This window comes from Azohydromonas lata, from assembly GCF_034427735.1.
Lineage (GTDB): Bacteria > Pseudomonadota > Gammaproteobacteria > Burkholderiales > Burkholderiaceae_C > Azohydromonas > Azohydromonas lata.
In genome coordinates this window covers 1-56647 of sequence record NZ_JAXOJX010000010.1, presented here as the reverse complement: position 1 = coordinate 56647, position 56647 = coordinate 1, and the positions used below count along the sequence as shown (strand labels likewise).

At 68.9% G+C, this 56647-nt stretch carries 51 protein-coding genes; 35 read left to right on the top strand and 16 right to left on the bottom strand.

What is annotated here, in order from left to right; translation table 11 throughout:
* Nucleotides 1-76: 76 nt before the first annotated feature.
* Both SM757_RS08560 and SM757_RS08555 read right to left on the bottom strand, forming a co-directional pair.
* Nucleotides 77-1108, bottom strand: coding sequence for a GGDEF domain-containing protein (locus SM757_RS08560; protein WP_322465120.1), 1032 nt, complete (start codon nt 1106-1108; stop codon nt 77-79).
* A gap of 36 nt (nt 1109-1144) precedes the next feature.
* The gene (locus SM757_RS08555) at nt 1145-2422 is read right to left on the bottom strand and encodes a type IV pili methyl-accepting chemotaxis transducer N-terminal domain-containing protein (protein WP_322465119.1); all 1278 of its coding nucleotides are present in this window, start codon (nt 2420-2422) and stop codon (nt 1145-1147) included.
* 337 nt (nt 2423-2759) lie between these two features.
* Between SM757_RS08555 and SM757_RS08550 the strand changes: the two genes are divergently transcribed.
* The gene (locus tag SM757_RS08550) at nt 2760-4037 is read left to right on the top strand and encodes an MFS transporter (RefSeq protein WP_322465118.1); all 1278 of its coding nucleotides are present in this window, start codon (nt 2760-2762) and stop codon (nt 4035-4037) included.
* Between the two features lie 50 nt (nt 4038-4087).
* Here SM757_RS08550 and SM757_RS08545 read toward each other — a convergent pair whose 3' ends face one another.
* A complete protein-coding gene (locus SM757_RS08545; RefSeq protein ID WP_066333409.1) occupies nt 4088-5812 on the bottom strand; it encodes a bifunctional protein-serine/threonine kinase/phosphatase in 1725 nt (574 codons plus the stop codon).
* Between the two features lie 59 nt (nt 5813-5871).
* Between SM757_RS08545 and nirB the strand changes: the two genes are divergently transcribed.
* From nirB to SM757_RS08500, 9 genes are all read left to right on the top strand, one after another.
* Nucleotides 5872-8367, top strand: a complete 2496-nt coding sequence (nirB, locus tag SM757_RS08540) for a nitrite reductase large subunit NirB (protein ID WP_066333416.1) — start codon at nt 5872-5874, stop codon at nt 8365-8367.
* Between the two features lie 31 nt (nt 8368-8398).
* Nucleotides 8399-8809, top strand: coding sequence for a nitrite reductase small subunit NirD (gene nirD, locus SM757_RS08535; RefSeq protein ID WP_322465117.1), 411 nt, complete (start codon nt 8399-8401; stop codon nt 8807-8809).
* 34 nt (nt 8810-8843) lie between these two features.
* Nucleotides 8844-11660, top strand: a complete 2817-nt coding sequence (locus tag SM757_RS08530; protein ID WP_322465116.1) for a nitrate reductase — start codon at nt 8844-8846, stop codon at nt 11658-11660.
* A gap of 132 nt (nt 11661-11792) precedes the next feature.
* Entirely contained in the window at nt 11793-12743 is a 951-nt protein-coding gene (gene ybiB, locus SM757_RS08525; protein WP_066333507.1) for a DNA-binding protein YbiB, read from the top strand.
* Nucleotides 12744-12761: 18 nt separating this feature from the next.
* Nucleotides 12762-13712 carry a uroporphyrinogen-III C-methyltransferase gene (gene cobA / locus SM757_RS08520; protein WP_322465115.1) on the top strand — a complete coding sequence of 317 codons (951 nt, stop codon included), beginning with the start codon at nt 12762-12764 and terminating at the stop codon, nt 13710-13712.
* Nucleotides 13713-13740: 28 nt separating this feature from the next.
* Nucleotides 13741-14961, top strand: coding sequence for a BaiN/RdsA family NAD(P)/FAD-dependent oxidoreductase (locus SM757_RS08515; protein ID WP_322465114.1), 1221 nt, complete (start codon nt 13741-13743; stop codon nt 14959-14961).
* A gap of 253 nt (nt 14962-15214) precedes the next feature.
* Nucleotides 15215-15427 (top strand): 30S ribosomal protein S21, encoded by a 213-nt coding sequence (gene rpsU, locus SM757_RS08510; protein ID WP_012346814.1) that lies wholly within the window; start codon nt 15215-15217, stop codon nt 15425-15427.
* Nucleotides 15428-15548: 121 nt separating this feature from the next.
* A complete protein-coding gene (locus tag SM757_RS08505) occupies nt 15549-15995 on the top strand; it encodes a GatB/YqeY domain-containing protein (RefSeq protein ID WP_066333427.1) in 447 nt (148 codons plus the stop codon).
* 10 nt (nt 15996-16005) lie between these two features.
* A complete protein-coding gene (locus SM757_RS08500; RefSeq protein WP_066333429.1) occupies nt 16006-16368 on the top strand; it encodes a TIGR01244 family sulfur transferase in 363 nt (120 codons plus the stop codon).
* Between the two features lie 180 nt (nt 16369-16548).
* On the opposite strand, the gene SM757_RS08495 is transcribed toward SM757_RS08500, so the two are convergent.
* The 6 genes from SM757_RS08495 to pmbA all read right to left on the bottom strand — a co-directional run bounded on the left by SM757_RS08495 (nt 16549) and on the right by pmbA (nt 22621).
* Nucleotides 16549-17292, bottom strand: coding sequence for an ABC transporter ATP-binding protein (locus tag SM757_RS08495; RefSeq protein ID WP_066333432.1), 744 nt, complete (start codon nt 17290-17292; stop codon nt 16549-16551).
* Nucleotides 17289-18071: an ABC transporter ATP-binding protein gene (locus SM757_RS08490; protein WP_066333437.1), complete on the bottom strand. Its 783-nt coding sequence runs from the start codon at nt 18069-18071 to the stop codon at nt 17289-17291. The genes SM757_RS08495 and SM757_RS08490 overlap by 4 nt, the downstream gene beginning before the upstream one ends.
* 14 nt (nt 18072-18085) lie before the next feature.
* Nucleotides 18086-18943 (bottom strand): branched-chain amino acid ABC transporter permease, encoded by an 858-nt coding sequence (locus SM757_RS08485; protein WP_066333439.1) that lies wholly within the window; start codon nt 18941-18943, stop codon nt 18086-18088.
* A 9-nt stretch (nt 18944-18952) separates the two neighbouring features.
* Nucleotides 18953-19834 (bottom strand): branched-chain amino acid ABC transporter permease, encoded by an 882-nt coding sequence (locus SM757_RS08480; RefSeq protein WP_322465113.1) that lies wholly within the window; start codon nt 19832-19834, stop codon nt 18953-18955.
* A gap of 81 nt (nt 19835-19915) precedes the next feature.
* The gene (locus SM757_RS08475; RefSeq protein WP_322465112.1) at nt 19916-21055 is read right to left on the bottom strand and encodes an ABC transporter substrate-binding protein; all 1140 of its coding nucleotides are present in this window, start codon (nt 21053-21055) and stop codon (nt 19916-19918) included.
* Between the two features lie 195 nt (nt 21056-21250).
* Nucleotides 21251-22621, bottom strand: coding sequence for a metalloprotease PmbA (pmbA, locus tag SM757_RS08470; RefSeq protein WP_322465111.1), 1371 nt, complete (start codon nt 22619-22621; stop codon nt 21251-21253).
* Nucleotides 22622-22686: 65 nt separating this feature from the next.
* Between pmbA and yjgA the strand changes: the two genes are divergently transcribed.
* On the top strand, nt 22687-23220 hold the full coding sequence (yjgA, locus tag SM757_RS08465) for a ribosome biogenesis factor YjgA (protein WP_322465110.1): 534 nt from the start codon (nt 22687-22689) through the stop codon (nt 23218-23220).
* On the top strand, nt 23213-23833 hold the full coding sequence (gene mog, locus SM757_RS08460; RefSeq protein ID WP_322465109.1) for a molybdopterin adenylyltransferase: 621 nt from the start codon (nt 23213-23215) through the stop codon (nt 23831-23833). The genes yjgA and mog overlap by 8 nt, the downstream gene beginning before the upstream one ends.
* 69 nt (nt 23834-23902) lie before the next feature.
* On the opposite strand, the gene cysE is transcribed toward mog, so the two are convergent.
* Nucleotides 23903-24679 (bottom strand): serine O-acetyltransferase, encoded by a 777-nt coding sequence (cysE, locus tag SM757_RS08455; RefSeq protein WP_066333452.1) that lies wholly within the window; start codon nt 24677-24679, stop codon nt 23903-23905.
* A gap of 101 nt (nt 24680-24780) precedes the next feature.
* Nucleotides 24781-25617 (bottom strand): RNA methyltransferase, encoded by an 837-nt coding sequence (locus SM757_RS08450; protein ID WP_322465108.1) that lies wholly within the window; start codon nt 25615-25617, stop codon nt 24781-24783.
* A 137-nt stretch (nt 25618-25754) separates the two neighbouring features.
* Here SM757_RS08450 and SM757_RS08445 point away from each other — a divergent pair, with 137 nt between their 5' ends.
* The 15 genes from SM757_RS08445 (at nt 25755) to SM757_RS08375 (ending at nt 43604) form a co-directional block, all read left to right on the top strand.
* The gene (locus tag SM757_RS08445) at nt 25755-26777 is read left to right on the top strand and encodes an inositol monophosphatase family protein (RefSeq protein ID WP_322465107.1); all 1023 of its coding nucleotides are present in this window, start codon (nt 25755-25757) and stop codon (nt 26775-26777) included.
* A 27-nt stretch (nt 26778-26804) separates the two neighbouring features.
* Nucleotides 26805-29396 (top strand): DNA mismatch repair protein MutS, encoded by a 2592-nt coding sequence (gene mutS, locus SM757_RS08440; protein WP_322465106.1) that lies wholly within the window; start codon nt 26805-26807, stop codon nt 29394-29396.
* The gene (locus SM757_RS08435; RefSeq protein WP_066333462.1) at nt 29393-30226 is read left to right on the top strand and encodes a proteasome-type protease; all 834 of its coding nucleotides are present in this window, start codon (nt 29393-29395) and stop codon (nt 30224-30226) included. Before mutS ends, SM757_RS08435 begins: the two co-directional genes overlap by 4 nt.
* A complete protein-coding gene (locus SM757_RS08430; RefSeq protein ID WP_066333465.1) occupies nt 30223-31050 on the top strand; it encodes an alpha/beta hydrolase in 828 nt (275 codons plus the stop codon). The genes SM757_RS08435 and SM757_RS08430 overlap by 4 nt, the downstream gene beginning before the upstream one ends.
* A gap of 112 nt (nt 31051-31162) precedes the next feature.
* Nucleotides 31163-32824 (top strand): CTP synthase, encoded by a 1662-nt coding sequence (locus tag SM757_RS08425; protein WP_322465105.1) that lies wholly within the window; start codon nt 31163-31165, stop codon nt 32822-32824.
* An 11-nt stretch (nt 32825-32835) separates the two neighbouring features.
* Nucleotides 32836-33693: a 3-deoxy-8-phosphooctulonate synthase gene (kdsA, locus tag SM757_RS08420; RefSeq protein ID WP_066333472.1), complete on the top strand. Its 858-nt coding sequence runs from the start codon at nt 32836-32838 to the stop codon at nt 33691-33693.
* Nucleotides 33694-33733: 40 nt separating this feature from the next.
* Complete coding sequence (locus SM757_RS08415; protein ID WP_066333475.1) at nt 33734-34024, top strand: DUF1330 domain-containing protein; 291 nt, start codon at nt 33734-33736, stop codon at nt 34022-34024.
* A 106-nt stretch (nt 34025-34130) separates the two neighbouring features.
* Nucleotides 34131-35417 carry a phosphopyruvate hydratase gene (gene eno, locus SM757_RS08410; RefSeq protein ID WP_066333482.1) on the top strand — a complete coding sequence of 429 codons (1287 nt, stop codon included), beginning with the start codon at nt 34131-34133 and terminating at the stop codon, nt 35415-35417.
* A 73-nt stretch (nt 35418-35490) separates the two neighbouring features.
* Nucleotides 35491-35769 (top strand): septum formation initiator family protein, encoded by a 279-nt coding sequence (locus SM757_RS08405; RefSeq protein WP_066333484.1) that lies wholly within the window; start codon nt 35491-35493, stop codon nt 35767-35769.
* 25 nt (nt 35770-35794) lie between these two features.
* Nucleotides 35795-36424, top strand: coding sequence for a nicotinamide riboside transporter PnuC (pnuC, locus tag SM757_RS08400; protein ID WP_066333488.1), 630 nt, complete (start codon nt 35795-35797; stop codon nt 36422-36424).
* A gap of 31 nt (nt 36425-36455) precedes the next feature.
* On the top strand, nt 36456-37142 hold the full coding sequence (locus SM757_RS08395; protein WP_322465104.1) for an ATP-binding protein: 687 nt from the start codon (nt 36456-36458) through the stop codon (nt 37140-37142).
* Between the two features lie 251 nt (nt 37143-37393).
* Entirely contained in the window at nt 37394-40177 is a 2784-nt protein-coding gene (locus tag SM757_RS08390; protein ID WP_322465103.1) for a type VI secretion system Vgr family protein, read from the top strand.
* Between the two features lie 12 nt (nt 40178-40189).
* Nucleotides 40190-41038 carry a DUF4123 domain-containing protein gene (locus tag SM757_RS08385; RefSeq protein WP_322465102.1) on the top strand — a complete coding sequence of 283 codons (849 nt, stop codon included), beginning with the start codon at nt 40190-40192 and terminating at the stop codon, nt 41036-41038.
* 12 nt (nt 41039-41050) lie between these two features.
* On the top strand, nt 41051-41641 hold the full coding sequence (locus SM757_RS08380) for a DUF3304 domain-containing protein (RefSeq protein ID WP_322465101.1): 591 nt from the start codon (nt 41051-41053) through the stop codon (nt 41639-41641).
* Nucleotides 41631-43604: a DUF2235 domain-containing protein gene (locus SM757_RS08375; protein ID WP_322465100.1), complete on the top strand. Its 1974-nt coding sequence runs from the start codon at nt 41631-41633 to the stop codon at nt 43602-43604. The genes SM757_RS08380 and SM757_RS08375 overlap by 11 nt, the downstream gene beginning before the upstream one ends.
* Nucleotides 43605-43652: 48 nt before the next feature.
* Here SM757_RS08375 and hslO read toward each other — a convergent pair whose 3' ends face one another.
* On the bottom strand, nt 43653-44618 hold the full coding sequence (gene hslO, locus SM757_RS08370; RefSeq protein WP_322465099.1) for an Hsp33 family molecular chaperone HslO: 966 nt from the start codon (nt 44616-44618) through the stop codon (nt 43653-43655).
* A gap of 301 nt (nt 44619-44919) precedes the next feature.
* Between hslO and SM757_RS08365 the strand changes: the two genes are divergently transcribed.
* The 4 genes from SM757_RS08365 to SM757_RS08350 all read left to right on the top strand — a co-directional run bounded on the left by SM757_RS08365 (nt 44920) and on the right by SM757_RS08350 (nt 48638).
* Nucleotides 44920-45729: a ferritin-like domain-containing protein gene (locus SM757_RS08365; protein WP_322465150.1), complete on the top strand. Its 810-nt coding sequence runs from the start codon at nt 44920-44922 to the stop codon at nt 45727-45729.
* A 69-nt stretch (nt 45730-45798) separates the two neighbouring features.
* Nucleotides 45799-46677, top strand: coding sequence for a basic amino acid ABC transporter substrate-binding protein (locus tag SM757_RS08360; protein WP_066340565.1), 879 nt, complete (start codon nt 45799-45801; stop codon nt 46675-46677).
* A 15-nt stretch (nt 46678-46692) separates the two neighbouring features.
* Complete coding sequence (locus SM757_RS08355) at nt 46693-47445, top strand: amino acid ABC transporter permease (RefSeq protein ID WP_066340563.1); 753 nt, start codon at nt 46693-46695, stop codon at nt 47443-47445.
* Between the two features lie 182 nt (nt 47446-47627).
* The gene (locus tag SM757_RS08350; RefSeq protein ID WP_322465098.1) at nt 47628-48638 is read left to right on the top strand and encodes a porin; all 1011 of its coding nucleotides are present in this window, start codon (nt 47628-47630) and stop codon (nt 48636-48638) included.
* A gap of 101 nt (nt 48639-48739) precedes the next feature.
* Here the strand turns inward: SM757_RS08350 and xerD are convergent, their stop codons facing one another.
* Complete coding sequence (gene xerD, locus SM757_RS08345; protein ID WP_322465149.1) at nt 48740-49657, bottom strand: site-specific tyrosine recombinase XerD; 918 nt, start codon at nt 49655-49657, stop codon at nt 48740-48742.
* A gap of 40 nt (nt 49658-49697) precedes the next feature.
* The gene (locus tag SM757_RS08340; RefSeq protein ID WP_066340558.1) at nt 49698-50642 is read right to left on the bottom strand and encodes a tripartite tricarboxylate transporter substrate binding protein BugE; all 945 of its coding nucleotides are present in this window, start codon (nt 50640-50642) and stop codon (nt 49698-49700) included.
* A 201-nt stretch (nt 50643-50843) separates the two neighbouring features.
* On the opposite strand from SM757_RS08340, the gene SM757_RS08335 reads away from it, so the two are divergent.
* A complete protein-coding gene (locus SM757_RS08335; protein ID WP_066340555.1) occupies nt 50844-51749 on the top strand; it encodes an AEC family transporter in 906 nt (301 codons plus the stop codon).
* A 1-nt stretch (nt 51750) separates the two neighbouring features.
* Here SM757_RS08335 and queG read toward each other — a convergent pair whose 3' ends face one another.
* Nucleotides 51751-52854 carry a tRNA epoxyqueuosine(34) reductase QueG gene (gene queG, locus SM757_RS08330; protein WP_322465097.1) on the bottom strand — a complete coding sequence of 368 codons (1104 nt, stop codon included), beginning with the start codon at nt 52852-52854 and terminating at the stop codon, nt 51751-51753.
* Here queG and tsaE point away from each other — a divergent pair.
* Nucleotides 52837-53328 carry a tRNA (adenosine(37)-N6)-threonylcarbamoyltransferase complex ATPase subunit type 1 TsaE gene (tsaE, locus tag SM757_RS08325; RefSeq protein ID WP_322465096.1) on the top strand — a complete coding sequence of 164 codons (492 nt, stop codon included), beginning with the start codon at nt 52837-52839 and terminating at the stop codon, nt 53326-53328. The two genes, queG and tsaE, sit on opposite strands and share 18 nt — an antisense overlap.
* Nucleotides 53325-54773 (top strand): N-acetylmuramoyl-L-alanine amidase, encoded by a 1449-nt coding sequence (locus tag SM757_RS08320; RefSeq protein WP_322465095.1) that lies wholly within the window; start codon nt 53325-53327, stop codon nt 54771-54773. The genes tsaE and SM757_RS08320 overlap by 4 nt, the downstream gene beginning before the upstream one ends.
* 81 nt (nt 54774-54854) lie before the next feature.
* Here the strand turns inward: SM757_RS08320 and SM757_RS08315 are convergent, their stop codons facing one another.
* Entirely contained in the window at nt 54855-55499 is a 645-nt protein-coding gene (locus SM757_RS08315) for a DedA family protein (protein ID WP_066340544.1), read from the bottom strand.
* Between the two features lie 49 nt (nt 55500-55548).
* On the opposite strand from SM757_RS08315, the gene mutL reads away from it, so the two are divergent.
* Nucleotides 55549-56647 (top strand): DNA mismatch repair endonuclease MutL (mutL, locus tag SM757_RS08310; protein WP_322465094.1); only part of this gene is annotated, 1099 nt, incomplete at its 3' end.

The window sequence follows — 56647 nt, the reverse complement described above, 5'->3', positions numbered from 1 at the left end:
GCGCCGGACGGCTGAGGCCCGCAGGCCACGCCCTCACGGCCGCACCGCCCTGGCGCCCATCGGGCGCGGCGGGCTTTCAGGACTGCAGCACCGGGAAAGGCACGCGCGCCAGCGCCGCCTGGTCGCCCCCGCGCTGCTGCGCCTGGGCCAAGGCGGCTTCGCAGGCCGATTGCAGCTCCGTCAACTCCGCGGCGATGTGCGGACAGCCCGCCACGCCCATGGACACCGTGAAGCGCAGCTCCCGCCCGCCGGAGACCACGATCTGCGCGGCGCACTCGCGCCGCAACTGCTCCATGCGGCCATAGGCCAACGCCATCCCGACGTTGGCCATGAGCACGGCAAAGCGCTGGCCGCCCAAGTGGCAGGTCGAATCCGTGGCCCGGGTGTTGGCACGCAGCAGCCGCGCCAGCGTCGCGCGCACGCTGGCTTGGGCGGCCTCGTCCCAGGCCGGCCCCGCAGGCGCGTCCAGCGCGACCCACACCAGCGCGAACTCGCGGCTCTCCTGCACCGACAGCAACAGCGCGCGGCGCAACTGCTCATCGAAGAACTCGCGCAGGTGCAGCCCCGTGGCGCGGTCCAGCGGGCTGCCGTCGCCACCCTGGCGGTCGAGCTGCTCGTTGAGCAGCCGCTGCTGCTGCTCCATCTGCTGCAGCAGCTCGCGCACGCGCTGCTGCTCGCGTCGCTGCGGCGCAAGGTCGCTCCAGAGGCTGCACAGCACCCGGCGGCCGTCGGCCAGCAGCCGCAGCTCGCGCCAGACGCTGTACTCGTGCAGCGCGCCGCGCCATTCGAAGCGGTGCTCGCTTTGCAGCGGCTTGTCCGGCGGCAACTGCAGCGCGTGCTGCTCGGCCGCGCGCAGCGGCGCGGGCCAGGGCATGGACAGGGCCGCGTCGCCCTGGGCGCGCAGCGCGGCCGCGTCGCATTGCAGCCATTGCGCCATGGCGTCGTTGACGTGCACGTAAGCGCCCGTGGCCGCGTCCTTGACCGCCAGCAGCGTGCCCTGCCGCGCCAGCCAGGCCGGCAACACGTGGCCCAACAGGCCGGCCAGATGCAGGTCGTCCGGCGGGGTGGAGCCGCCCTGTGCCGCGCCGGGTGAGGATGTCGAAGTCATGGGTGTGGGCCGCTCCGCCTTGTCAGTCCGGGAAGATCAGTCGAAGAGCATTTGCGCGCTGCGCTCGTAGTCGCCGGTGAGATCCTCGAAGCATGCCAGCAGCGCCTCGGCCGACAGTGCCAGTTGCCGACGGCCGGTTTCGTGTCCGGCCTCGCGCACGCCCTGCTGCATGCGCTGCCATTCGCGCGCCGCGGCATCCAGCGCAATGCGTATGGCCGGCGAGCTCAAGGGCAATTGCTGCAGGCGCTGCAGCGCCTGGTCGAAGTCGCGTGCCGTGGCCGCGGCCAGCGACAGCGCCTGCGCGCCTTCCGGCGTGGCCAGCAGCGCGCCCATGAGCACCTGCTTGAGCAGCCGCTGGCCCAGCATGCGCTGGCGCCCGGACAAATTGACGGCGGAGAGCGTCTGCAGCGCGCTGCCGCCTTCCAGCGCACGAGTGAGCCGCTCGGCGGCCACCAGGAGCGCCTCGGCACACTGGTCCAGGCCGGCCAGCGCCTCCAGCCGCGACGCACCGTCCAGCGCCTGCTCCAGCGCGGCCCAAGCAGCCTGCAGCGGCTGCAGCAGGTCGCCCAAGGTGGCGGCTGACAGCGTGCGCGAGAGGTGGTCCAGGTTGCGCTGCGCCTGCCTGCGCGCGGTGGCCTGCAAGGCCGGGGCGTCCACGTCCGGCGCAGGTGCCAGGCGCAGCGCCTGCAACGCCACCAGGCGCTGCGAGAGCATGCGCAGTTGACCGCTGCGGTTGAGCGCCTCGGCATCGCGCGCGGCGTCTATGAGCTGCTGCGACAGCCGGCCCACGCGCAGCTTGCCCTGCATGGCCGCGCCGCGCAAGCGGCGGAAGGCTTCGTCCTCCGACAGGCCGTGCGAGCGCATCAGGATGCCCTTGGCGCGGTCCACCAGCTTGCGCTCCTCCAGCCGCTGGTGGGCATCGTCGCGCTCGGCGCGCAGACGTTGCTCGTGCTCGAAGCGGGCGCGCGCGAGCTGCAGCAGCGGCCGCAGCCGCGTGGGCGCATAGCCGTGCACCACCCAGCCCGCCACGCCCAGCTCCAGCGCGCGCTGCGCGCCCTCGGCGCCGGCATCGGCGGTGAACACCAGCACCGGCATGGGTTGCGTGCGCGACAACAGCTCCAGCGCGTCGAACAGCCCTGCCTCCGCCGGGCTGGGCTCCCAGCACACGACCACGTCGGGTGCACAGCGCAGGGCCTGCTGCACCAGCTTGTCGCATTCGCAGGCACCAAGGACGTGAATGCCGGCGGCCTGGAGCTCATCGGACAACGGTGGCGCGCCGCTGCCGGGCGAGGTGATGACGAGTGCTGAAGTCATGAAGCGGGCCGCTCGCGTCGGCCTGGGCACTAGAGGGGAAACGGCTGCCGCGATGAGGGTGGCGGCATTGGGAGCGCAAGCATAGAGCAGCCCATGGGCCGCCCAGGAACCAAGGGTTGGCACGGATGGTGCAGTACTGCACGCGGGTGCACCGCTGCACCCGGACCGCCGGCCTCGCACGCCCGGTCCTGGCCACAGCGTCGTGACCAAAACATGTGCCTCCTGCCCGCGTCCACAGCGGGCGCTTTGCCGTACCTCCGGAGAAGCCACATGAGAACGCTGTCGTTGCCCGCCTTCCCTTTCCTTCCCTTCCTGCGCGCCTGAGCGCCCCGCCACGATGTCGAGCTTCAAAACCTTCGCCCGTGCCGGGCACTGGCCCACGCTGGCCGCTTCCTTCCTTTACTTCGATTTCTGCTTCGCCGTGTGGGTGCTCAACGGCGCCATGGGCCCTTTCATCAGCGAGGCCTACGGGCTGTCGGCTGCGCAAAAGGGCTTCATGGTGTCGGTGCCCATCCTGGCCGGGGCGCTCATGCGCTTTCCGCTGGGCGTGCTGTCGCAGTACATCGGCCGCAAGAACGCGGCGATGGTGGAGATGTCGCTGATCATCGCGGCGCTGCTGTTCGGTTTCCTGTTCGTTGACAGCTACAACGGCGTGTTGGCCATGGGCGTGCTGCTGGGCATCGCCGGCGCCAGCTTCGGCGTGGCGCTGAGCCTGGGCAGCGGCTGGTTCCCGCCCAAGTACAAGGGCCTGGCCATGGGCATCGCCGGCGCGGGCAACTCCGGCACGGTGCTGGCCGTGCTGTTTGCGCCGCCGCTGGCCATGAAGTACGGCTGGCAGACGGTGTACGGCCTGGCCGCGGCCACCATGCTGCTGCCGCTGGCGGTGATGTGGTTGGCCGCCAAGGAGCCGCCCGACCGCGAGCACCAGAGCTTCCGCGAGCACATCAGCTGCCTGTTCGAGAAGGATGGCTGGGCCTTCAGCCTGATCTACGTCGTGACCTTCGGCGGCTTCATCGGCTTGGCCAGCTTCCTGCCCACCTACTTCTACGACCAGTTCAAGGTCACCAAGGTCGAGGCCGGGCAGCTCACCATGCTAGCCACGCTGATGGGCTCGGCCGTGCGCGTGCTCGGCGGCTGGATCTCCGACCGCATCGGCGGCGTCAACACCCTCTCCGGCGTGCTGCTGCTGGTGGCCGCCACGCTCACGGCCTGCGGCTTCGCGGGCACCTCGCTGGCCAGCACCACGCTGCTGTTCATGCTGTGCTTTGCCGCGCTGGGCGCGGGCAACGGCGCGCTGTTCCAGCTCGTTCCGCTGCGCTGGCCGTTGAGCACGGCCGTGGCCGGCTCCATGATCGGCGAGGTCGGCGCCCTGGGCGGCGGCTTCCTGCCCAACGCCATGGGCCTGTCCAAGGAGTACCTGGGCAGCTACTTGGGCGGCTTCCTGGCCTTCACGGTGCTGGCGCTGCTGATGCTGGGCATGCTGCGCGTCGTGCAGATCCGCTGGACCCGCACTTGGGCCGAAAAGGGCGGCCGCGCCCGCCCCGCCACGCCCGGCCAAGCCGAGTCGGCCGCGCCGCGCGTCACCCGCGTGTCCACCAGCCGCCGCCGCGCCTGAAGCGCCCCGCGCCGCACGACAAGCACCCCGGGAGCGCAGTCATGGCCACGCTAGCGCGGCAGGAACAGCAGCCACACGACCAGCAGCAGGTTGAAGAGCAGCGACACCACGAGCGCCGCCTTCCACAGTGCCAGCGGGTCGCGCACGGCCAGCGGCGTGGCCGTGGGCGCGCCCAAGCTGCGCGAGGCGCCGCGCTGCAGCGCCAGCAGCAGCTCCTCGGCGGTTTCGAAGCGCTGGCGCGGGTCGCGCGCCACGGCCTTGAGCACCAGGTGGTCCAGCCAGATGGGCACGTCCGGCCGCAGCCGCGACAACGGCCGCGGGTCGCGCCGAAAGCGCGCCGTCTGGTAGGGCTCGACCTCGCCGTAGGGCAGATGGCCGCCGAGCCACAGGTACAGCGTCGCGCCCAGGGCGAAGAGGTCGCTGCCGCTGTCGGCCGCAGCGCCTTCCCACTGCTCGGGGTTCATGAAGCTGGGCGTGCCGGCGTGCAGCTCGCGCTGCGCGGCCGGGGCGTGCGCGCTCACGGCCGTGCCCAGGTCCAGCAAGCGCCATTGGCCGTCCTCGCCCAAGTGCAGGTTGCCGGGCTTCAAGTCGCGGTGGACCACGCCCAGGCGGTGCAGCCGGCCCACGGCGCGCGTGATGGCGACGGCGCCGCGCACCACCTCGTCCACGCCGAAGCGCTGCCCGTCCTTGAGCCACTGCTCCAGGGTGCGCCCGCCGTGCCAGTCGAACACCGTGTAGAGCGCGCTGGCGTTGCGCACTTCATGCACGCGAATGAAGCCGGGGGCGTCGGCCTCGGCCAAGCGCAGCCCCAGCCAAGCCTCGTGGGCCAGCATGGCGCGCTCCTCGGGGTCGCTGGCGCGGGCCTCGTGCAGCGTCTTGAGGGCCACCAGCGTCCCTTGCGGGCTGCGCGCCTGGTACAGGCGGTGCACGCCGCTGTCGGCCACCAGGGCCGTGATGGTGAAGCCGTCGAGCCGGTCGCCCACTTTCAGCCGGCCCGGCACGGGCAACTGGCGGGAGCGGGCGAGCTCGTCCTCCAGCCGGCCGGCGTCCAGGCCCAGCACGCGCACCACCAGCGCGCTGGCGTTGTCGCGGCCGCCGGCGGCAATGGCCGCCTCCACGATGGCGTCGCTGGCCTCCTGTGCGCTGCCCTTGGCGGCCAGCTCGGCCAGCCGGGCGCGCTTGAGCACGCCGTGCACGCCGTCGGTGGTCAGCACGAACACGTCGCCCACGCGCAGCGGGCCCTGCGCGTAGTCCACGCTCAGCGCCTCGTCCAGGCCCACGGCGCGGGTGAGGCGGCTGCGCTGGTCGGGGTGGTCGAAGGCGTGGTCCTGGGTCAGCGGCGCGAGCTCGCCACCGCTGAGCAGCCAGGCGCGCGTGTCGCCCACGTGGGCCACGGTGTAGCCGCGGCCCTCCAGCGCCAGCGCGGTGAGCGTGGTCAGCGCCGTGGTGGGCTCGGCCACGCGGCCGGCCTCGCGGCGGTGCCAGCCGCCGCCCACCTGGCGCTGGCGGTTCACGGCCACGAGCCAGTTGTTTTGGGCGGCAATGAGACGGTCCAGCACCACGGTGGTGTCCCAGGTGGCCGGGGCGGCGAAGAAGTCCGACAGCAGCCCCATCACGCTGGTCTGCGCCGCCTCGCGCCCGCCGCCGCCGGTGGACACGCCGTCGGCGATGGCCGCCACCAGCCCGCGGCGCTCGCGCAGCGCGCCGGCGAAGTCCTCGTTGATCTCGCGCGGACCGCGGCGGCTCGCGTGGCCGATGTCGACTTCAAAACTCATGCGGCCATTGTCCGCGCACCGAATTCCCCGCTCTCGACTTCCTCCTCAGGGATGCAGCCATGAAGAAGATGAAACTGGTTCTGATCGGCAACGGCATGGCCGGCGTGCGCACGCTGGAAGAGCTGCTCAAGATCGCGCCGGACCTCTACGACATCACGGTGTTCGGCGCCGAGCCGCACCCCAACTACAACCGCATCCTGCTGTCGCCCGTGCTCGCGGGCGAGCAGACGATCGACGAGATCATCCTCAACCCGCTGTCCTGGTACGAGGAGCACGGCATCACGCTGCACCTGGGCTGCGAGGTCACCGAGGTCAACCGCGCCAGGCGCATCGTCAGCGGCCGCGCCAAGGACGGCAGCAGCGTCGAGGTGCCCTACGACCGGCTGCTGATCGCCACCGGCTCCAACCCCTTCATCCTCCCCGTCCCGGGCAAGGACTTGCAGGGCGTGATCGCCTACCGCGACATCGCCGACACCGAGTACATGATCGAGACGGCCAAGACGCACCGCCACGCGGTGGTCGTCGGCGGCGGCCTGCTGGGCCTGGAAGCGGCCAACGGGCTGATGCTGCGCGGCATGCAGGTCACGGTGGTGCACATCTCGCCGACGCTCATGGAGCGCCAGCTCGACGAGGTGGCCGGCAAGATGCTGCAGAAGTCGCTGCAGGACCGCGGCCTGCAGTTCGAGATGGGCGCGCACACGCAGGCGCTCGTGGGCGGCGACGACGGCCGCGTCAAGGCCGTGCGCTTCACTGACGGGCGCGAGATCCCGGCCGACCTGGTGGTGATGGCCGCCGGCATCCGTCCCAACACCGCGCTGGCCGAAAAGATAGGTTTGCACTGCAACCGCGGCATCGTCGTCACCGACACCATGCAGACCGTCACCGACCCGCGCGTCTACGCCGTGGGCGAGTGCGCGGCGCACCGCGGCATCGCCTACGGGCTGGTAGCGCCGCTCTTCGAGCAGGGCAAGGTGTGCGCCACGCACCTGGCGCAGTTCGGCATCGGCCGCTACTTGGGCAGCCAGGTCAGCACCAAGCTTAAGGTCACGGGCATAGACCTGTTCTCGGCCGGCAACTTCAATGGCGGCGAGGACTGCGAGGAGATCGTGATGAGCGATCCCTTCGGCGGCGTCTACAAGAAGCTCGTCCTCAAGGACGACAAGCTGGTGGGCGCCTGCCTGTACGGCGACACGGCCGACGGCGCCTGGTACTTCAAGCTGCTGCGCGAGGGCCGCAGCGTGGCCGAGATGCGCGACAAGCTCATGTTCGGCGAGGACCACCTGGGCGACGCCGGCCACCAGGGCCACAGCAAGGCCGCCTCCATGGCCGACAGCGACGAGGTCTGCGGCTGCAACGGCGTGACCAAGGGCACCATCTGCAAGGCCATCAAGGACAAGGGCCTGTTCACGCTGGAGGACGTGCGCAAGCACACCAAGGCCAGCGCCTCCTGCGGCTCCTGCACCGGGCTGGTCGAGCAGATCCTCATGTTCACGGCCGGCGGCGACTACTCCGCCACGCCCAAGCACAAGGCCCTGTGCGGCTGCACCGACCACAGCCACCAGGACGTGCGCGACGCCATCCGCCGCGAAAAGCTGCTGTCCATCCCGCAGGTCTACGCGACGCTGGGCTGGCGCAACCCCAACGGCTGCGCGAGCTGCCGCCCGGCGGTCAACTACTACCTCATCAGCACCTGGCCCAAGGAGGCGCAGGACGACCCGCAAAGCCGCTTCGTCAACGAGCGCAGCCACGCCAACATCCAGAAGGACGGCACCTACTCCGTGATTCCGCGCATGTGGGGCGGCGAGACCTCGGCCTCCGACCTGCGCCGCATCGCCGACGTGGTGGACAAGTACGCCATTCCCACCGTCAAGGTCACGGGCGGCCAGCGCATAGACCTGCTGGGCGTGAAGAAGGAAAACCTGCAGGCCGTCTGGCGCGACCTGGGCATGCCCAGCGGCCTGGCCTACGCCAAGTCGCTGCGCACGGTGAAGACCTGCGTGGGCAGCGAGTGGTGCCGCTTCGGCACGCAGGACAGCACGCAGCTGGGCAAAGACCTGGAGCACGCGCTGTGGGCCATGTACTCGCCGCACAAGGTCAAGATGGCCGTCAGCGGCTGCCCGCGCAACTGTGCCGAGTCCGGCACCAAGGACGTCGGGATCATCGGCGTGGACTCCGGCTGGGAGCTGCACATCGGCGGCAACGGCGGCATCAAGACCGAGGTGGCCCAGTTCTTCGTGAAGGTCAAGACGGCCCAGGAGGTGCTGGAGCACGCCGGCGCCTTCCTGCAGCTCTACCGCGAGGAAGGCTGGTATCTGGAGCGCACCGTGCACTACATCGAGCGCGTGGGCCTGGACCATGTGAAAAAGGCTGTGCTCGACGACGCCGAGAACCGCAAGGCGCTGTGGGCGCGGCTGCAGTTCGCGCTGGACGGGCAACCCGACCCCTGGCACGAAGCGGTGAAGGCCGGCGTGGACACGCGGCAGTTCGAGCCGCTGCGCGTCTCGGCCGAAGCCCTGTCGGCTGAAACGCCCGCCAGCGAGCCCCTCAAGGCCTGATCCAACTCCTCCACAGAAAGACAAGACGACCATGAGCGCCTGGATTCCCGTCTGCACCCTGGCCGAGCTGCCCCTGCTCGGCGCCCGCCGCGTGGAGCGCCCCCAAGGCGCGCCGGTGGCGGTGTTCCGCAACGCCGACGACGAAGTGTTCGCGCTGCTGGACCGCTGCCCGCACAAGGGCGGCCCGCTGTCGCAAGGCATCGTCAGCGGCCGCAGCGTCGCCTGCCCGCTGCACAACTGGAACATCGCCCTGGACAGCGGCCAGGTGGCCGCGCCGGACGAGGGCGCCACCCCCGCCTTCGCCGTGAAGGTGGAAGGCGGCGTGGTGCACCTGGACCGCCAGCAGCTCGCCACCCTGGCCATCGACCTGCCCCTGCCCCAGGCCGGCCCCGCCTGCCGCGGCGCGCGCGCGGCGTGCATGCCGACCCCGCAACAGCTTTAAGCGCGCCGCTTCCGGCGCGAATCACGGTTACGACATGGCTGAAACCCGTTCCACCTGCCCCTACTGCGGCGTCGGCTGCGGCGTGATCATCGACAGCGATGGCGCGCAGATCACCGGCGTGCGCGGCGACCCCCAGCACCCGGCCAACTTCGGCCGCCTCTGCAGCAAGGGCAGCACGCTGCACCTGACGGCCGCGGCACCCGTGACGCTGCGCCAGCGCCTGCTGCACCCCCTGCGCCGCGCCGAGCGCGGCCAGGCGCCGCAGCGCGTGGGCTGGAACGAGGCGCTGTCCGAAGCCACGGACCGTTTCGAGGACGTCATACGCCGCCACGGCCGCGACGCCGTGGGCTTCTACCTCTCCGGCCAACTGCTAACCGAGGACTACTACGTCTTCAACAAGCTGGCCAAGGGCCTCATCGGCACCAACAACGTCGACACCAACTCGCGGCTGTGCATGAGCTCGGCCGTGGCCGGCTACAAGGCCACGCTGGGCGCGGACGCGCCGCCCGCCTGCTACGAGGACCTCGCGCACGCGCGCACCCTCTTCATCGCCGGCTCCAACATGGCGTGGGCGCATCCCATCCTCATGCGCCGCGTGGAGGACGCCAAGCGCGCCAACCCGGCGCTGCGGCTCATCGTGGTGGACCCGCGCCGCACCGAGACCGCGGCCCTGGCCGACCTGCACCTGGCGCTGCTGCCGGGCACGGACGTGGCCCTGTTCCACGGCCTGCTGCACCTCATGCTGTGGGAGGGCCTCACCGACAACGCCTACATCGCCGCGCACACGCAGGGGTTCGATGCGCTGCGCGAGCGCGTGCGCGAGTTCACCCCGCGCGAGACGGCGCGCATCACCGGGCTGCGCGAGCAGGACGTCGTCACCGCCGCGCGCTGGTTCGCCGGGCTGGACGGCGCGCCGGGCGCGCCGCGCGCCCCCACGCTGTCGCTGTATTGCCAGGGCCTCAACCAAAGCCGCAACGGCACGGCCAAGAACGCCGCGCTGGTGAACCTGCACCTGGCCACGGGCCAGATCGGCCAGGCCGGCGCCGGCCCCTTCTCCCTCACCGGCCAGCCCAACGCCATGGGCGGGCGCGAGGTGGGCGGCCTCGCCAACCTGCTGTCCGCGCACCGCGACATGGCCAACCCCGAGCACCGCGCCGAGGTGGCGCGGCTGTGGGGCGTGGACGACGTGCCCTCGCGTGCGGGCAAGACCGCCGTCGAGATGTTCGAGGCGGCGGCCGACGGCGAGATCAAGGCGCTGTGGATCGCCTGCACCAACCCGGCGCAGTCCCTGCCCGACCAGGCGACGGTGCGCCGTGCGCTGCAGCAGGCGGAGTTCGTGGTGGTGCAGGAAGCTTTCCGCGACACCGCCACCGCCGCCTTTGCCGACCTGCTGCTGCCGGCCGCCTCCTGGGGCGAGAAGGAAGGCACCGTGACGAACAGCGAGCGCCGCATCAGCCGCGTGCGCGCGGCCGTGGCGGCGCCGGGCGAGGCGCGCAGCGATTTCGCCATCGCCACCGAGTTCGCGCAGCGGCTGGAAGGCCGGCTGCGGCCCGGAAAACCCCCGCTCTTCGCCTATGCCTCGCCGCAAGCCGCGTGGCTGGAGCACCGCGAAAGCACGCGCGGGCGGGACCTGGACATCACCGGCCTGAGCTGGGACGTGCTGGAGACGGCCGGGCCGCAGCAGTGGCCCATGCCGCAGGGCGCCACGCAGGGCCGCGCGCGCCTCTATGAAGACGGCGTGTTTCCCACCGCCGACGGCCGCGCCAGGTTCGCCGACCTGGCTTATGAGCCCGTGGCCGAGCCGCGCGACGGCCGCTTTCCCTTCAGCCTCAACACCGGGCGGCTGCGCGACCAGTGGCACGGCATGAGCCGCACGGGGGTGTTGGGCCGCCTCTTCGGCCACGTGCCGGAGCCGGCGGTGGAGCTGCATCCGCAGGAGCTGGCGCGGCTGAACGTGGCCGAGGGCGACCTGCTGCACGTCACCTCGCGGCGTGGCTCCATCCTGCTGCCCGTGGCCGCCAACGAGGGCGTGCCGCTGACGCAGGCCTTCATTCCCATGCACTGGGGCTCGGAGTTCGTCTGCGGCCGCAGTAGCCGCGGCGAACCGCTGGCGGGCGTCAACGCCCTCACCTCGCCCGCGTTCTGCCCCATCTCCAAGCAGCCGGAGCTCAAGCACGCGGCGGTGAAGCTGCTCAAGGCCGAGCTGCCGTGGCGGCTGCTGGCCCTGGCCTGGCTGCCGGACGAGGACGCGCAGGCCGCGCGCACCGCGCTGCGCCCGCTGATGGAGCGCTTCGACTACGCCAGTTGCGTGCCCTTCGGCCACCAGCGCAGCGGCGTGCTGTTCCGCGCCGCGGCCGACGCGCCGCCGCCGCTGGAGCTGGTCGACGAGGTCGAGCGGCTGCTGGGCCTGGCCGGCCCCGGCGTGCGCGCCCTGCGCTACGAGGACCGCAAGCGTGGCCAGCGCCGCACGGTCAAGCTCGCCACGGTGGGCGGCGACAGCCGGCTCGAAGCCGTGCTGCTGGCCGGCGACGCCAGCGCCGAGAGCTGGATCAAGGCCCTGCTGCAGGATGAGCTGCCCGCCCAAGCCTACGGCCGGCTGCTGCTGGCCCCCGGCGCCAAGCCCCCCGTGGCGCTGGCGCCGCGCGGCAAGCAGGTGTGCGCCTGCTTCAACGTGAGCGAGCCGCAAATCCGCGAGGCCCTCACCGGCTGCCGCGGCAGCGGCGTCGAGCGCCTGTCGCAGTTGCAGTCTCAACTGCGCTGCGGCACCAACTGCGGCTCCTGCGTGCCGGCGCTCAAGACGCTGGTGGCGGCCACGCCCGCGACCGCGCCAGCGCCTACAGTGGCGGCTTGAGGCGGCGGCATGGCGGCGGTGAAGGCCATGGGCGGTACCTACGGCAAGGCGCTCGGTGAAAACCCGTTGAGCCTGTCCGGGTGCGGCGTTCCGGCCCGCTTCTTGCGAAACGCGCCCGGGGGACAATCTGACATGAGCATTTCGAGCTACATCAAAGAAATCGGCCGCGGCGCCAACGGCGCGCGTTCATTGACGCAGGAGCAGGCGCGCGAGGTCATGGGGCAGGTGCTGGACGGCAGCGTCAGCGACCTGGAAGTCGGCGCCTTCGCCATAGGCATGCGCATGAAGGGCGAGACGGCCGAGGAGCTGGCGGGCTTCCTGGCCGCGGCGCACGAGCGCTGCCTGGCCATCCCGTCGAACCAGCCGGTCGTGGTGCTGCCCACCTACAACGGCGCGCGGCGGCTGCCCAACCTGACACCGCTGCTGGCGCTGCGCCTGGCGCAGGAAGGCGTGCGCGTGCTGGTGCACGGCCCGCTGCAGGACCCCAAGCGCGTCACCAGCGCCGAGGTGTTCCAGAGCCTGGGCCTGCCGGCGGTGCGCACGGCGCAGGAGGCCGAGCGCGCTTGGGCGCGGCACGAGCCGGCCTTCATGCGCATCGACGCGCTGTGCCCGCCGCTGTCGCGGCTGCTGGACGTGCGCTGGGTCATCGGCCTGCGCAACTCCGGCCACACCATCGCCAAGATGCTCAACCCCGTGCGCGGCGCGCGCGCGGTGCGCGTCACCAACTACACGCACCCCGAATTCGGCCAGTTGCTGGCGCAGTACGCGCAGAACGAGCAGGCCGACATGCTGCTCATGCGCGGCACCGAGGGTGAGCCCGTGGCCGACGCGCGCCGCGTGCCGCGCATGGACGTGTCGCTGCGCGGCGTGGCGCGCGAAGAGCTTTCCTGCCCCGCGCAGGACGGCGCGCTGGCGCAGTTGCCCGTGCTGCCGCGCGACAACGACGCGGCCACCACCGCGCACTACATCCAGTCGGTGCTCAGCGGCGAAAAGCCCGCGCCCGCGCCGCTGGAACGCCAGGTCGAACTGCTGCTGGCCGCCGTGGCCGCCATGCAGGACGAGGCGCTGGAACACAGCGCATAACGCCCCTCCGACGCAAACATGACAAACCGGACACAGGCGCTCAGCGAATCGACATCCCGTGCGGCCACTTCGCGGCTGCGAGCCTTGTCCGGCAGCGCCGGCGCCGCGCGGCGCCCTGTTGGAGATTGCGCGCTGGTGGGTGCCGGCCCGGGCGACCCGCAACTGCTGACGCTGGCGGCACTGCGCGCCATTCGGCGCGCCACGGTGCTGCTGGTGGATGAGCTGGTGCCCGGCGAGCTGGTGGAGTTCGCGCTGCGCGGTTTGAAACGCCGGCCGCGCATCGTCCCCGTGGGCAAGCGCGGCGGTTGCGCCAGCACGCCGCAGCGTTTCATCGAACGGCTCATGGCCGCCGAGGCCCTAACCGGGCAGCGCGTGGTGCGGCTCAAGGGGGGCGACCCCTTCATCTTCGGCCGCGGCGGCGAGGAAGTGCAGGCGCTGCAGGCGCAGGGCATTCCCACGCGCGTGGTCAACGGCATCACCTCGGGGCTGGCCGCCGCCACGGGGCTGGGCGTGCCGCTGACGCACCGCGCGCATGCGCAGGGCGTCATCTTCGTCACCGGCCATGCCAAGTCCGGCGGCAGCACGCCGGATTGGGCCGTGCTCGCGCAGGCCGCGGCGCTGGGCCTCACGCTGGTGGTCTACATGGGCGTGGCGCAGGTGGACCAGCTGCATGCCGGCCTGGTGCAGGGCCTGCCCGGCACCACGCCGGTGGCCGTGGTGCAGCACGCCAGCCTGCCCCAGCAGCGTGAGCTGGTCACGACGCTGGCCGAGCTGCCGCGCGCGCTGCGCGACGCCGGCTTGGGCAGCCCGGCCATCATGGTCATCGGCGAAGTGGTGAACGCGCGCACGCTGGCGGCGCAGGCGCAGCACCAGCTGCACCAGGCGGGGCATCAGACGGAGCAATCCGCGCAGGCCGTCACGCCGGGCGCGGGCACGTCCGCCCCGCAAAGGGCCCGCCGCCGCGCCTGACACGGGGAAACCCGGACAATCGCGCCCCATGTCTGAACCATGGGATTGCGTCGTCGTCGGCGCGGGCGCGGCCGGCCTGTTTTGCGCCGGCATTGCAGGGCAATTGGGCTTGCGGGTGCTGGTCGTGGACCACGCGCCCAAGGTCGCTGAAAAGATCCGCATCTCCGGCGGCGGGCGCTGCAACTTCACCAACCGCGAGGCCTCGCCGGCCAACTACTTGGGCGAGAACCCGCATTTCTGCCGCTCGGCACTGGCGCGCTACACGCCCGCCGACTTCATCGGCCTGATGAGGAAGTACGGCATCCCCTTCCACGAGAAGCACAAGGGCCAGCTCTTTTGCGACCGCTCGGCGGAAGACGTGATTGAGATGCTGCTGTCCGAGTGCGAGGCCGGCCGCGTCACGCGCTGGCAGCCGTGCAAGGTGCTGGACGTGCGCGCCACGGCCGAGGGCTACGACATCGACACCGACCGCGGCACGCAGCGCACGGCGCGCGTGGTGGTGGCCACGGGCGGCCTCTCGATTCCCAAGATAGGCGCGACCGACTTCGGCTTCCGCCTGGCCAAGCAGTTCGGCCACCGCGTGGTGGAACCCCGCCCCGCCCTGGTGCCGCTGACCTTCGACGCGCCGACCTGGGCCGCCTTCGCACCGCTGGCGGGCATCGCGCTGGAGGTGGGCATCGAGACCGGCGCGGGCAAGAAGCCCATGCGCTTCCTGGAAGACCTGCTGTTCACGCACCGCGGCCTGAGCGGCCCGGCGGTGCTGCAGATCAGCAGTTTTTGGGTGCCGGGGCAGCCGCTGCGCATCGACCTGGCGCCGGGCCGCGACCTGGGCGCGCTGCTGCGCGAGGCCAAGGGCAAGAGCAAGCGCCAGTTGGGCAACGAGCTGGGCCAGTTGCTGCCGCAACGCCTGGCCGAGGCCTGGCTGCAGCGCGCCGGCGTGGAAGGCGGCACGCCCATGCCGCAGGCGCGCGACAAGGACCTCAATGCCCTGGGGACGGCCCTTGGGCGCTGGAAGCTGCTGCCGGACGGCAGCGAGGGCTGGCGCAAGGCCGAGGTGACGGCCGGCGGCGTGGACACGCGCGAGCTCAACCAGCAGTCCATGGAGAGCAAGAAGCAGCCGGGCCTGCACTTCATTGGCGAGGTGGTGGACGTCACCGGCTGGCTGGGCGGCTACAACTTCCAGTGGGCCTGGGCCAGCGCCGCGGCCTGCGCGCGGGCCATGGCCGAGGCGCAGGTGGCGGCAGCCTGAGCGACAACGGCCACGGCCTGGCTCGCGGCGCGGCGCGGGCGTTTTTTGCCTGTCCATCACCCCAAGGGGCGTTGCGATTTTTCGGCGCCGCGCAGGTCCTGGTGGCGCTTGATACGCATCAGCTTGTGGAGCACTGATTTACGTGGGTTATACTCCGCGTTTTGCTGGCAAACCCGCGTGTCGATCCGGCTCACGGATTCCGGAACTTCCGGTGGCGGACACCGAGCGCAACTACTGAAGGAAATCCCCTTTCATGACCACGATTCGCGTCAAAGAGAACGAGCCTTTCGATGTGGCCCTGCGCCGCTTCAAGCGCACCATTGAGAAACTGGGCCTGTTGACCGAGCTGCGTGCGCGCGAGTTCTACGAGAAGCCCACTGCCGAGCGCAAGCGCAAGAAGGCTGCCGCCGTCAAGCGCCACTACAAGCGCGTGCGCAGCATGCAGCTGCCCAAGAAGCTGTACTGATCCGGCGCGAGCCTTGCGCTCGCTTCAACTGCCGAAACAGTCAAGCCCGCGCGGGACGCCGTCGCGGGCTTTTGCTTTTCTGGAAGCGACTTTCCGGAACCGAATTTTTTGGAGAACGACGATGGCCTTGAAGGACCAGATCACCGAAGACATGAAGTCCGCCATGCGCGCCAAGGAGTCGCTGCGGCTGTCCACCGTCCGGCTGCTGCTGGCCGCGATCAAGCAAAGGGAAGTGGACGAGCGCATCACGCTGGACGATGCGCAGGTGGTGTCGGTGGTGGACAAGCTGGTCAAGCAGCGCAAGGACTCCATTGCCGCCTACACCCAGGCCGGCCGCCAGGACCTGGCCGATGCCGAAGCCGCGGAAATGCAGGTGCTGCAGGCCTACCTGCCGCAGCGCCTGACGCAAGAGGAAGTGCAGGCCGAGGTGGATGCGCTGGTGGCCGAGCTGGGCGCCGCGGGCCCCGGCGACATGGGCAAGGTCATGGGTGCGGCCAAGACGAAGCTTGCCGGCAAGGCCGAGATGGCGATGGTGTCCGCCGCCGTCAAGCAGGCCCTCAGCCGCTAAGCTCGCGGCCATGAACAACCCCGCCGAAATCCAGATCCGCCCGCTCACGGCCGACCTCTGCGTGGCGCCGCAGCTCCCGCCTGAGGCCATGGCCGAGGTGGCGCGCGCCGGCTTTGCCAGCGTGATCAACAACCGCCCCGACTTCGAAGGCGGCCCCGATCAGCCCACCAGCAGCGCCATCGAGGCCGCCGCCCGCGCCGCCGGGCTGGAGTACCGCCACCTGCCGGTGGCGCCGGGCTACCAGTCGCCGGAAGAAGCCGCCGCCTTCGCGCAGCTGCTGCAAGAGCTGCCCAAGCCCGTGCTGGCCTTTTGCCGCACCGGCACGCGCAGCACCAAGCTGTTCGCCCTGTCGCAGCAGGCGCCGCAGGGCTGAGTTTCACGGCGGGAAACCGCTGTCCTGAGTGAACGCCCAGGGCTGGCGCAACGCCAGCCCGCGCGCCCAGCGCGGTGCTGGGCACCCGACTGTTCAGTTTCGTGCCCGCTGGCCGCCCATTGCATGGGGGCCATCGTTCAGATTTCTGAACGATGCGGCCTGCAAATTCAGCCGCCCAAGTCAGCCGCCCAAGTAGGCCGCCTGCACCTGGGGATCGTCCAGCAGCGTGCGGCCGGGGCCTTGCAGGACGATGCGGCCGGTCTCCAGCACATAGGCCTGGCTGGCAATGCGCAGCGCCTGGCGCACGTTCTGCTCCACCAGCAGGATGGTCAGCCCCGTGCGGTTGATGCCCACCAGCGTCCGGAAGATCTCCTGCACCACGATGGGGGCCAGGCCCATGGAGGGCTCGTCCAGCAGCAGCACGCGCGGCTTGGCCATGAGCGCGCGGCCGATGGCCAGCATCTGCTGCTCGCCGCCGGAGAGGTTGCCGGCGTAGCCGTTGAGGCGCTCCTTCAGGCGAGGGAACAGCTCGAAGATGCGCTCCATCTCGCCGGGCGACGCCTTGCGCCCCGGGCGGCTGTAGGCGCCCAGCTCCAGGTTCTCGCGCACGGTGAGCTGCGTGAGCATGGCCCGCCCCTCGGCCACCTGCACGATGCCGCGCGAGACGCGCTCGTGCGGCTTCAAGCGCGCCAGGTCCTGGCCCTCGAACAGGAAGCGGCCGGCCCTGGGTTTCACCAGGCCCGACAACGCCATCAGCGTCGTGGATTTGCCGGCGCCGTTGGCGCCGACCAGCGCGGTGATCTCGCCCTCGCGCAGCTCGAAATCCACGCCCTTGACGGCCTCGATGTGGCCGTAGGCCACCTGCAGGCCCTCCACGCGCAGCAGCGGCGCGGCGGAGGTGCTCGTCGTCGTGCCGGTGCTCATGCCGTGGCCTCCTGCAGCGGGTCTTCGTCGCGGCCCAGGTAGGCCTCGATCACTTGCGGGTCGCGCTGGACGACCTCCGGCACGTCGTCGCAGATGATGCGGCCGAAGTTGAGCACCGCCACGCGCTCGCACAGGCCCATCACGAAGCGCATGTCGTGCTCGATCATGAAGATGCCGTAGCCCCGCGCGCGGATGTTGCGGATCTCGACCATCAGCTCCGTCTTCTCGCTGGCGTTCATGCCGGCCACAGGCTCGTCCAGCAGCAGCAGCTTGGGCTCGGTGGCCAGCGCGCGCGCCAGCTCCAGGCGGCGCTGCTCGCCGTAGGAGAGGCTGTCGGCGGTGGCGCGGGCCTTGTGGTCCAGCCGCACCCAGGACAGCAGCTCCAGCGCGCGCTCGCGTGCCTGCTTCTCGGCCATGCGCACGGCCGGGCTGGAGAACAGCGTGCCCAGGGCGCCGTAGCCCAGGTGGCGGTGCATGCCCACCACCACGTTGTCCAGCAGGCTCATCTCCTTGAACACGCGGATGTTCTGGAAGGTGCGCGCGATGCCGCGGCGCGTCACTTCAAACGGCTGCAGGCCGACCAGGCTTTGCTTGTCGAAGGTGATGCTGCCGCCCGTGGGCCGGAACAGCCCGGTGATGAGGTTGAAGACGGTGGTCTTGCCGGCGCCGTTGGGACCGATCAGGCCGAAGATGCTGCCCTCGGGGGGCAGGGCGATGTTGACGTCCTGCAGCACGTGCAGGCCGCCAAAGCGCATGGAGACGTTGGCGAGTTCAAGCATGTTGTCAGCGCCTTTCAGCGCCCTCCCCGGCCCAGCAGGCGGCGCAGCCGCGCCGGGTCCCACAGGCCGCGCGGCAGGAACAGCGTGATCACGACCAGGATGAGGCCGTTGACCACGAGGCGGAAATCCTTGAGCGAGCGCAGCAGCTCCGGCAGCAGCGTGAGGATCACGGCGCCCAGCACCGGGCCGGTCAGGCCGTTGATGCCGCCCAGGATGGCCATGGTCAGGATCTCGACGCCGCGGTCGAAGTTGTATTCGTTGGGGCCGATGAAGAAGGTCAAGTGCGCGTTGAGCGCGCCGGCCAGCCCGGCCAGCGCCGCGCCCAGGACGAAGGCGAGCAGCTTGTGCGACGCGACGTTGATGCCCATGAGGGCGGCGGCAGTCTCGTCCTCCTTGATGGCCTCGAAGGCGCGGCCCACGCGGGTGCGGCGCAACTGCCACAACACGAACAGCGCCAGCACCACCGCCAGCAGCACGTGCCACCACTGCGTGAGCTGCGGAATGCCGTTCAGGCCCAGCGCGCCGCCGGTCCAGTCCTCGGTGTTGAGGATGAGGATGCGCACCACCTCGCCGAAGCCCAGCGTCGCCATGGCGAGATAGACACCCGACAGCCGCAGCGTGGGCTTGCCGATCAGGAAGGCCACGATGGACGGCGCCACCATGCCCGCCAGCAGCGCCAGCGGGAACGGCGTGGCGGTGTTCATGGTCAGCAGCGAGGCGGTGTAGGCGCCTATGCCCATGAAGGCGGCGTTGGCCATGGCCAGCAGCCCGCAGGACAGCGTGAGGTAGATGGACAGCGCCAGCAGCGCGTTGGTGCCCAGCGTGAGCACCAGGTTGCTGTAGACGGCCCAGAAGTTGTCAAAGGAATCCATCTCGGGTCGTCACGCCTTGCGCTGTTGCAGCTTGCCGAACAGGCCCGTGGGCCGCACCAGCAGGATCAAATACAGAAGGCCGAAGGCCACGGCGTCGCGCATGGTGGAGCCGATGTAGGCCACGGACATCACTTCGGCGAAGCCCAGGAACAATCCGCCCAGCAGCGCGCCGCGGATGTCGCCCATGCCGCCCAGGATGATCACGGCGATGCCCTTGTGCAGCATGGGCTGACCCATGAGCGGGAACACGGCGTTGGACGACAGGCCGATGAGCACGCCGGCGAGGCCCCCCAGCGCCGCGGCGACGAAGGAGGTCAGCATGAACAGGCCTTCGACATTGATGCCCAGCAGCCACGCGGCCTTGGGCGACTCGGCGATGGCGCGCAGCGCGCGGCCCAGTTGCGTGCGCTGCAAGCCCAGCAGCAGCACGGCCATGAGCGCGAAGGACAGCAGGATGATCCCCAGCTCCAGCACCGTCAGGTGCAGCCCACCCAAGTCCAGCGCGGCGTCGGGCACCACCTCCTGCGGGAAGCGCTTGTTCTCCGCGCCGAAGAGGCCCTGCACCGTGCTGGTCACGGCGATGCCGATGCCGATGGTGGTGATCATGGGAATGAGGTGCGGCGCGTCGTTGGCGCGCAGACGGCGCAGCACCAGGCGGTCGATCAGCAGGCCGAACACGCCGCTGATGAGCGCGCCCAGCACGGCCGCGGCCCACAGCGGCAGCTGGAAATGCTCCACGAACACCAGCGCCGCGTAGGCGCCCACGGTGAACATGGCGCCGTGCGCGAGGTTGATCACCCCCAGCACGCCGAAGACCAGCGTGAAGCCCAGTGCGAACAGGGCATACACGCAGCCCAGCGACAGGGCGTTGATGAGTTGTTGTTGGAGCATGGCAGGCTTGAAGGAAAGCGACCGCGGTGCGCCTGGCGGCACACCGCGGTCTTCAAGTCGGCGGGCCGTGCGGCCCTGGAATTACTTCTCGATCGAGAACTTGCCGCCGCGCGTGACGCTGACGATGGCGGTCTGGTTGGCGTCGTAGCCGGCGGGGCGGCCGGCCTTGTCGTTGGCGCGGCGGAACTGGAAGTCGCCGGTGGCGCCGCTCCACTTCACCTCGGGCAGCGCGTTGCGCAGCGCCACGCGGTCGGCGGGCAGGTTGCCGCTGAGCTTGACCTTCTTGAGCGCCTGGGCGGCGATGTACAGGCCGTCGTAGGCCTGGGCGGCGAACTGGTCCGGCGCGGTCTTGAACTTAGAGGTGTAGGCCACGACGAACTTGCGGTTGGCCTCGGACTGGTTCTCGATGGACCAGGGGCTGCCCACCCACAGGCCCTCGGCCTTGTCCTTGGCCAGGTCGAACACCTTGACGGAGTTCATGCCGTTGCCGCCGATGATGGGCACGTTCAGGCCGAGCTGGCGGGCCTGCACCATGATGGGCGCGCCCTCGGCCAGCAGGGCCGACAGGACGATGGCGTCGGGGCTGCTGGCCTTGATCTTGGTGAGCTGGGCCTTGAAGTCCACGTCGCCCTTGGCGAACGTCTCCGTGGTGGTCACGGGGATGTTGAGGTCGGCCAGGGCCTTCTTGAAGTTGTCGTAGCCGCTCTTGGTGAAGACGTCGTCATTGCCGTAGAGCACGGCCACCTTCTTCACGCCAGCCTTCTTGACGGCCATCTTCAGCGTCTCCGGCAGCACGTCGGCCTCGGTGACGGAGTTGCGGAACACGAAGTCGCCGATGGAGGTGATGCCGTCGGCGGTGTTGGAGGTGCCGAACACCACGGTCTTGGCGCCCTGGGCGATGGGGTCGGCGGCCTGCGCGGAGTTGGACAGCGTCGGGCCGAAGACCATCAGCACCTGGTCCTGGAAGATCAGCTTCTTGAAGACGTTGATCGCCTCTTCCTTCTTGCCCTGCTCGTCCTCGATGACCAGCGCGATCTTGTTGCCGCCCACGCCGCCGGCGGCGTTGATCTCGTCGGCCGCGAGCTGGAAGCCGTTGCGGATGGCGGTGCCGTACTGCGCCGCGCCGCCGGACAGCGCCTCGGCCACGCCGATCTTGAGGTCGGCCGCTTGGGCAAAGGAGGCGGCCAGCGCCGCACTCAGGAGGGTGAGCAGTTTCTTCATGAGCTTGTCTCAGCGGTGTATAGGAGTTGAGCGCCGGGGACGCCCGCCACACGGGCAACCGGCGAGTGTACGACGGCAACCAAATGCGTCAGCAGGGCGTCAGTTGGGACAGGCCTGAAGCCGTTCCAGGCCTTGGGCAGCGCCGCAAGCGGCGGCGCGGGCCGGGGTTTCAAACGCGCCGCGCGGGGCCCGGGCTTACAGGCCGGCGACCTTCATGCGTTCCAGCAGCACGGAGCCGGTGGTCTTGCTGCCCATGGTGAACTCGTCGGCGCCCACGGCCACGATCTGCTTGAGCATCTCGCCCAAGTTGCCGGCGATGGTGATTTCCTGCACCGGGTGGACGATGCGCCCGTTTTCGACCCAGAAGCCGGTGGCGCCGCGGGAGTAGTCGCCGGTGACGAAGTTGACGCCCTGCCCCATGAGCTCGATGACGAACAGGCCGCGACCGAGCTTGCGCAGCATCTCCTCCAGGTTGTCGCCGGGCTGGGTGAGGCGGCTGGTCAGGTGCAGGTTCTGCGAGCCGCCGGCGTGGCCGGTGGTGCGCATGCCCAGCTTGCGGGCGGAGTAGCTGGAGAGGAAGTAGCCCTGCGTCACGCCGGCCTCGACCACCTTGCGCTGGCGCGTGGCCACGCCCTCGTCGTCGAACGGGGCGCTGCCCTTGCCGCGCAGGATGTGCGGGTCCTCGACCAAGTCCAGGTGATCGGCCAGGGTCTGCTTACCCAGGCTGTCGTGCAGGAAGGTGGCCTTGCGGTAGAGCGCGCCGCCGCTGGTGGCCTGCACGTAGCCGCCGATCAGGCCGGCCGCCAGCGTGGACTCGAACAGCACCGGCACCTCGCAGGTGGCGATCTTCTTGGCCTTCAGGCGCGAGAGCGCGCGCTCGGCGGCGTAGCGGCCCACGGCCTCGGGGCTGGCCATCTCGTCGGCATGGCGCATGGAGGTGTACCAGTGGTCGCGCTGCATGTCGTTGCCGCGCCCGGCGATGGGCGCGACCGACAGCGAGTGGCGCGAGCTGGCGTAGCCGCCCTTGAAGCCGCGGGTGTTGGCCGAGAGGAAGTGCGCCTGCTGCGCGGAGACGCCGGCGCCTTCGGAGTTGGTGATGCGGCGGTCCACGTCGAAGGCGGCCTGCTCGCAGCGGCGGGCCAGCTCGGCGGCGCCCTCGGCGTCGATGTCCCAGGGGTGGAAGAGGTCGAGGTCGCACGCGGCATCCGCGGGCGAGACGATGTCCTGCTCGTCGGGCAAGCCGGCGGCCGGGTCTTCGGCGGTGAAGCGGGCGATGTCGTAGGCCGCGCGCACGGTCTGCTCCAGCGCGGCGGGCGAGAAGTCGGAGGTGGAGGCGTTGCCACGGCGCTGGCCGATGTAGACGCTGATGCCCACCGACTTGTCGCGGTTGCGCTCCACGTTCTCCAGCTCGCCCTTGCGCACCGACACCGACAGGCCCACGCCCTCGGACACCTCAACGCCCGCGTCGCTGGCCCCCAGTTTCTTGGCAAGCGCCAGGGCGTCATCGACGATCTGCTCGAACTGCTCTCGCGTGTAGGCAAAAACCGGGGCGTTGGAACGGGTCATGTGGGAGATGCTTCGCGGGTGTGAAGAAGGGCCGCGGCTATCATACCCAGCGCATTTGAATCGCCATGTCCATCCCTGAATCCGATTTCCTGCCCGATGAGGGTGGGGCCGAAAGGCCCAGCAAGTCCGCCCTCAAGCGTGAGGCCCATGAACTGCAGAAGCTGGGGCAAGAGCTGATCGAGCTCCCCGACACCCGGCTGGCCGCCATTCCCATGGAGGAAGGGCTGCTCATTGCGCTGAAGGCGCTGAAGAAGACCAAGTCTCACGAGGGCCGGCGCCGCCAGCTCCAGTACGTGGGCAAGCTCATGCGCTCGGCTGACGTGGAGCCGCTGCGCGAAGCCGTCGCGGCCTTCAAGCTCGGCCACGCGCTGGACGCGGTGAAGCTGCACCGCGCCGAGCGCTGGCGCGAGGAGCTGGGCACCGACGGCGACGCCGTCACGCGCTGGATGCAGGCGCATCCGGACAGCGACGTGCAGCGCCTGCGCAGCCTCATCCGCGCCGCGCAAAAGGATGCCGCCGCGGCCCCCGAGCAGCGCCACGGCCGCGCCTGGCGCGAGCTGTTCCAGTTCATCAAGGCGGAGCTGCGCGACGATGAGTGACGACACCACCACCTCTGACGCTGCCAACGGCTTCGACCCGGTGCGCATCGGCCTGGTCTCCATCAGCGACCGCGCCAGCGCGGGCGTGTATCAAGACCAGGGCCTGCCCGCGCTGCGCGAGTGGCTCACCAAGGCGCTGCGCAACCCGGTGGCGTGGGTGGAGCGGCTGATACCGGACGAGCAGGACGGCATCAGCGCCACGCTGCGCGCGCTGGTGGACGACGAGCACTGCGACCTGGTGCTGACCACCGGCGGCACCGGCCCCGCGCCGCGCGACGTGACGCCGGAAGCCACGCTGGCCGTGGCCGACAAGGAAATGCCGGGCTTTGGCGAGCAGATGCGCCAGATCAGCCTGCGCTTCGTCCCCACGGCCATCCTCTCGCGCCAGGTGGCGGTGATCCGCGGCAAGGCGCTGGTGATCAACCTGCCGGGCCAGCCCAAGGCCATCGCCGAGACGCTGGAGGGTCTGCCCAACGCCACGCCCCCGGCGCCCGGCATCTTCGCGGCCGTGCCCTACTGCGTGGACCTGATAGGCGGGCCGTACATCGAGACGGACGCGGCGGTGTGCAAGGCGTTCCGGCCGAAGTCGGCGATCAGGGCGCCCAAGAGCTGAGCGTCGCGGCAATTCAGAAACACGAACGGCGCCCAATGGGCGCCGTTTTCGTTGCAGGGCTCGCCGCGCTTACTTCACCAGCCGGTTCAGCCGCTCCGCGTCGAAGCTCTCGGTCGTGTGCGCATCCGCCGGCAGCTCCTCCGCCGGCAGCTCCCGCGCGCGCGCAGAGAGCTTTTCAATCGCCTGCCACAGCAGCGCGATCTGGTGCTCGTGGCTGGAGGCGTTGTCGATCAGCCCCTTCATGGCCTGCGCCACCGGGTCGTCGCCCTGCGTGACGCCGTAGGCCGAGAAGCCCATGCGGGCGGCGGCGGCCTCGCGCACGGCCTCGGCATCGGCCTGAATCACCCGCGCCGGGTTGCCCACCGCGGTCGCCCCCGGCGGCACGGGCTTCACCACCACGGCGCCGGAGCCGATGCGCGCCCCCGCCCCCACCGTGAAGCCGCCCAGCACCTGCGAGTTGGCGCCCACGATCACGCCCGCCTCCAGCGTCGGGTGGCGCTTGGCGCCGCGCGTGAGCGAGGTACCGCCCAGCGTCACGCCCTGGTAGATGGTGCAGCCGTCGCCGATCTCGGCCGTCTCGCCGATCACGACGCCCATGCCGTGGTCGATGAACACCCGCCGGCCGATCTTGGCGCCGGGGTGGATCTCGATGCCGGTGAAGAAGCGCCCCAGGTGCGAGATGAAGCGGCCCAGCCAGCGCAGCTCCCGCTGCCAGCACCAGTGCGAGGCCTGGTGAAAGATCAGCGCATGCACGCCCGGATAACAGGTGAGCACCTCCCAGTTGGAGCGCGCGGCCGGGTCGCGCTCGCGGATGCAGGAGATGGTTTCACGCAATCGGCTGAACATGGTCTTGATTTCCCGGACAAGGGTTCAGAAGTGTAGGCAACCCGGGCGAACCCTGTTGCGGGAACGGCGGCACGAAAACTGCAGAAAAGTGCCGCTTCGTTTCAGCGCTTGGGCCCGCGCGCGGCGCGCTGCACGGCGCGCGCCATGCCGCGCAGGATGTGGATTTCCTCTGCCGTGGGCTGCGCGCGGTTGATGAGCTGCTGCAGCCGCGGCAGCAGTTTTTTCGGCGCGGCCGGGTCCAGGAAACCGATCTCCACCAGCATCTCGCGCCAGTGCTCCAGCGCGCCCTGCACGGCCACGCCGTCGGCCAGCTGCGCGTCCGGCACGCGCGGCACCACGCCGAAGCCGCCCAACGCCTGGCGCCAGTCGTAGGCCACGAGCTGCACGGCCTGCGAGAGGTTGAGCGAGCCGTAGTCGGGGTGCGTGGGCACGGAGAGGCAAGCGTGGCAGCGGTAGACGTCCTCGTTGCTCATGCCGTAGCGCTCGCTGCCGAAGACGAAGGCCACGCGGTGCGGCCCGGCGGCCAGGCTCGGCAACAGCTCGCGCGGGGCGAAGGTGGGCGGGCCGAAGTCGCGCGGCGTCATGGCCGTGGCGCAGGCGTAGCTGATGCCTTCGAGCGCCGCGGGCAGCGAGTCCACGATGCGCGCGCGCGCCAGGATGTCGGCCGCGCCGCTGGCCAGGGCCACCGTCTCCTCGCGGCACAGCACGTCCGCGAAGCGCGGCTGCACGAGCACCAGGTCGCTGAAGCCCATCACCTTCATGGCGCGCGCCGCCGCGCCCACGTTGCCCGGATGGCTGGTGTTGAGCAGGACGAAGCGCGTGCCTTCGCCAGCGGCGGCCTGCGGCGTGGCGGGCGTCACGCCCGGGGCGGTTTCCGTGCCGGGTTGAGCGGCATCCGCATTGGGCGTGGGGCTTGCTGGCACTTCTGAGGCGGGCATCGGCTTTAGAATCAAGGGTTTTGCGCAGCACGAATTGTCGCTGCACGCTCTTTCCTCATCGCCGCCGCAGTGTCCCTAAGCGCCCCCACGCAGCCTTGCGCGCGCGCATCAACCGTCTTACCCCTCAAGGTCCGCCCATGTCCCAAGCGCTTCATCCCATGCTCAACATCGCCATCAAGGCGGCTCGCGCGGCGGGGGCGATCATCAACCGGGCCTCGCTGGACCTGGACATCCTGCGCATCAACACCAAGGGCCCCAACGACTTCGTGAGCGAAGTGGACCAGGCGGCCGAGCAAGTGATCATCGAGACGCTGCTGCAGGCCTACCCCGGCCACGGCATCCTGGCCGAGGAGTCCGGCCGCGAGCATGGCGCGCGCAACAGCGAGTACGTCTGGATCATCGACCCGCTGGACGGCACCACCAACTTCATCCACGGCTTCCCGGTCTACGCCGTCTCCATCGCGCTGGCGCACCGCGGCGTGGTGCAGCAGGCCGTGGTGTACGACCCCTCGCGCAACGACCTGTTCTACGCCACGCGCGGCCGCGGCGCCTTCTTGAATGACCGCCGCCTGCGCGTGTCCAAGCGCACCCGCCTGCAGGACGCGCTCATCGGCACCGGCTTCCCCTTCCGCCGCGGCGACAACTTCAAGCGCTACATGAAGATGTTCGAGGAGGTCATGCAGCAGTGCGCCGGCCTGCGCCGCCCCGGCGCCGCCGCCCTGGACCTGTGCTACGTGGCCGCGGGCTACTACGACGGCTTCTTCGAGACGGGCCTGAACCCCTGGGACATCGCCGCGGGCTCGCTCATCATCACCGAGGCCGGCGGCCTGATCGGCAACTTCACCGGCGAGAGCGACTACCTCTACCAGCGCGAAGTCGTGGCCGGCAGCCCGCGCATCTACGGCCAGCTGGTGCAGATCCTCTCGCCCTACAGCCGCGTCATCAAGGCCGACGAGGCCGAGGGCGCCGCCGCGGAAGCCGGTGCGCAGGCCACGCCGGAGCAGGCCCTGGCCGACAGCCTCAAGGCCGAGGCGCCCGCCGAAGCGCCCGCGCCCAAGAAGGGCCCGGTGCGCATCCGCAAGGGCGAGGCCGCCGCGTCCAGCACGGGCACGGACACCGTGAACCAGCCCACGCCGCCCGCCGAAGACGCCCCCTTCTGACCTGAAAGCCGAAAGCGCCCCGCCCCCATGGCCCTGGACGAGAAAGCCCTCGCCGCGCACACGCCGGTGATGCAGCAGTACCTGCGCATCAAGGCGGACTTCCCCGACGCCCTCGTGCTCTTTCGCATGGGGGATTTCTACGAGGTGTTCTTCGACGACGCCCGCCGCGCCAACCGGCTGCTGGACGTCACGCTGACCACGCGCGGCCAGAGTGCCGGCGAGCCCGTGCTCATGGCCGGCGTGCCCGTGCACGCGCTGGAGAGCTACCTGGGCAAGCTCATCCGCCTGGGCGAGGCCGTGGCCATCGCCGAGCAGGTGGGCGACGTCAACGCCAAGGGCCCGGTGGAGCGCAAGGTGGTGCGCGTGGTCACGCCCGGCACCATCACCGACACCGAGCTGCTCAACGAGCGCCAGGACACGCTGCTGCTGGCCGCGCACAACAAGGGCAAGGTCTGGGGCCTGGCCTGGCTGAGCCTGTCCACCGCGCAACTGGGCATGACGGAGTGCAGCGAGCGCGAGCTGCCGGCCTGGCTGGCCCGCCTGGCGCCGGCCGAGATCCTGCACGGCGAGACGGGCGAGCCCTCTCCCATGCTGGCCGCGGCTTGCGCCGCCCTCACCCGGCGCCCGGCCTGGCAGTTCGACGGCCCCGGCGGCCAGCGCAAGCTGTGCGCGCAGCTCCAGGTGGCCAGCCTGCAGGCCTTCAAGGCCCAGGACTTGAGCGTCGGCCACGCCGCCGCCTGCGCGCTGCTGGCCTACGCCGAGCACACGCAGGGCCAGGCGCTGTCGCACGTGGCCACGCTGCGCGTGGAGCGCGCCGACGAGCTGCTGGACCTGCCCCCGGCCACGCAGCGCAACCTGGAGCTGACGCAGACGCTGCGCGGCGACAGCGGCCCCACCCTGCTGTCGCTGCTGGACGGCTGCCGCAGCGGCATGGGCAGCCGGCTGCTGCGCCAGTGGCTCACGCAGCCCCCGCGCGCCCGCGACGCGGCCAAGAAGCGCCACGAGGCCATAGGCCAGTTCCACCAGCAGGGCTTCGAGCCGCTGCGCGAGCAACTGCGCCAGATCAGCGACGTGGAGCGCATCGCCTCGCGCATCGCGCTGCGCCAGGTGCGCCCGCGCGAGCTGGCGGGCCTGCGCGAGACGCTGCTGACGCTGCCCGCGCTGGAAGCCACCGTGCCCGAAGGCGCGCCGCTGCTGCTCGTGCTCAAGGCCGCGCTGTTGCCCCCGCCGGAGATCGGCCAGCTGCTGCAGCGCACGCTGCTGGCCGAGCCCGCGGCGCTGCTGCGCGACGGCGGCGTGATCGCCCCCGGGCTGGATGCCGACCTCGACGAGCTGCGCGGCATCAACGAGCACTGCGACGCCTACCTGCTCGCGCTGGAGACCCGCGAGCGCGAGCGCACGGGCATCTCCAACCTGCGCGTGCAGTACAACAAGGTCCACGGCTTCTACATCGAGGTCACCACCGGCCAGCTCGGCCGCGTGCCCGACGACTACCGCCGCCGCCAGACCCTCAAGAACGCCGAGCGTTTCATTACGCCGGAGCTCAAGGCCTTCGAGGACAAGGCGCTGTCGGCGCAGGAGCGCGCGCTGGCGCGGGAAAAGTGGCTCTATGAACAGCTGCTGGACCAGTTGCAGCCGCACCTTCCGGTGCTGCTGGAGCTGGCGCGGGCGCTGGCCGCGCTGGACGTGCTGTCCACGCTGGCCGAGCGCGCGGCCACGCTCGACTGGTGCCGGCCGCAGTTCGTCCCGCAGCCCTGCATAGACATCGAGGCCGGCCGCCACCCGGTGGTGGAGTCGCGCCTGGCCGAGACCGGCGGCGCCGCCTTCATCGCCAACCACTGCCGGCTGGACGCGCGCACGCGCATGCTCGTGATCACCGGCCCCAACATGGGCGGCAAGAGCACCTACATGCGCCAGGTGGCGCTCATCGCCCTCATGGCCGCCATGGGCAGCTACGTGCCGGCCAAGAGCTGCCGCCTGGGGCCCATGGACGCCATCCACACGCGCATCGGCGCGGCCGACGACCTGGCCAACGCGCAGTCCACCTTCATGCTGGAGATGACGGAGGCGGCGGCCATCGTCCACAGCGCCACCGAGCACAGCCTGGTGCTCATGGACGAGATCGGCCGCGGCACCTCCACCTTCGACGGCCTGGCCCTGGCCGGCGCCATCGCCAGCCACCTGCACGACCGCAACCGCGCCTTCACGCTGTTCGCCACGCACTACTTCGAGCTGACAGCCTTCCCGGAAAAGCACCCGCAGGCCATCAACGTGCACGTGAGCGCGGTGGAAAGCGGCGCGCACGACATCGTTTTCCTGCACGAGATACAGAGCGGCCCGGCGAGCCGCAGCTACGGCGTGCAGGTGGCGCGGCTGGCAGGCATGCCGGCCTCGCTCATCCGCCAGGCCCGCGCGACGCTGGAGGCGCTGGAAGCGCAGCAGCGCCAGGGCGAGCAGCAGGTGGACCTTTTTGCCGCGCCGCCCGCGGCCCCCGAGCAGGTGTGCGAGCCCTCGGCGCTGGAGGAGGCGCTGGCGGGCATCAACCCTGACACCCTCACACCACGCGAGGCGTTGGACGCGCTCTACCGCCTGAAAAATCTCATAGCGGAGGCGACATGACCTACTGCATCGGCATCCGGCTCGACGCCGGCCTCGTTTTCCTCTCCGACTCGCGCACCAACGCGGGCATGGACCAGATCAGCACCTTCCGCAAGATGATGGTGTATGAGCGCCCCGGCGACCGCTTCATGGCGCTGCTGTCCGCGGGCAACCTGAGCATCTCGCAGTCGGTGCGCGAGCTGCTGCAGGTCGAGCGCATAGAGGGCGCGCCGGGCGAGCCGCCCATCACCATCTGGAACGCGCGCAGCATGTTCGACGCCGTGCGCGTGCTCAGCGCCTCGGTGCGCCGCGTCTACGAGCAGGACGGCCACGCGCTCAAGCGCCACGGCATCGACTTCAACACCGCGCTGATCTTCGGTGGCCAGATCGGCCGCGAGCCCATGCGCATGTTCCTCGTCTACTCCGAGGGCAACTTCATCGAGGCCACGCGCGAGACGCCCTACTTCCAGATCGGCGAGAGCAAGTACGGCAAGCCCGTGCTGGACCGCCTCATCAACCCGCGCACCTCGCTGGACGTGGCCGCCAAGTGCGCGCTGGTGAGCATGGACTCCACGCTCAAGTCCAACCTCTCCGTGGGCCTGCCGCTGGACCTGCTGGTCTACCGCGCCGGCGAGCTGCGCGCGGACAGCATGATCTGCATCGACGAGTTCAACCCCTACTTCCAGATGGTGCGCAGCACCTGGGGGCAGCGGCTGCGCGAGGTGTTCGACGCCATGGACAACCCGCGCTGGGACGGCGGCGACAGCGCCCACCCGCTGCTGGCGAGCTCCGAGCGCTTCGAGCCGCTGACCAAGATCGTCAGCCCCGACACGCGGCTGGCCGCGGGATGAGCCCCGGCGACGCGCCAGCCACTGCCGCCGCGCCGCGCTGCATCGTCTTCGCCCACGGCAACGGCTTTCCGGCCGGCACCTACGCGCGGCTGTTCGAGGCCTGGCGCGCCGCGGGCTACGAGGTGCTGGCGCCGCACAAGGTCGGCCACGACCCGCGCTTCCCCGTGGGCGACGGCTGGGGGCGGCTGCGCGACGAGCTGGCGCACTTCATCGAGCGCCACGCCACGGCGCCGGTGTTCCTGGTGGGCCACTCCTTGGGCGGGCTGCTGTGCCTCAAGACCGCGGCGCGGCGCCCGCAGCTCGCGCGCGGCGTGGTGGTGCTGGACTCGCCCATCGTCACCGGCTGGCGCGCGCACGCCGTGCACCTGGCCAAGGCCACGGGGCTGATGCCGCGCCTCTCGCCCGGGCGCATCTCCAGCCGCCGCCGGCGCGAGTGGCCCACGCGCGAGGCCGTGGCGCAGCACTTCGCCAACAAGTCGGTGTTCGCGCGCTGGGACCCGCGGGTGCTGGCCGATTACGTGCAGGCCGGCTTCGAGGAGCGCGAGGGCCGCGTGCACCTGGCCTTCGAACCCGCGGTGGAAACGCGCATCTACGACACGCTGCCCCACGACATGGCGCGCACGCTGCGCCGCCATGCGCTGCAGTGCCCGCTGGGCTTCATCGCCGGCACGCAGTCCGAGGAAATGCGCCGCGGCGGCATGGATCTGGCCAAGCGCCTGGCCGGCGAGCGCTTTCGCAGCATCGAGGGCACGCACCTCTATCCCATGGAAAGCCCCGCGCCGACAGCGGCACTCGTCCTCGAGTTGCTGGCCGCCATGTCCTGAGCCCAGCCCGGGTCGTCAGGGAGGGGCCAAACGCGGCCCGTATAATCGCGCTTTACCACCAAGGCATCCGTGCGCCTGGCACCCAGGCTGCGTAGAAGCGGATGCGCGCTCCATGACCAAGTTCGTCTTCGTCACCGGCGGTGTGGTGTCCTCGCTGGGCAAGGGCATCGCGTCGGCGTCCCTGGCCGCGATCCTCGAATCGCGCGGCCTCAAGGTCACCCTCATCAAGCTGGACCCCTACATCAACGTCGATCCCGGCACGATGTCGCCTTTCCAGCACGGCGAGGTGTTCGTCACCGACGACGGCGCTGAGACCGACCTCGACCTCGGCCACTATGAGCGCTTCATCACCACGCGGATGAAGCGCAGCAACAACTTCACCACCGGCCAGATCTACAAGTCGGTGCTGGAGAAGGAGCGCCGCGGCGACTACCTCGGCAAGACCGTCCAGGTCATTCCGCACATCACCAACGAGATCCAGGATTTCATCAAGCGCGGCGCGGGCTACGGCACGGCCGACGCGGTGGACGTGGCCATCGTGGAGATCGGCGGCACGGTGGGCGACATCGAGTCGCTGCCCTTCCTGGAGGCCACGCGCCAGATGAGCCTGCGCATGGGCGCGGCCAACACCGCCTTCGTCCATCTCACCTACGTGCCCTGGATAGGCGCCGCGGGCGAGCTCAAGACCAAGCCCACGCAGCACACGGTGCAAAAGCTGCGCGAGATCGGCATCCAGCCCGACGCGCTGCTGTGCCGCGCGGACCGCCGCATCCCGGATGACGAGCGCGACAAGATCTCGCTGTTCACCAACGTGCAGGAAGCCGGCGTCATCTCCATGTGGGACGTGGACACCATCTACAAGGTGCCGCGCATGCTGCACGAGCAGCAGCTCGACGAGCTCATCTGCATGAAGCTGCAGCTGCTCACGCGCCCGGCCGACCTGCGCCGCTGGGACCGCCTCGTCTACGAGGTGGCCAACCCGAAGCAGGAGATCACCATCGCCATGTGCGGCAAGTACACCGACCTGTCGGACTCGTACAAGTCGCTCAACGAGGCGCTGCGCCACGCCGGCATCCACAACCATGCCCGCGTGAACATCGAGTACGTGGACTCCGAGCAGCTCACGCCGGAGAACGTGGACAGCCTGGCGCAGTTCGACGCCATCCTGGTGCCCGGCGGCTTCGGCAAGCGCGGCGTGGAAGGCAAGATCCTGGCCGCGCAGTACGCCCGCGAGCACAAGATCCCGTACCTGGGCATCTGCCTGGGCATGCAGGTGGCGACCATCGAAGTGGCGCGCCACCTCGCGGGCCTGGCCGGCGCCAACAGCACCGAGTTCGAGCCCAACACGCCGCACCCGGTCATCGCCCTCATCGACGAGTGGCAGGAAGCCGACGGCACCATCCAGAAGCGCACGGCGGCTTCCGACCTGGGCGGCACCATGCGCCTCGGGGCGCAAAGCTCGGACGTCAAGCCCGGCACCATCGCCCACCGCATCTACGGCGACGTCGTCACCGAGCGCCACCGCCACCGCTACGAGGCCAACGAGCACTACCTCGACAAGCTGCGCCAGGCCGGGCTGGTGATCTCGGCCATCACGCAGCGCGAGAAGCTCACCGAGATGGTCGAGCTGCCGCAGGAGGCGCACCCCTGGTTCGTCGGCGTGCAGTTCCACCCCGAGTTCAAGAGCACGCCCTGGGACGGGCACCCGCTGTTCATCGGCTACGTCAAGGCGGCACTGGAACACCACGCGCGCACCCACGAGGCCGCGCGCTGAAGGAGACCCGCATGAAGCTGTGCGGATTCGACGTCGGACTCGACAAGCCCTTCTTCCTCATCGCCGGCCCCTGCGTGGTCGAGAGCGAGGCGCTGCAGCTTGAGGTGGCCGGCCGGCTGCAGGAGATGACCCGCGAGCTGGGCATCCCCTTCATCTTCAAGAGCAGCTACGACAAGGCCAACCGCTCCAGCGGGACGAGCTTCCGCGGCCCCGGCATGGACAAGGGCCTGGAAATCCTGGCCTCGGTGCGCAAGCAACTGAACGTGCCCGTGCTCACCGACGTGCATGCGCAAGCCGAGGTCGAGCGCGTGGCCGCCGTGGTGGACGTGCTGCAAACCCCCGCCTTCCTCTGCCGCCAGACCGATTTCATCCGCGCCGTGGCCCAATCGGGCAAGCCGGTGAACATCAAGAAGGGGCAGTTCCTGGCACCGCACGACATGAAGAACGTCATCGACAAGGCCCGCGCCGCCGCGCGCGAAAAGGGCCTGGCCGACGACGTGTTCATGGCCTGCGAGCGCGGCGTGAGCTTCGGCTACAACAACCTCGTCTCGGACATGCGGTCGCTGGCGATCATGCGCGAGACGGGCGCGCCGGTCGTGTTCGACGCCACGCACTCCGTGCAACTGCCCGGCGGCCAGGGCACCAGCTCCGGCGGCCAGCGCGAGTTCGTCCCGGTGCTGGCCCGCGCGGCCGTGGCCGTGGGCGTGGCGGGCCTCTTCATGGAGACCCACCCCGACCCGGCCAAGGCCCTGTCCGACGGGCCCAACGCCGTGCCCCTGAAGCACATGCGTGCGTTGCTGGAGCAACTGCTGGCGCTGGACCGCGTCATCAAGGCCCAGCCCCTGCTGGAAAACGACTTCAGCTGCTGAGCCGGCTGCAGTCCAGGTAGTAGAGAACAGACCAGTCCCGATGAGCGCCTACATCATTGCCGACGTACAGATCACCGACGCCGAGAAAATGGCCCGCTACCGCGAGTGGAGCACCCGCGCGATGCAGGAGCATGGCGCGCAGGTGCTGGTGCGCGGCGGCGCCATCGAGGTGCTGGAAGGGCCCTGGTCGCCGGAGCGCATCGTGGTGCTGCGCTTCGACGATGCCGACAAGGCCCGCGCCTACTACAACAGCCAGACCTACACCCATGCACGCAGCCTGCGCGAAGGCGCGGGCGTGATGCGCATGATCCTGGTCGAAGGCGTCGCCTGACACGGCGCGTCCTCGGCTTCAAGCCCGCGCCGTCAACGCAACGTCGCGGCGGGCACGCAAGCCGTGCCCCATTTCCTACTAGCAACCCTACCGGAGAGATTGACCCATGAGTGCCATCGTCGACATCGTCGGACGCGAAGTTCTGGACAGCCGCGGCAACCCCACCGTGGAATGTGACGTGCTGCTGGAGTCCGGCACCATGGGCCGCGCCGCCGTCCCGTCGGGCGCCTCCACCGGCTCGCGCGAAGCCATCGAGCTGCGCGACGGCGACAAGTCGCGCTACCTGGGCAAGGGCGTGCTCAAGGCCGTGCAGCACGTCAACACCGAGATCTCCGAAGCCGTGCTGGGCCTGGACGCCTCCGAGCAGGCCTTCCTGGACAAGACGCTGATCGACCTGGACGGCACCGACAACAAGGGCCGCCTGGGCGCCAACGCCATGCTGGCCGTCTCCATGGCCGTGGCCCGCGCCGCCGCCGAGGAATCCGGCCTGCCCCTGTACCGCTACTTCGGCGGCATGGGCGCGGTGCAGATGCCCGTGCCGATGATGAACGTCATCAACGGCGGCGCGCACGCCAACAACAACCTCGACCTGCAGGAGATGATGATCATCCCCGTGGGCGCGCCCAGCTTCCGCGAGGCCGTGCGCTACGGCGCCGAGGTGTTCCACGCGCTCAAGAAGATCATCGACGCCAAGGGCATGAGCACCGCCGTGGGCGACGAAGGCGGCTTCGCTCCCAGCGTGGAAAGCCACGAGGCGGCGATCCAGCTGATCCTGGAAGCCATCGACAAGGCCGGCTACACCGCCGGCGAGCAGATCGCCATCGGCCTGGACTGCGCCGCCAGCGAGTTCTACAAGGACGGCCTGTACGTGCTCGAAGGCGAAGGCGGCCTGAAGCTGACCGCCGAGCAGTGGACCGACATGCTGGCCACCTGGTGCGACAAGTACCCCATCATCTCCATCGAGGACGGCATGGCCGAAGGCGACTGGGACGGCTGGAAGCACCTCACCGAGCGCCTGGGCAAGAACGTGCAGCTGGTGGGCGACGACCTGTTCGTCACCAACACCAAGATCCTGAAGGAAGGCATCGACAAGGGCATCGCCAACTCGATCCTCATCAAGATCAACCAGATCGGCACGCTCACCGAGACCTTCGCCGCCATCGAGATGGCCAAGCGCGCGGGCTACACCGCCGTGATCAGCCACCGCTCCGGCGAGACGGAAGACTCGACCATTGCCGACATCGCCGTGGCCACCAACGCCGGCCAGATCAAGACCGGCTCCATGAGCCGCAGCGACCGCATGGCCAAGTACAACCAGCTGCTGCGCATCGAGGAAGACCTGGGCGAGATCGCCGTCTACCCGGGCCGCGCCGCCTTCTACAACCTGCGCTGAAGAAGGCCAGGGCACGCCATGAACCCCTTGCTCCACCGCGCGGCGGGCATCCGCTGAACACCGGGAGGGCCGTATGCGACTGGTGACCCTCGTGCTGCTGGCCCTGCTGGGCCTGGTGCACTACGAGCTGTGGTCGAGCAAGGGAGGCGTGCACAACGTGCGCACGCTGCGTGCGCAACTGAACACGCAGCTCGAAACCAACGCGCAGGCGCGCCAGGTCAACGAGCGCATGGCCACCGAGGTGGCCGACCTGCGCGACGGGCTGGAGATGGTCGAGGAGCGTGCCCGTGGCGAGTTGGGCATGCTCAAGGCCGACGAAATCCTGGTGCAGCTCAACCCCATGCGCCACTGAGCGCGCGGGGCGAGCGGCAATCAAGATGCAGTGGCTGCAGGCGGCGGCGTTCACGCTGTGGGGCGCCGCGGTGAGCCGCGCGGAGGTGATCGCCTTCGCGCTGGCGCTGTGGATGGTGTTTTGCAACCTGCGCGTCAACCCGCTGGGCTGGCCGCTGGCCATGGCCAGCAGCGCGCTCTATGCGCTGCTGTTCGCCGACAGCCGCCTCTACGGCGAGGCGCTGCTTCAACTCGTCTTCATCGCCGCCGCCGGCTGGGGCTGGTGGCAGTGGCTGCGCGGCACGCAATCCGACGGCCACGCGCTGCAGGTGCGCCACCTGAGCCGCCGCGGCCTGGCGCTGCTGCTGGGTGCCACGCTCACGGCCTGGCCGCTGGCGGGCTGGTTGCTCGCGCGCACGACCGATTCCGACGTGCCCTGGGCCGACGCCTTCACCACCGTGGCCAGCTTGGCGGGCCAGTGGCTGCTGGGCCGCAAGTACGTGCAGAACTGGCCCACCTGGCTGCTGGTCAACGTGGCCAGCGTCGCCTTGTTCGCCTTCAAGGGGCTGTGGCTGACCGTCGTGCTCTACGCCGTGTTCGCCGTGCTCTCGGCCGTGGGCTGGCTGCGCTGGGCGCGCATGGCGCGCAGTCCGCAGGGTTTGGCTACGGCCGCATGACCGGCACCGACGCGCGTCCAAGCGCTCTTCCATGTCCGACACCCTCCCCGTCATCGCTGTCATAGGCGCCGAAAGCACCGGCAAGACCGTGCTGGCGCAGGTGCTGGCCGCGCGCCTGGAGCAGGACACGGGCCTGTCGGTGGCCTGGGTGTCGGAGGAACTGCGCGAGTGGTGCGAGCGCGAAGGCCGCACGCCGCGCCCCGAGGAGCAACTCGCCATCGCCCAGGCCCAGCAGCAGCGCCTGGAGGCGGCCGCCGCCGCGCACGACCTCGTGGTGGCCGACACCACGCCGCTGATGACGGCCGTCTACAGCGAATACCTCTTCAACGACCGCTCGCTGCACGCCATGGCGGCCGATTTCCAAAGCCGCTGCGCCGCCACGCTGTTGATGGCCCTTGATCTGCCCTGGATCGCCGACGGCCACCAGCGCGACGGCGCCCACGTGCGCGCGCCGGTGGACCGCCTGGTGCGCGGCCTGCTGCTGGCCAACGGCCTGTCCTGGTCCGTGGTGCATGGCGAGGGCGCGCAGCGGCTGGAAAACGCGCTGGACGCCCTGTCGCCTTGGCTGCGCACCCTGCCCGCGCCGCGCGCGGGCCTGTTCACGCGCCTGAGCGAGCGCGAAGCCGCGCAACCTGCCTGGCGCTGGCTGTGCGAGGACTGCGACGACCCGCAGTGCGAACACCTGCTGCGCGCCGGCAAGGTCCGGTTGCCGCGCTGAAACGCCTGAGCGCGCGGCGACGCCGCCATCCCTGTATCAGGGTGTTAGCCCCAATGCGCGGGGATGCGCCGCGCCCCACCATGGGCTCCAGCGCACCCGCCACAACCCAGCAGTCGCATCACCACCCAACACTGGCCGGGTGCCGTCCAGCGACAGGGAGGCGGCATGACAGGCCAACGGCGGCAGTGGGCGACCAGACGCGTCGCCGAAGCGGGTGCCATCCAACGCAGGTTTGACGACGCGCGGCGCCCATGAGCGCCCTGCCCCGGCCCCGCCTGCACGTTGCGGCGCTGATGGACCAGGAGCGCCGCCTCTACCGCCTGGAAGCCGAGGACGAGGCGCTGGCCACGCTGCGCGTCGAAGCCTGGGTAGCCGAGGAGGCGCTGGACGAGCCCGGCCGCCTGGAGATTTGCTGCCTCGCCGACGATCCGTGCCTGGACCTGGACGCCCTGCTGGGGCGGCCCGTCACGCTGGTGACGCTGCTGGCCGACGGCCGCGAGCACCGCCGCGGCGGGCTGGTGGACATGGCCATTGCCGAGGACTGCGACGGCGCCCTGGCCCGCTACCGCCTGGTCGTCCGCCCCTGGCCGTGGTTCCTGTGCATGAGCGCGCGCAGCCAGGCCTGGCAGGAGCGGCGCTGCGTGGAGATCGTGGACAGCCTACTCGCGCGCTACGCGGCCTGGGCGCGCTGGCGCTGGAGCCCGTGCGTGCACGAGCACCTGCAAGGCGCCCACGCGCAAGGCGTGCGGCCCTACACCGTGCAGTACCGCGAGACGGACCTGGACTTCATGTGCCGGCTGCTGGCCGAGGACGGCATCGGTTACCGGCTGCAGCACGGCGGCGCCGGCATGGAGCTGGTGTTCTTTGCCGACAGCCGGTTTTCGAGTCCGCAAGACTTGTCTTCGGCCCACGCGCCCATCGCCTTCCAGCACGCCGCCACGCGGGACGGCGCCGACACCCTGCAGCGCCTGGACGGCCACGCCCGCGCCGCGGCGGACACGCTCTCCACCCTGGGCTGGTGCGAGGCGTCCGGCCACGGCGTGGGCCTGCGCATGCCGCCGCCGGCACACCGCGGCGGGCCCCAGGCGCCCTCGCTGGAGAGTTACGACGGCCCCGGCGCCGCGGCCTTCGCCAGCCACGCCCAGGCCGAGCGCACGCTGCGTCTGGTGCACGAGGCGATGGACGCCCGGCGCACCGGGTGGCGCGGCCAGGGCGTGGTGCGCAGTTTCAGCGCCGGCACCACATTCCGGCTGGACGCGCCGCTGCACGACCTGGACAGCGGCGAGCCGCTGCGCGAGGCCTGCCTGCTGCTCACGCGCGTGCTGCACGTGGGCGTGAACAACCTGCCCGCGCAGCTCAGCCGCGCGCTGCTGAGCCGGCTGTGCCAGGAGCCGGTACTGCCCGCGATCCCCCCGGACCTGCTGGCGTGCGTCCGGGAGCGCGGCTACGCCAATGCCTTCGAGGCGATCCACGCCGACACGCCCTGGCGCCCGCTGCGCCCGGACGCGGACGGCCTGCGCACGTTCAGCAAACCCGACCCCGGCTTCCTGCTCGCCACCGTGGTGGGCCCCGACGGCAGCACCACGCCGCGCGGCGCGGACGAGGTGCACACCGACCGGCTGGGCCGGGTGCGCATCCGCTACGAGTTCCAGGACGGCGAGGACGCGGCTGAGGGCAGCAGCCTCTCCAGCTGCTGGGTGCGCGTGCAGCAGCCCCTGGCGGGCTCCGGCGGCCAGGGCGCCATGGGCGCGCAGTGGACGCCGCGCATCGGCCACGAAGTGCTCGTTCAATGCCTGAACGGCGACATCGACCAGCCCGTGGTGGTGTGTAGCCTCTACAGCGGCCGTGGCGAAGGCGGGGAGCTGCCCACGCCCGGCGGACGGGAGCACGCCGGCGCGAGGCCGCTGGGCGCGCCCTTTGGCCACAGCACGGACGCCCGCGCGAGCGCCCAAGGCAATCTCACCCGCGGCGCCAGCCCGGCGTGGCACGGGGCCAGCGCCCTTCCCGTGGAGCACGGCGGCCAGAACAACGCGGCGGCCCTCAGCGGGCACAAGACCAAGGAATTCGGCGGCGCAGGCTTCAACCAGCTCGTCCACGACGACACGCCCAGCCAGGAGCGGCTGCAGCTCGCCACCACCCAGCACGCCAGCCAGCTCAACCTGGGGCACCTGATTCACCAGGCCGACAACCACCGTGGCAGTTTCAGAGGCCTGGGCTTCGAAGCCCGCACGGACGCCTACGGCGCACTGCGCGCCGCCTGCGGCGTGCTGCTGTCCACCTACCTTGCCGACTGGAGCGTCCCGGCCATGGAAGACGCGGCCGGCCTGGCCGTCGCCAGGCAGTTCCAGGCACTGGCGCAAGCGCTGAACGAGGCGGCGCGGGCGCACCAGACGGTGGCGCTGTCCGGGGTGCAGGACGTGCACACGTCACCGATTCCCGTCTGGCTGGCCCAAGCCGAGGCGCAGGCCCAGGCGACGCCGGCCAACGCCCCGGTGGTGACCCTCAGCGCCCGCGCCGGTGTGGCGGTGGCGGCAGCGCGGGACGTGGCCGTGACGGCCGGCGAGAACGCGCACCTCTCCAGCGGCGCCGCACTGGACGTGGCGGCCGGCGGCGCGGCGCGCGTGCACGCCGGCCAGGCCATAGGCGTGCTGGGCGGCGCGATGAAGCCCGGCGGCGAGGCGGCCGGCACGGGGCTGACCTTGATTGCCGGCGCGGGCGATATGGACCTGCAGGCCCAGGACGGGCCGATGCAAATTGCGGCGCTGCGCGACGTGACCTTCCAAACCGTGAATGGCGCCATCGACTGGGCGGCGGCCAAACGCATCGTGATTTCGACGGCGGGCGGGGCGGGGTTGATATTGGAAGGCGGCAATGTGGAATTCGTGGCGCCGGGGACGTTGACGATGCGGGCGGGGAAAAGAAGTTTTATCGGACCGTCGAGATACCAATATTCCATGCCGGTGCTTCCCCAACAGATATGCGTCCAATGTCTATTCAAAGCACGGGCTAGCGGCGCGCCATTTGTGTTGCGTTGAAGAAGGGTCAAAGTGCAAAACTCCAACACGTTTATGGAAGCCGTATTGAACTTGAGCCCTGGTACGGACAGTTGCTTATATGCCTTGGTGGACCATGCCGGCGCACCAGGTTTATTGAAGCGCTTGCATGACTATCCGACAACGCCCTGGGTAAATTTATTTACAGGGTCGCGGGAAGAGTTGGCTATTGAGGCTGCACCGCTGCTGCTGACGCTGCAACCGCCGCTAAAATCTTGGTGGCTGCCATGGCTGCATACCGCCTGCCTGGAAAGCACCAGCCTGACCTTGCTGTATTCCAGTATAAATCCGCAAATACTGGTCAACGGCCTTAAAAAGAGGCTGGACGTTATGCTGCCGGACGATGTGCCGGCGCTGTTGCGGTATTTCGATACACGAATTCTTGAATCGCTACTGAAGGTATTGAAATCTGAGCAGCGAAAATCCTTTCTGGGCATTGCATTGCGTTGGATGTGGCTCGATAGAGGTGGAAATCTTCGGACCGATGACACCGTGCCGACGCCTGAAGATTCATGGGTTTCGCCATCTTTCCTTTCTGAGCAGCAACAGAACACCATGATTGAAGCCGCAGACGCTGACGTGCTTATGCAGCAAATGCAGACACATGGATGGGATTTGTGCGCAACCTATTCACGAGCGCAACTCCACGAACTTGCCTACAGTGCCTTGGCAAACGCAAAAGAATTTGGAATTGAAGGCATGCCGTCACAAACGCTTTTCGCATTGGCATGTTTGCAACTAGGCCTAAACTTCACAAAGGAAGCGAAATGGGCAGCATTGCTCCACAAAGTTCGAAACAAGGAGATAATTTTTGAAGATGCAATTCAACAAACAGGAATTTGAGAACACGGACAAATGAAAATATCTGCAGTGAACAGCTTGGATATGAGCAAAATTATTATTTCACAACGCGCCATCCGGCTCATATGCCTTTTGATGTTCTACGCAGGAGGGACTCTGATTGCCAGCCAAAAAAATGAAGCCAACGCAGAAAGTTCTCTCGATTATTTGACCGCCAAACCCATAGGTCTTGGCATTCACGGCTTTAATTACACGGATCTCGTTATTGAATGGTTTTCGATCAATGGCCGAGGTGGAGGCAACATTGCCGTGAGTTCACCCACCAGCGGAGGCGGCGGAACGACATGTTGCTTCCCCTGGCGGGCCGGAAGAATTTCTGCCATGAAGGTGGAAATTGAGTGGATGCGGATCGTGAACCAAAAACGACGCTGGTGCAAAAAAACCACCATGATTCAGCCGCCCTTCCCTGACAAGCCATTTGCCGTTGCAGTGCACTTCATGCCTGATGGCAGCATCATCTCAGAAATAACATCTAACTTTCCAAAAACAAAACTGCAACTAGAAAGATATGACCCCGGACACCGCAAAGAGTCTGGCAATGCAATTCACGACGAAGAGGTTGCGGAGTGCAGGCATGTCTATTAAAGGACACTACACAGCAGCACAATCAAAAGTCAATCTTCAATTTAGCGCCAGCCTAGCGAATACCACAGGACAGCCAGCATCAAAAGCTGTCCTCCCTCTGCAGAGACCTATCACTCTTACAGAGCGGAGCGCATGCATAAATCCTGCAAAACTGGCTTCTCCCGCAACTTCAGGCTGCGAGCAGACCATAACGGTAAGCCTATTTTTTGATGGCACAGGAAACAACCTGGATGCAGACATTACCACTTACGAATTGAGCAACGTCGCCAAATTATATTTAGCACATATAGAATCCGACTCAACCCAAGGCCTGCACCGACTTTACATTCCAGGAATTGGAACATATTTTGAAGAAATTGGAGATCCGGGCGGAACCCCGGAAGGCATGGGTTTTGGAGCATGGGGACAACATCGCATAGACTGGGCCATTTCCCAATTCGACAAAATTATTTCCGAAGCCGCAGCAATCGCCATGAATCCACGAAACAAAGTAAATTCCATCAATGTGGCAGCATTTGGCTTCAGTCGCGGCGCCACATTGGCACGCGCATTTGCCAGAGAGCTTCAAAAAAAGTGCAGCAAGACAAGCGAGGGTTGGAAACTAATTAAATACCAATATCCGATGAATTTCTATTTTCTAGGCTTATGGGATACTGTCGCATCTGTTGGCTTGCCACTGAGCGGTAACACGACATCAAATGCCCAGGCATTTAAAATTGTAGACACCTCAATCGCCATGAAACAGCGCAATCAAGGCAACAATGGGGTTAAATCACTTGCATTCAAGCCTTATGGAGCAGATCCTGCCCCTGGCCCATACGACGGGCATTCAACATGGGCGCACCCACTAGATATACCATCCATGGTTAAAAAGTGTGTGCACATGATTGCTGCACACGAAACAAGAAACTCTTTTCCACTCGATAGCTGCCGAAGAAACAATACCTATCCACCAAATACAGAAGAAATGGTTTATCCTGGCGTGCACTCAGACGTCGGCGGCGGTTATCGGCCTGGAGAAGGCGCTCGGAGCTTGAAGCCTGGCCAATTATTAAGCTTACTACCTCTACGTGCCATGCATCGCCTAGCTTATTTCCATGGCGTGCCGCTCTACTCACTACAGGAAATATCTTATGGAGAAACAGCACATGCTTTTGGCACCGACATTCATAGCCAAAAAGAGTTTAGCAAAACAGTTTCGCTTTGGCAGCACTATATGGAGCATATCAACCTGACGCAGATGGATCTCGGCCACCAAATCAATGCACATATGCGACTTTATTACGAATGGCGTTTCTACAAAATACATCAAAACAGAGATGCGCGAGCCAGGCGCGCCGACACAAATGATCAAGCCGAATTAAAGCTACTTGAGCAGCAATGGAAACATGAAAAAGGAGACTTGCAAAAGCAGATGAATGCTGCAAAAAAAGAAGCGGATGAAGCGCAATCAAATTTCATGCGCGCACAGGAACGTTTGAGCGCAGCGAAATCTGATAACCGGCGACTGGGCATTTCAATTAAACCATCTCTAATTTCATACGCAGATTCCGCAAAAGACATTTCCGACGCCGCCAAAGACAAATATCTGAGACTCAAAGCACGCCACGACACTTTACCTGATAGCGACGGCTCACTCGCCCGCAATCTCGATATATATGATGACCAACTTATGGCCGATGTGAAAATTATTCGCTCAACATTAGTCAACAATCCTCTGTTGCCCATCCGCCCTCATTACCGAAATCTACTGGACGCATTCGAGGCAGAATTCGTACACAACAAAGGCTTGCGCGACCCCAAACTCATTGAGTTCTTTGACACTTATGTGCACGACTCACTGGCGGCATTTGCAAAGGATGCAACTCTGCCCTCTGATCCGCGCGTTATTTACATTGGCGACGACGTGAAATCTCAACATGCCTCAGCAATTCCTGACGGACCCCATACGAACAATGCCTGATTGGGCTGCACCCATGGAACAGATGCAGCCCACCGCAGCCACTGCCCCTTACTGCACCGCCGTAGAAGACGGCGGCTGATCCCGCTCTGGCGTAAAGAGCTCGCCCACATCCACCACGTCGAAGTGATATTGCCGCCCGCAGAAATCGCAGCCGATTTCCACTTCGCCGCGCTCGGCCACGATGGAGTCGATCTCGTCGCGGCCCAAACCCTTGAGCATCGCGCCCACGCGCTCGCGCGAGCAGGTGCACGCAAAGCGCGGCTGCTGCGGCTCGAAGCGGCGCACGTCCTCTTCCCAGAACAGGCGGTGCAGGATGGTCTCGGCATCCAGCGTCAGCAGCTCCTCCTTGGTGAGCGAGCCCGCCAGGTGCGCGATGCGGTTGAAACTCTCGGCCAGCAGCTCGGCCTCGACGCGCTTTTCCTTGCTCTCCAGGTTGCCCTCGCCCTCTATGGGCAGGCGCTGTATCAGCAGTCCGGCGGCCACCTCGTCGTTGGCCGCCAGCACCAGCCGGGTTTCGAGCTGCTCGGACTGGCGCATGTACTGCTCCAGCACCGCGGAGATGTCCTGCAGTGCGTGGAACTCCTCACCCATGGCCGACAGCGGCACCACGCCCTGGTAGGGCTGCTGGCCGGGCTGGCGGTCGCGCGGGTCCAGCGTGATGGCGCAGCGGCCGCGGTTGTGCACGTTGAGCATGGCCTCCAGCCCGGCGCCTTCCGGTACCTCGCCCACCACCTTGGCCGTGGAGCGGAAATGCAGCTCCGGCTGCACCTCCACCACCGCCATCTTCACCGGGCCGTCGCCAAAGATCTGCATCACCAGCGCGCCGTTGAACTTGATGTTGGACTGCATCAGCACGGCCGCGGCCGTCATCTCGCCCAGCAGTTGGCGCACCGGCGCCGGGTAGCCGCCACCGGCTTCGCGGCGCTGCAGCACCTCGCGCCAGCTGTCGGTGAGCCGCACCAGCATGCCCCGCACGGGCAGGCCTTCGAACAGGAACTTGTGCAGATCGCTCATGGTGTTGTTGGTGTGTGTGGTGTGCTGCAAGGCTGCGCGCGGGCCAGGAAGGCCACGCGCGAAATGGAAACGGAGCCCCATTGGGACCCAGGCGGCGCATACCGGCCGGGAAGGCCCCGGCGCGCCGCGAGCCGATAATTCTAGGAGCCGACACCCCCGCCCCCGGGCAAGACATGCGCCCGGCCCCGCGGCGGCCACGGTTGACGGCGCCGCGACGCAACGCGGCATGCCGCCGTCCACACCGCCCGCCGCACGTCCCTTCACGCCGCCACCCGCGCCGCCTGAGCTTCCCTTCACCGCCATGAACGACCTGCCCTGCCTGCGCCGCGCCGCGCTGCGCGCCCTGTGCGAGTGCGACCCCGCCGAAAAATCCCTGCAGGCCACCGCGCTGCACGAGGGTTTCGATCGGTTCCACCTGGACCCCGCCCTGCGCCTGGACGAGCCGGCCGAGGGCACCCTGCCCGGACGCCCGCCGCTGCCGCGTCTGGTGGAGCCGCGTCAGGTGCCCATGCGCTCGCCCTTCACCCCCGAGGGCCGCGCGGCGCTGCTGCACGCGGTGGCGCACATCGAGTTCAACGCCATCAACCTGGCGCTGGACGCGGTGTGGCGCTTCGCCGACATGCCGCCGGCCTTCTACAGCGACTGGATACGCGTGGCCGCCGAGGAGGCCATGCACTTCGGCCTGGTGCGCGAGCACCTGCGCTCGCTTGGGCGCGATTACGGCGACTTCGAGGCCCACGACGGCCTGTGGCTGATGACGCAGCGCACGGCCGCCGACGTGCTCGCGCGCATGGCGCTGGTGCCGCGCACGCTGGAGGCGCGCGGGCTGGACGCCGCGCCGCCCATGCAGGAGAAATTCCGCCGCGCCGGCGACGCGCGCGCCGTGGACATCCTGGACGTGATCCTGCGCGACGAGGTCGGCCACGTCGCCGTGGGCAACCGCTGGTACCGCTGGGCCTGCGCCCAGCGCGGCCTGGACCCCATCGCCCACTACCCGCTGCTGACCGCCCAATACAAGGCGCCGCGCCTGCGTCCGCCCTTCAATTACGCGGCGCGGCTGGCGGCCGAGTTCACCCAGGCCGAGCTGCTGGCGCTGGAGCAACAAGCTTGACTTTTGTGAGGCCGTCAGCTCCTGGTCAGCGCATAAACTGCCGGCACTTGAACAAATTCTGGTACTTCCATGGCAAATAACATCTCCTCGCGCCGTGTTTTCCTGCAAGCCGGCCTGGTGGGCACGGCCGCCCTGCTGGGCGCCTGCGGCAAGAAGGAAGAAGCTGCCGCGCCGGCGGCGGCCCCGGCCGCTTCCGAGGCCGCCGCGCCGGCCGCCGCCCCGGCCAAGGTCTACGTGGTGGGCACCGATGCGGCCTACGCGCCCTTCGAGTCGCAAAACGAAAAGGGAGAAATCGTCGGCTTCGACATCGACGTGGTCAGCGCCATCGCCTCCAAGGCCGGCGTGCAGGTGAAGTTCGTCAACACGCCCTGGGAAGGCATCTTCAACGCCGTGGCGCAGGGCGACCGCGACCTGCTGGTGTCGGCCATCACCATCACCGACGAGCGCAAGCAGACCATGGACTTCACGGCGCCCTACTTCGACGCGGTGCAGCTCATCGCCGTCAAGAAGGACTCCAAGGTCGCCAAGTTCTCCGACCTCAAGCCGCTGAAGGTCGGCGTGCAGACCGGCACCACGGGCGACGAGGTCGTCACCAAGCTGCTGGGCAAGAACAGCGCGGCCATCAAGCGCTTCGAGTCCACGCCGCTGGCGCTCAAGGAGCTGGAGTCCGGCGGCGTCGATGCCGTGGTGGCCGACAACGGTGTGGTCATCCACTACGTGGCCAACAACGCCGGCGTGGGCTTCAAGACGGTGTCGGACCCGAGCTTCCAGTCCGAGCAGTACGGCATCGCCGTGCGCAAGGGCAACACCGCCGTGCTGGACATGCTCAACCAGGGCCTGGCGGGCATCCGCGCCGACGGCACTTACGACCGCATCTATGCCAAGTACTTCGGCAGCGCCCCGGGCGGCGCGGCCGCAGCCGCCCCGGCGTCGGCCGCTTCCAAGTAAGAAGGCCGCACGGCAGTGAACCTGCGTTGGGAAATCCTGGCGGGCTACGGCCCGCTTTTCTTGTCCGGCCTGTGGATGACGGTGCAGCTGGCCCTCGTGGCGGTGCTCGGCGGCCTGGTGCTGGGCGCCTTGCTGGGCCTGGTGAGCAGCTCGGCCGACGCGCCCGCGCCCAAGACACCGCTGGCGCGCGTGCTGATGAAGCTCGCGCGCGCCGTGACCCTGGGCTACGTCACCTTCTTCCGCGGCACGCCGCTGTTCGTCCAGATCCTGCTGGTGCACTTCGCGCTCATGCCCACGCTCATCCATCCGGAGACGGGGCTGCTGCTCACGGGTGAGGCCGCACGCGCATTCCGCCAGGAGCACGGGGCGTTCTTCTCGGGGGCGCTGGCGCTCACGCTCAATGCGGGCGCCTACATCAGCGAGATCTTTCGCGCCGGCATTCAAAGCATCCACCGCGGCCAGACCCAGGCCGCCTACAGCCTGGGCCTCACGCACGCGCAGGCCATGCGCGAGGTGATCCTGCCCCAGGCGTTTCGGCGCATGGTGCCGGCGCTGGTCAACGAGGGCGTCACGCTCATCAAGGACTCGTCGCTGGTCTCGGCCATCGGCCTGGCCGAGTTGGCGCTGGCTGCTCGCACCGTGGCGGGCGCCTATTCGCGCTATTGGGAGCCCTACCTCGCCATCTCGGTGCTGTACCTGGTGCTCACGCTGCTGCTGTCCACCCTGGCCAAGCGGCTGGAAGCCCCGGCGCACTTGCGCGGGCGCTGAAAACGCGCCAGGCGCCGCAATGGTTGTGCGGGCATCTATCGCCCGCACAACCCCGCACTGTTGCGCCAAAGTCACAAAACAGCGCAAGTTGGTCCCACAGAACGGGTTTTTGCTTTCGCCGTTCTTAAAATAATTCTCATCGGGTTAGTAAAAGCCCCGATGTTCAAATAAAGGATTCTTCGATGAAGCGCACTCTGATTGCTGCCGCCGCCGTTCTGGCCGCCGGCGGTGCTTTCGCCCAAAGCTCGGTCCAGATCTATGGCCGCGTGAACACCTCCGTCGAGCGCCAGAAGGCCGGCGACGTGTCCACCACCGTGATGCAGAACAACGCTTCGCGTTGGGGCCTGCGTGGTTCGGAAGACCTGGGCGGCGGCCTGAAGGGCCTGTTCGTGCTGGAAAGCGGCTTCAACTCCGACACCGGCGGTCTGACGCAAGCCGGCGCCATCTTCGGCCGTGAGTCGTGGGTCGGTGTGGAAGGCAACTTCGGCCGCGTGCGCCTGGGCAACATGGGCCAGTCCGCCGCTTACTACGCGACGGCTGACTACATCAGCATGCACAACCACGATACGGGCACGTCCTCCGACGCGTTCTACACGTATCCCGGCTTCAAGCAAAACACCATCGCCTACAACACGCCGAGTTTCGGCGGTCTGGTGCTGGAAGCCCAGTACGGCCTGAAGGAAACGGTCGTTGGCGGCAAGAACACCGCTCAGCTGGTGGCCAACTACGACCGCGGCCCGCTGCACCTGGGTGCCAGCTACCTGCAAGGCCCGACCACGATCGACGGCGTGACCTTCAACGACTCCAAGCAGTACGGCCTGCGTGCCCTGTACGAGCTGGGCGCCGTGACGCTGGGTGCCTACTACATCCGTGACAACCTGGACGAGGCCGTTGGCGGCGCCGTGGCTGACGCCAAGCGCAACTCCTACCGCGTGTCGGCCATGTACACCATCGGCGCCAGCGAGCTGCACGCCAACGTGGGCTACGCCGACAAGTTCAAGGTCGGCGGCACCAAGATCGACGACTCCAACGCCCTGCAGTACACGCTGGCCTACAACTACAACCTGAGCAAGCGCACCAAGGTGTACGCCTTCTACACGAAGGTGAACAACAAGGCGAATTCGAGCTACTTCACCGGCGTGGACAACGCCGACTTCTCGTCCTTCGCCCTGGGCGTGCGCCACAACTTCTGATGATCGCGGCCTGCGGGCCGCTTTCCCCTGGAAGCCAAAAGGCCGGTCTGTCGACCGGCCTTTTTTCATGCCCGTTGCCGTCGCAACCGGCAGTCCGCGCTTCAGGCCCGCGGGTGATGCGCCGCGTGCAGCGCGCGCAGCCGCTCGCGCGCGACGTGGGTGTAGATGGTGGTGGTGGAGATGTCGGCGTGCCCGAGCAGCAGTTGCACGGCGCGCAAATCCGCGCCGTGGTTGAGCAAATGCGTGGCAAAGGCGTGGCGCAGCGTGTGCGGCGACAGCGGTACGGTGATGCCCGCGGCGCGCGCGTGCTTCTTCACCAGTTGCCAGAACATCTGCCGCGTCATGCCCTCGCCGCGCACGGTGACGAAGAGAGCGTCGCTCTGGCGCGCGCCCAGTATCTGGCCCCGCGCCTCGGCCAGGTAGCGCCGCAGCCAGCTGTGCGCCTCCTCGCCGAAGGGCACCAGCCGCTCCTTGGCGCCCTTGCCGGTGACGCGCAGCACGCCCTCGGCCAGGCTCACCGACAGCAGGTTCAATCCCACGAGCTCGCTCACGCGCAGCCCGCTGGCGTACATCAGCTCCAGCATGGCGCGGTCGCGCAGGCCCAGCGGCTCCTCCACGGGCGGCGCCGTCAGCAGCGCCTCCACCTGCGCCTCGGACAGCGATTTGGGCACGCGCAGCGGCTGGCGCGCGGACAGCAGCTTCAGCGTCGGGTCCTGCTGCAGCCGGTGCTCGCGCAGCGCCCAGCGGAAGTAGCGCTTGAAGACCGTGAGCCGCCGGTTGGCGGTGGCCGCGCGGGTGTCGGCATGGCGCGCGGCGATGTAGCCGCGCAGGTCGGCCTCGGTGCTGGCGTCCAGCGAGTGGCCGGCCTCGGCGTCCAGCCAGTCGGCGTAGAGCGAGAGGTCGCGCCGGTAGGCCGAGAGCGTGTTGGCCGAGAGGCCGTCCTCTATCCACAGCGCCTGCGCGAAGCGCTCTATGGCCACGCGGCTGGCCTCGCGGGCCGCCGATGGCTGGGTGTTCACGGCGGCCGCTTGGGCCGCCTCGGGTGCTGCCGTGCTCACGTCACTCCAGGCGCAGGTTCTGGCGTGCGACCACGCCCTTGTAGACGTCGTACTCGGCGCGTATCTGCTCGCCGAACTGCTCAGGCGTGTTGCCCAGCACCAGCGAGCCCGTGTCCTCGATGCGCTTCTTCACCGCGGGGTCGGCCAGGGCCTGCCTGGCGGCGTGGTAGACCTTGTCCACGATGTCCTTGGGCACCCCTTTGGGGCCGACGATGCCGTAGTAGGCCATGCGGTTGACGGGCTCCAGGCCGACCTCCTTGAAGGTGGGCACGTTGGGGAGCATGGGCAGCCGCTGCGGCGCGGCCACGACGATGGGCACGAGCTTGCCTTCCTTCACGAAGGGCAGTGCCGAGGGCAGGTTGTCGAACATGATGGGCACCTGCCCGGCCACCGTGTCGTTGAGCGCCGGGCCCGCGCCGCGGTAGGGAATGTGGGTGATGAACACGCCCGTGAGGCTCTTGAACAGCTCGGTCTGCAGGTGGCCTATGCCGCCGGTGCCGGAGCTGGAGTAGCTGTACTTGCCGGGGCTCTTCTTGAGCAGCGCGATGAAGTCGGCGTAGTTCTTGGCCGGGAAGCCCGGGTGCACCGCGATGATGTTGGGCGTGGCCGCGAGGTTGGTGATGGGCGTGAAGTCGGTGAGCGGGTTGTAGCCCGTGCGCGGGTTGATGGCCGGGTTGGCCGCCGTGGTGGAGACGGTGGCGATGCCCAGGGTGTAGCCGTCCGGCGCGCTGCGCGCGAGCTCCTGCGCGCCGACGATGCCGCCGCCGCCGGCCTTGTTCTCCACCACCACGGTCTGGCCCAGCGCGGCGCCGAGCTTGTCGGAAACGGTGCGCGCCACGATGTCGGTGGTGCCGCCCGGTGCGAAGGGGACGACCAGCCGAATGGGTTTGCTTGGATAGCCCTGTTGAGCGAAAGCCAGCGGGCCGGCCAGGGCCAGGCCCACCATCGCGCCCAAGCAGCGCAGCGCTTGTCGATTCATCCGCTTGTCTCCTCCAGCAGAGGCCGAACCACACGGCCCTCAAGGCATTGTGGCCCATGGTTACAGGTGAAGGGCGGGCGTGGCGGCCGTCCCGCATCGCGGGCCGATGCGCGGCGGCCGGCAGGCCCCGTGGCCTGTGTGCCAGGCCTGCGCTGGCACACTTCGGCGATGAACGAGGCCCTGTTGCTGTTGCCCGACTTTTTGCTGATCGCAACGGGCTTTCTGATCTGCCGGTACACGGCGCTCAACCGCCCGGTGTGGGAGGCCACGGAGCGGCTGGTGTACTACCTGCTCTTCCCCGTGCTGCTGTTCAACGCCATCGTGCGCAACCCGCTGCAGCCCGGGGCCATGCTGTCGCTGGTGTTCAGCGGGCTGGCCGTGGTGGGCTGCGGCATCGTGCTGGCGTACTCGCTGGGCCTGTTTCGCGGCGTGGACCGCACGGCGCATGCGTCCGGCGCGCAGACGGCCTTTCGCTTCAACTCCTACATCGGCCTGGCGCTGGCCGAGCGCTTGGGCGGCGCGCCGGCGGTGGCGGCCATCGCCATGCTGATCGCCTTTTGCGTGCCGCTGTGCAACGTGGCCGCGGTGTGGCCGCTGGCGCGCCACGGCGGGCAGAACTACCTGCGCGAGCTCTCGCGCAATCCGCTGATCCTGAGCACGGTGGCGGGGCTGCTGGGCAACCTCATGGGCCTGAAGTTTCCCGAGGCCGTGGCCACCAGCCTGAACCGCGTGGGCACGGCCGCGCTGCCGCTGGGCCTGATGGCCGTGGGCGCGGGGCTGCAGTTGGGCGCGCTGCGCGAGGCGCCGCGCCTGGCCACGGCGCTGCTGTCCATACGCCACGCTGTGCTGCCGCTGGTGGCGCTGATGCTGGTGCACGTGCTTGGGCTGCCGCCGGTGCAGCAGCTCGTGGTGGTGGCCTTCGCGGCGCTGCCCACCGCCTCCACCTGCTACGTGCTGGCCGCGCGCCTGGGCGGGCATCCGGGCTTCGTGGCGGGGCTGGTGACGCTTTCCACGCTGCTGGGCATGGTGAGCGTGCCGGTGGCGCTGTGGACGCTGGCGCGGCTGCAGGGCTAACTCAGGCAGGCACCGCGTGCTGCGCCAGCGCCCAGGCTATGTGCTCGCGCACCAGCTCGCCGGCGGCCTCGCGCCGGCTCTCAAGCGCCTGCCGCACGGCGATCTCGTCGGCCTCTTCAAGCCCTGCCCTGAGCGCATTGCCCAGCGCAACCGCCAGGTTGCGTTGCCAACGTTCGTACCCGATGCGCCGTATCGGGCTGCCCTCGGTGCGGCTTGAAAACTCCGCCTCGCTCCAGCGCCAGAGCTGCAGCAGCGTGGGCGCGTTGAAATGCGCGCGCACGTCGAAGTCCGGCAGCGGCGAGCGCTGGGCGAACTTGTTCCAGGGGCAGGCGAGCTGGCAGTCGTCGCAGCCATAGATGCGGTTGCCCAAGAGCGGCCGCAGCTCCAGCGGCATGGGCCCGTCGTGCTCGATCGTCAGGTAGGAGATGCAGCGCCGCGCGTCCAGCCGGTAGGGCGCGACGATGGCCCGCGTTGGGCACGCGTCCACGCAGGCCGTGCAGCCGCCGCAATGGGCGCTGGCCGGCTCGCTGGCGGGCAGCGGCAGGTCCACGTAGATCTCGCCCAGGAAGAAGGTGGAGCCCGCCTCGCGCGAGAGCGTGAGCGTGTGCCGACCGCGCCAACCCAGGCCGCTGCGCGTGGCCAGCTCCACTTCCAGCACCGGGGCGGAGTCGGTGAACACGCGGTGGCCGAAGGGGCCCACGGCCGCGGCCAGCCGGTCGGCGAGCTTTTGCAGCCGCGCGCGCAGCACCTTGTGGTAGTCCCGCCCGCGGGCGTAGAGCGACACGCCCGCCTGCAGCGGCTGCGCCAGGCGCTCGAACTCGATGCGCTGCCAACCATCCGGCGTGGCCTGCGGCAGGTAGTCCATGCGCGCGGTGATCACGCTGACCGTGCCGGGCACCAGCTCGGCGGGGCGGGCGCGCTTCATGCCGTGGGCGGCCATGTAGTGCATGGAGCCGTGAAATCCGGCCTCCAGCCAGGCCTGCAGCCCCGGCTCGGCCGCCGTCAAATCCACGCCGGCAATGCCGATCTGGGAAAATCCCAACTCGCGCGCCCACTTGCGCAATGGCTCCAGCAATGCGAGCGCTTCATGACCTTGCAATCCCATCCCCCGATTCTAGAAAGCCGGCTCTTTCATTGGCCCACCGAGGACGATGCCGCCGCCTGCGCCCAGCGCCTGGCCGGCTGCGGCGCGCTGCGTGACGCCTTCGTGGAGCTGCACGGCCCGCTGGGCGCGGGCAAGACCACCTTCGTGCGCCACCTGCTGCGCGCGCTGGGCGTCACCGGCCGCATCAAGAGCCCCAGCTACGCGGTGCTGGAGCCGCACGAGGCGCAGGGTTTGACGATCTCGCACTTTGACTTCTACCGCTTCGAGGACCCGCGCGAGTGGGAAGACGCGGGCTTCAGAGACGTGTTCGCCGGCCCCGGCCTCAAGCTGGCCGAATGGCCGGAGAAGGCGGCAGGGGTATTGCCGCTGGCCGACCTCGTGCTGACGTTGCGCATATGCGACGACGACTCGCGCGAGCTGCAGGCGCAGGCGCAAAGTGCGCGCGGACTGCAACTGCTGGAGGTGCTGGCATGAAGAGCCGACATCAACCGCGCTGCTTTCCGCACCCCGCTTTCGACCGGCGTGGCCTGTTGAAGCGCGGCGGCGCGCTGGCGCTGCTGCTGGGCGCGGGCGAGCTGGCCTGGGGCGCGGGCATCGTGGCCGTGCGCGTGTGGCCGGCGGCCGAGTACACGCGCGTGACGATTGAAAGCGACCAGGCGCTGGTGGCACGCCACCAGCTCATCGAATCGCCGGACCGGCTGGTGATCGACATCGACGGGCTGGAGCTCAGCCCCACGCTGCGCGACCTCGTGGGCAAGGTGCGCGCGGACGACCCCTTCATTGCCGGCGTGCGCATAGGCCAGAACCAGCCGCGCACCGTGCGCCTGGTGGTGGACCTGAAGCAGCCCACGGCGCCGCAGCAGTTCCGCCTGGAGCCCGTGGCCGCCTACCAGCACCGGCTGGTGTTCGACCTGCATCCCACGCAGGCGCCGGACCCGCTGCTGGCGCTGCTGCGCGAGAAGACGCAGGCCGAGCAGCAGGCCGCGCGCTCGGTGCAGGACGCGCTGGGCGAGTTCATAGACCGCATGGACCGCCCCGGCATCCCCACCCCGCCGCCGGCCGTGGCCGCCAACAAGCCGCCCACGGCGCGGCCGGCCACGCCGTCCGCCACCCCTGCGACGCCGCCGGCCGCCCCGCCCGCCGTGGCCCAGGCGCCCACCACGCCCGCGCCTCCGCCGCCGCCCACGGCCGAGCAGTTGCGCAAGATGGACCGGCTCATCGTCATCGCCCTGGACCCGGGCCATGGCGGCGAGGACCCCGGTGCCATCGGTCCCAGCGGGCTCAAGGAAAAGGACGTGGTGCTGTCGGTGGCCAAGCAGTTGCGCGACCGCCTCAACGCCGTGCCCGGCATGCGCGCCATGCTCACGCGCGACGCCGACTACTTCGTCCCGCTGGGCGAGCGCGTGCAGAAGGCGCGCCGCGTGCAGGCCGACCTGTTCGTGTCCATCCATGCCGACGCCTTCCTCTCGCCGGAGGCGCGCGGCGCCAGCGTGTTCGCGCTCAGCGACAAGGGCGCCTCCAGCGCCGCGGCACGCTGGATGGCGCAGCGCGAGAACGCCAGCGACATCGTGGGCGGCGCCAACATCAAGAGCAACGACGTGCACGTCATGCGCGCGCTGCTGGACATGAGCACCACGGCGCAGATCAAGGACAGCCTCAAGCTTGGCGGCGAGGTGCTGGGCCAGATCGGCAAGGTAGGCAAGCTGCACAAGGGCAGCGTGGAGCAGGCGGGCTTTGCGGTGCTCAAGGCGCCGGACATCCCGAGCATCCTGGTGGAGACGGCCTTCATCTCCAACCCGGAGGAGGAGCGCAAGCTCGCCAGCGCCGACTACCAGGCCGAGCTGGTCCAGGCCGTGTCCACGGGCATCAGGCGCTACTTCGCGAAGAACCCGCCGCTGGCGAGGAACCGGGTGCTGTAAGCGGCAGCGGCCACTTGCGCCCCCGCCAAGGAAAAGCGGCCCCGCGGGGCCGCTTGCCGTTTGCAGGGAAGCAGCGCGGCCTCAAGCCGCCTCGGCCCGCCTCGCCTTCCAGGCGCCCAGCACGGCGATGGCCGAGGGGACGAGGATGAGCGCGTAGATGATGATGTTCAGGTTGGCCTTGACCCACGGGATGTTGCCGAACAGGTAGCCCGCCAGCGTCAGCGACACCACCCACAGCGCGCCGCCGCTGACGTTGAAGAGCGTGAACTTGGCGCGCGTCATGGCCGCCACGCCGGCCACGAAGGGCACGAAGGTGCGTATGAACGGCATGAAGCGCGCCAGGACGATGGTGATGCCGCCGTGCTTCTCGTAGAAGGCATGCGCCTGGTCGAAGGCGCGCTTGTTGAAGAAGCGCGAGCTCTCCCAGCGGAACACCTGCGGGCCGAACCAGCGGCCGATGCTGTAGTTCATCTGGTCGCCCAGCACGGCCGCCACGAACAGCAGCGCCATGGCCAGCGGCAGGTTCATCAGGCCGACGCCGCACATCGCGCCCACCACGAACAGCAGCGAGTCGCCGGGCAGGAAGGGCATGACCACCACGCCCGTCTCCACGAAGATGATGGCGAACAGCAGCGCGTAGACCCACGGGCCGTAGGCCTCCACGAACGACATGAGGTGCGCATCGACGTGGAGGATGAAATCGAAGAGCTGGGCGAACATTTCCATGGAACCCATTATCCGGGTCGACCCGGAGCGGCTTCCTACAATCCCGGAGATGAATTCCGCTGTTGTTGGCGCGCCGCGCCGTCCCATCCGAGAGCTGCCCGACGCCCTGGTGAGCCAGATTGCCGCGGGGGAAGTGGTGGAGCGGCCGGCCTCGGTCGTGCGCGAGCTGGTGGACAACGCGCTGGACGCCGGGGCCACGCAGATCACGGTGCGCCTCACGGGCGGCGGCTTGCGCGCCATCGTGGTGGAGGACGACGGCTGCGGCATCCCCTCCTCGCAGCTCGCCCTGGCGCTCAAGCGCCACGCCACCAGCAAGATCGCCTCGCTCTCCGAGCTGGAGCAGGTGCGCAGCATGGGCTTCCGGGGCGAAGCGCTGGCGGCCATCGCCTCCGTGGCCGAGATGAGCCTCGCCAGCCGCGCCAGCGATGCCGCGCACGCGCACCGGCTGGACGCGCGCACGGGCGAGCTCACGCCCGCGGCCCGCGCCGTGGGCACCACGCTGGAAGTGCGCGAGCTGTTCTTCAACACCCCGGCACGGCGCAAGTTCCTCAAGAGCGAGGGCACCGAGTTCGCCCACGCGCTGGACGCCGTGCGCCGCCACGCCCTGGCGCGGCCGGACGTGACCTTCGCCGTCTGGCACGACGGCAAGCTCGCCGCGCAGTGGCGCGCCGCCGGCGCCGGGCTGCTGCCGGAGGACAACCCGCTCACCCAGCGCATGCGCGAGGTGCTGGGCATCGACTTCATCGCCGCCAGCCGCGCCGTGCAGGCCGCCGCCGGGCCGCTGCGCATCGAAGGCCGCGCCGGCAACCCCGAGGCCGCGCGGGCGCGCGCCGACGTGCAGTACCTCTACGTCAATGGCCGTTTCGTGCGAGACCGGCTCGTCACCCACGCCGTGCGCTCGGCCTACGAGGACCAGCTCCACAGCAGCCGCCAGCCGGCCTACGTGCTGTTCCTGGACATCGCGCCGGAGCTGGTGGACGTGAACGTGCACCCGACCAAGATCGAGGTGCGCTTCCGCGACGGCCGCGCCGTGCACCAGGCCGTGCGGCAGGCGCTGGTGCAGTCGCTGGCGCTCACGCGCGCGGTCGAGGACGCCGGCCCGCAGGACGTGCCCTGGCCCACGGCCGGCGCCGTGGGCTCTGTCTCTT

Coding starts and splice junctions, on each gene's coding strand:
- SM757_RS08405 (WP_066333484.1), top strand. CDS start 35,491: ATGCGACTGGTGACCCTCGTGCTGCTGGCCCTGCTGGGCCTGGTGCAC.
- queG (WP_322465097.1), bottom strand. CDS start 52,854: ATGGGATTGCAAGGTCATGAAGCGCTCGCATTGCTGGAGCCATTGCGC.
- SM757_RS08550 (WP_322465118.1), top strand. CDS start 2,760: ATGTCGAGCTTCAAAACCTTCGCCCGTGCCGGGCACTGGCCCACGCTG.
- SM757_RS08335 (WP_066340555.1), top strand. CDS start 50,844: ATGAACGAGGCCCTGTTGCTGTTGCCCGACTTTTTGCTGATCGCAACG.
- SM757_RS08430 (WP_066333465.1), top strand. CDS start 30,223: ATGAGCCCCGGCGACGCGCCAGCCACTGCCGCCGCGCCGCGCTGCATC.
- mutS (WP_322465106.1), top strand. CDS start 26,805: ATGGCCCTGGACGAGAAAGCCCTCGCCGCGCACACGCCGGTGATGCAG.
- SM757_RS08485 (WP_066333439.1), bottom strand. CDS start 18,943: ATGGATTCCTTTGACAACTTCTGGGCCGTCTACAGCAACCTGGTGCTC.
- SM757_RS08365 (WP_322465150.1), top strand. CDS start 44,920: ATGAACGACCTGCCCTGCCTGCGCCGCGCCGCGCTGCGCGCCCTGTGC.
- SM757_RS08480 (WP_322465113.1), bottom strand. CDS start 19,834: ATGCTCCAACAACAACTCATCAACGCCCTGTCGCTGGGCTGCGTGTAT.
- mog (WP_322465109.1), top strand. CDS start 23,213: ATGAGTGACGACACCACCACCTCTGACGCTGCCAACGGCTTCGACCCG.
- nirD (WP_322465117.1), top strand. CDS start 8,399: ATGAGCGCCTGGATTCCCGTCTGCACCCTGGCCGAGCTGCCCCTGCTC.
- SM757_RS08380 (WP_322465101.1), top strand. CDS start 41,051: ATGAAAATATCTGCAGTGAACAGCTTGGATATGAGCAAAATTATTATT.
- SM757_RS08545 (WP_066333409.1), bottom strand. CDS start 5,812: ATGAGTTTTGAAGTCGACATCGGCCACGCGAGCCGCCGCGGTCCGCGC.
- SM757_RS08500 (WP_066333429.1), top strand. CDS start 16,006: ATGAACAACCCCGCCGAAATCCAGATCCGCCCGCTCACGGCCGACCTC.
- SM757_RS08445 (WP_322465107.1), top strand. CDS start 25,755: ATGTCCCAAGCGCTTCATCCCATGCTCAACATCGCCATCAAGGCGGCT.
- SM757_RS08315 (WP_066340544.1), bottom strand. CDS start 55,499: ATGGAAATGTTCGCCCAGCTCTTCGATTTCATCCTCCACGTCGATGCG.
- yjgA (WP_322465110.1), top strand. CDS start 22,687: ATGTCCATCCCTGAATCCGATTTCCTGCCCGATGAGGGTGGGGCCGAA.
- SM757_RS08475 (WP_322465112.1), bottom strand. CDS start 21,055: ATGAAGAAACTGCTCACCCTCCTGAGTGCGGCGCTGGCCGCCTCCTTT.
- SM757_RS08415 (WP_066333475.1), top strand. CDS start 33,734: ATGAGCGCCTACATCATTGCCGACGTACAGATCACCGACGCCGAGAAA.
- SM757_RS08425 (WP_322465105.1), top strand. CDS start 31,163: ATGACCAAGTTCGTCTTCGTCACCGGCGGTGTGGTGTCCTCGCTGGGC.
- eno (WP_066333482.1), top strand. CDS start 34,131: ATGAGTGCCATCGTCGACATCGTCGGACGCGAAGTTCTGGACAGCCGC.
- ybiB (WP_066333507.1), top strand. CDS start 11,793: ATGAGCATTTCGAGCTACATCAAAGAAATCGGCCGCGGCGCCAACGGC.
- SM757_RS08515 (WP_322465114.1), top strand. CDS start 13,741: ATGTCTGAACCATGGGATTGCGTCGTCGTCGGCGCGGGCGCGGCCGGC.
- nirB (WP_066333416.1), top strand. CDS start 5,872: ATGAAGAAGATGAAACTGGTTCTGATCGGCAACGGCATGGCCGGCGTG.
- SM757_RS08390 (WP_322465103.1), top strand. CDS start 37,394: ATGAGCGCCCTGCCCCGGCCCCGCCTGCACGTTGCGGCGCTGATGGAC.
- SM757_RS08340 (WP_066340558.1), bottom strand. CDS start 50,642: ATGGTGGGCCTGGCCCTGGCCGGCCCGCTGGCTTTCGCTCAACAGGGC.
- kdsA (WP_066333472.1), top strand. CDS start 32,836: ATGAAGCTGTGCGGATTCGACGTCGGACTCGACAAGCCCTTCTTCCTC.
- SM757_RS08360 (WP_066340565.1), top strand. CDS start 45,799: ATGGCAAATAACATCTCCTCGCGCCGTGTTTTCCTGCAAGCCGGCCTG.
- SM757_RS08555 (WP_322465119.1), bottom strand. CDS start 2,422: ATGACTTCAGCACTCGTCATCACCTCGCCCGGCAGCGGCGCGCCACCG.
- SM757_RS08505 (WP_066333427.1), top strand. CDS start 15,549: ATGGCCTTGAAGGACCAGATCACCGAAGACATGAAGTCCGCCATGCGC.
- SM757_RS08320 (WP_322465095.1), top strand. CDS start 53,325: ATGAAGAGCCGACATCAACCGCGCTGCTTTCCGCACCCCGCTTTCGAC.
- SM757_RS08450 (WP_322465108.1), bottom strand. CDS start 25,617: ATGCCCGCCTCAGAAGTGCCAGCAAGCCCCACGCCCAATGCGGATGCC.
- rpsU (WP_012346814.1), top strand. CDS start 15,215: ATGACCACGATTCGCGTCAAAGAGAACGAGCCTTTCGATGTGGCCCTG.
- SM757_RS08395 (WP_322465104.1), top strand. CDS start 36,456: ATGTCCGACACCCTCCCCGTCATCGCTGTCATAGGCGCCGAAAGCACC.
- SM757_RS08490 (WP_066333437.1), bottom strand. CDS start 18,071: ATGCTTGAACTCGCCAACGTCTCCATGCGCTTTGGCGGCCTGCACGTG.
- hslO (WP_322465099.1), bottom strand. CDS start 44,618: ATGAGCGATCTGCACAAGTTCCTGTTCGAAGGCCTGCCCGTGCGGGGC.
- tsaE (WP_322465096.1), top strand. CDS start 52,837: ATGACCTTGCAATCCCATCCCCCGATTCTAGAAAGCCGGCTCTTTCAT.
- SM757_RS08435 (WP_066333462.1), top strand. CDS start 29,393: ATGACCTACTGCATCGGCATCCGGCTCGACGCCGGCCTCGTTTTCCTC.
- SM757_RS08560 (WP_322465120.1), bottom strand. CDS start 1,108: ATGACTTCGACATCCTCACCCGGCGCGGCACAGGGCGGCTCCACCCCG.
- pnuC (WP_066333488.1), top strand. CDS start 35,795: ATGCAGTGGCTGCAGGCGGCGGCGTTCACGCTGTGGGGCGCCGCGGTG.
- cobA (WP_322465115.1), top strand. CDS start 12,762: ATGACAAACCGGACACAGGCGCTCAGCGAATCGACATCCCGTGCGGCC.
- SM757_RS08375 (WP_322465100.1), top strand. CDS start 41,631: ATGTCTATTAAAGGACACTACACAGCAGCACAATCAAAAGTCAATCTT.
- SM757_RS08530 (WP_322465116.1), top strand. CDS start 8,844: ATGGCTGAAACCCGTTCCACCTGCCCCTACTGCGGCGTCGGCTGCGGC.
- pmbA (WP_322465111.1), bottom strand. CDS start 22,621: ATGACCCGTTCCAACGCCCCGGTTTTTGCCTACACGCGAGAGCAGTTC.
- SM757_RS08350 (WP_322465098.1), top strand. CDS start 47,628: ATGAAGCGCACTCTGATTGCTGCCGCCGCCGTTCTGGCCGCCGGCGGT.
- SM757_RS08495 (WP_066333432.1), bottom strand. CDS start 17,292: ATGAGCACCGGCACGACGACGAGCACCTCCGCCGCGCCGCTGCTGCGC.
- cysE (WP_066333452.1), bottom strand. CDS start 24,679: ATGTTCAGCCGATTGCGTGAAACCATCTCCTGCATCCGCGAGCGCGAC.